Source organism: Paraburkholderia fynbosensis (assembly GCF_902859935.1).
In the GTDB taxonomy this organism is placed as follows: domain Bacteria; phylum Pseudomonadota; class Gammaproteobacteria; order Burkholderiales; family Burkholderiaceae; genus Paraburkholderia; species Paraburkholderia fynbosensis.
Genome location: NZ_CADIKI010000008.1, coordinates 57672 through 114516 on the forward strand (window position 1 = coordinate 57672; position 56845 = coordinate 114516).

A 56845-nucleotide genomic window follows, 5' to 3' on the forward strand; every position below is an offset into this window, starting at 1 on the left:
GCCAACTCTTCGCGAGCTTATGCAATTCGACCTGCTTCATGTCGGCCCACTGGTTGCTCTCGCCCACATCCTCGGGGCGATTGCGGCGTGTCACGCGATTCTCAACACCCGTACGTCGCAAGGGGCGATCGCGTGGGCCGTGTCGTTGGTCGCGATGCCTTATCTGACGCTGGTTCCGTATCTCTTCCTCGGCCGCAGCAAGTTCGCCGGCTATGCGGACGCGCGCCGCGTCGAAAACGAACTGCTGCGCACGCGTGCGCATCCACCGGAATGGGACACGCAGGCTTCGTCGGCGGGATTGCCGACGCAGCAACTCGGCGGCAGGTTCGCGCATTCGCTCACGCGTCTCGGCGGCATGCCGTTTTTACCGGGCAATTCCGTGCGCACGCTGGTGAATGGCGCCGCAACGTTCGAGGCCATCTTCGAAGCAATCGAGAACGCGCGCCACTACGTCATCGTGCAGTTCTTCATCGTGCGCGACGACGCGCTCGGCGAGATGCTCAAGGACGCGTTGATCGCCAAGGCCAGTCAAGGCGTGCGCGTCTACTTCCTGTACGACAGCATCGGCAGCTTCGATCTGCCGCACCGCTACGTCGCGGCGCTGCGCGCGGGCGGTGTCGAGATGCATCCGTTCGCGACCAACCGCCGTTTCGTCAACCGCCTGCAACTGAACTTTCGCAATCACCGCAAGATCGTTGCGGTGGATGGTGAGCGTGCGTTCGTCGGCGGCCATAACGTCGGCGTCGAATATCTCGGCGGCAGGGCGCCGCTGTCGCCGTGGCGCGATACGCATATCGAGGTGCGCGGCCCGGCGGTCGCGAGCATCCAGTTCGTCTTCACCGAGGACTGGCACTGGGCCACGCAACAGTTGCCCGAATTCGATATGCCTGCGGCGGCACCCGGCGCCCCTGCCGGGAACGACGGCATGCACTGCCTCGTCGTGCCGAGCGGTCCGGCCGACAAGCAGGAAACCTGCTCGCTCTTTTTCGTCGAAGCGATCAATGCGGCGCGCGAGCGCGTCTGGATCACCACGCCCTATCTCGTGCCGGACGAAGCCGTGTTCTCGGCGCTGCGGCTCGCGGTGCTGCGCGGCGTCGACGTGCGCATCCTGATTCCGTGCCGGCGCGACCACCTGGTGGTGTTCGCCGCCTCGAAGCTGTATGCGTACGACTCGCTGCGCGCGGGCATCCGCATCTTTCGCTACCAGCCGGGCTTCCTGCATCAGAAGGTCATCCTGATCGACAGCGTGGCTGCCGCGATCGGCAGTGCCAATCTCGACAACCGCTCTTTCCGGCTGAACTTCGAGATCATGGTGCTGACCGTGGACCACGGCTTCGCGCAGGAAGTCGAAACGATGCTGCTGAATGATTTCGCCGAATCGCTCGAAATCGATCGCAACGAATACCGGCACGCAAGCGCGCTGCGGCGCGTGCTGATGCACGTGGCGCGGCTTTTTTCACCGATTCTTTAGGCGTGCTGGAGGCGCCGTGCCGCGACCTCAGCGCCTCACAACAGTTTTTCGATATCCGCTGTCATCGCCTCGGGCTTGGTGAGCGGCGCATAGCGCTTCACGACATTGCCGTCCCGGCCGATCAGAAATTTGGTGAAATTCCATTTGATTCCTTCAAGCCCCAGCAGACCCGGCGCCTCGCCCGTCAGATAGCGGAACAGCGGATGAGCGTTCGCGCCGTTCACATCGATCTTGTCGAACATTGGGAAGGTCACGCCGTAGTTCTTTTCGCAGAAACTGCCGATCTGCGCGGCGTCGCCCGGTTCCTGCTTGCCGAACTGGTTGCACGGAAACCCGAGCACCGCGAGCCCGCGCGCGGCGTAGGCGTCATACAGCTTTTGCAAGCCCGCATACTGCGGCGTGAATCCGCATTCGCTCGCCGTATTGACGATCAGCAACACCTTGCCTTGATACTGCGTGAGGCTCACTTCCTCGCCGCCGAGCGTGCGCGCCGAAAACGAATAAATCGATGTCATGTGCTCTCCCCGTGAAAGCCGTCAGTCTATGCCAAAAGCCGCGCCACAACAGTTGTCCGAATGGCCGATCCGGACTGAGCGCCCGGTGTCACGCCGGGCAGTCTAAAATAGCGGTTTTCTTCAGCCGGCCTCTTCGTGATCCGCTTTAATCAGTTCAGCCTCGCGCGCGGCACCAAACCGCTCTTCGACAACACCACGTTCACCCTCAACCCCGGCGAAAAGGCCGGCCTCGTGGGGGCGAACGGCGCGGGCAAGTCGACGCTGTTTGCCGTGCTGCTCGGCGAACTGCATGCGGACGGCGGCGATTTTTCCATTCCGCCCACCTGGCGCATCGCCCACGTCGCACAGGAAACGCCCGCCGCGGACAAGACCGCGCTCGACTACACGCTCGACGGCGACGCCGCGTTGCGTACGATCGAGGCGCGCATCGCCGCCGCCTCCGCCGCGCACGATGGCGCAGCCGAAGGCGAAGCGCACGCTGCGTTCGCGGACGCCGACGGCTACACCGCGCCCGCGCGCGCCGAAGCGTTGCTGCTCGGTCTCGGCTTCACGCTCGAACAGACGCGCGAGCCGGTCAGCAGTTTCTCGGGTGGCTGGCGCATGCGGCTGAATCTCGCCCAGGCGCTGATGTGCCGCTCCGATCTCCTGCTGCTCGACGAACCGACCAACCACCTGGACCTCGACGCGATCGTCTGGCTCGAAGACTGGCTGCATCGCTACGCCGGCACGCTGATCGTGATCTCGCACGACCGCGAATTTCTCGACTCGGTCTGCGACGTCACGCTGCACCTCGAACAGCAGCAGATCAAGCGCTACGGCGGCAACTACTCGCAATTCGAAGTGTTGCGCGCGCAGCAGATCGCGCTGCAACAGAGCGCGTATGAGAAGCAGCAGCGCACGGTCGCGCATCTGCAGAGCTACATCAACCGCTTCAAGGCGCAGGCCACCAAGGCGCGCCAGGCGCAGAGCCGCGTGAAGGCGCTGGAAAAGATGGAACTGATCGCGCCGGCGCATGCAACGTCGCCGTTCACGTTCGAGTTCCGCGCACCCGACTCCGCGCCGAATCCGATGATGGTGATGGAGGAGGTGCGCTGCGGCTACCGGGGCGAAGAAGGCGTCGAGATTCCGATCGTCGATCACGTGATGCTGTCGATCCAGAACGGTCAGCGCATCGGCCTGCTCGGCGCGAACGGCCAGGGCAAGTCGACGCTGATCAAAACGCTCGCCGGCACGCTCGAAGCGCTCGGCGGCCACGTGCGCGAAGGCAAGGGGCTGCGCATCGGTTACTTCGCGCAGCATCAGCTCGAAACGCTGCGCGCGGACGACACCCCGCTGCAGCACCTCGCGCGCCTCGCGCCGGACACGCGCGAGCAGGAACTGCGCGATTTCCTCGGCAGCTTCAATTTTTCCGGCGAGATGGCGACCTCGAAGATCGCGCCTTTCTCGGGCGGCGAAAAGGCCCGCCTCGCGCTCGCGCTGATCATCTGGCAGAAGCCCAACCTGCTGTTGCTCGACGAGCCGACCAACCACCTCGATCTCGAAACGCGTCACGCGCTGACCATGGCGCTCGCGCAATTCGAAGGCACGCTGATTCTGGTGTCGCACGACCGCCACCTGCTGCGTGCCACTACCGATCAGTTCATGCTGGTGGCGAAACACCGTCTGACTGAATTCGACGGCGATCTCGACGACTACCGCGACTGGCTGCTGCAACACGCGGCCGAGCAGCGCGCGGCGCTCAAGGCGGGCACGGCGAACGGCGGTGCGGACAGCGGCGCCGATAACAGCGTGAATCGCAAGGAGCAGCGCCGCCTCGAAGCGGAAACGCGGCAGAAGCTCGCGCATCTGAAGAAGCCGCTGCACAGCCGCATTACGAAGATCGAAAAGGAAATGGACGCGCTCAATACGGAGAAGGCGGCGCTGGATGCGTTCGTCGTCGATCCGGCCAGCTACGAGCCCGAGCAGAAGAACAAACTGACGGAGGCGATCCGCCGTCAGGCAGATGTGAACGCGCGCCTCGAAACGCTCGAAGCCGAATGGCTCGAGACTCACGAGGAACTCGAACAAATCGGCTAGCGGCACGCAGTTTCCGGTCCGCGCCGGCACCGACGAGAGGTTGGCTTTGTCTTCCGCGACAGCATCATCCATGTCATCGGCTACAGCGGTGCCGCCCGCGCTGCAGGGGCTGCGCGTTCTCGACCTGACGCGTCTGCTGCCGGGGCCCGTGGCCGCGCTACGGCTCGCCGAGCTCGGCGCCGACGTGCTGAAAATCGAAGCGCCCGGCGCGGGCGACCCGACCCGCACGATGATGCAATCGTCGAGCGACCGCGTGGCCGGCCGGCCCGGCGCGTTCTACCGGATGGTCAATCGCGGCAAGCGCGAAACCCGCCTCGACCTCAAATCCGAAGCGGGACGCAACGTGTTGCGCGCGCTCGCGGCGGAAGCGGACGTGCTGATCGAGAGCTTCCGGCCCGGTGTGATGGAGCGCCTCGGCATCGGCTACGCCACGTTGCGCGCGGCCAATCCGCGGCTCGTCTACTGCGCGATCAGCGGCTATGGCGCGAGCGGGCCGTTCGTCGATCGCGCGGGCCATGATCTGAACTACATCGGCTATGCGGGCGTGCTCGATCAACTGGCAAGCTGCGACGGCACGCCGATCCTGCCGAATTTCCAGATCGCCGACCTGCTCGGTGGCGCCTTGAGCGCGGTCACGCAGATTCTCGCCGCACTATGGCATGTGTCGCGCGGCGGCGAGGGCCGCTTCCTCGACGTCTCGATGACGCATGTCACGCATGCGCACAACATCGTCGCGCAAGTCGCGCTCGCCAACGAAGGCGCTGCGCCGGCCCCAGGCGCCGGTCTGCTGAACGGCGGCGTGCCGTGCTACAACCTTTACCGCACACTGGATCAGCGCTGGCTCGCGGTCGGCGCACTCGAACTGAAATTCTGGGAAACCTTGTGCATGGCGCTCGACCGGCCCGAGTGGGCGACACGCCACTGGAGCCTTGGCCAGGCGATCGGCGGCCCGGACGCGAACGCGCTCACGCAGGAGTTGGCCGACATGATCGGCACGCGTACGCTGGCGGATTGGGTGCTGCTGCTGGAGCCGCTCGACTGCTGTGTGTCGCCGGTGCTGACGGCGGCCGAAGCGGCGCGGCATCCGCTGTTCGATCCGCAGGCGTATGCGGCGCAGGCCGAAAGCGATGCGGATGATGCAGACACCGCCGATGGCCTGAACGGATGACGTCCGCGTAACTACGGCTTCGCTGCGCTGCTTTCAGCTGATGCGGCTCTGACAGCGAAGGACTTACTGCGAGGAACGTTTGCTGCTCGGACCCTACCCTCAGCGCCGCACAGCCGTCTGCCGCGGCAACGTCTGGCGTGGCGTCTTTTCATCGTCGTACAGCAGGTGCTTACGGCCTTCGACGTGACGGTTGATCGTGGCGCGAACCTCGGCGGCCGTCGCGTCCTCGGCCACTACGCGCCGCGATATCTGTCCCGCCGTGTCGATCCACTCGACGATGCGGCACGCGTCGCCCCATGGCTGGCGAATCGGTGCCGACACGCGGCAGCCGCGCACCTGTATCGGCTGCTCGGCGACGGTTTCAATTGACTGTTTCAAGGCGCGATCCTTTGTCGAGCATCAGAAGGGATGGTTGCCCTCGCAGCTTAGAAAAAAGAAATGCCATTCAGGTTACAGACAATGCGGGGATATTTACGGCGCATTACGGCGCGCTTGCTGCCCTCATGCGCCGCGCTCCCGTCTATTCGAGCGTGCGGACCCGGTCGATCGCCTGTTCGATCCGTTCGACCGCAACGACCTGTAAGCCTTCGATCGGCAGTTTCGGCGCGTTGGCCTTCGGAATGACCGCGACCGAGAAGCCCAGTTTGGCCGCTTCCTTGAGCCGCTCCTGGCCGCGCGGCGACGGCCGGATCTCGCCGGCGAGGCCGACTTCGCCGAACACCACGAGTCCCTTGGGCAGCGGCTTGTTGCGCATCGACGAATGGATTGCGAGCAGCACGGCCAGATCGGCGGCGGGTTCGGTGATCTTCACGCCGCCGACCGCGTTCAGAAACACGTCCTGATCGAAGCACGCGATCCCCGCATGCCGATGCAGCACGGCCAGCAGCATCGCGAGCCGGTTCTGTTCGAGACCGACCGCGAGCCGGCGCGGATTCGGCGCGTTGGCCGCGTCCACCAGCGCCTGCACTTCGACCAGCAGCGGCCGCGTGCCCTCCTGGGTCACCAGCACGCAGGAGCCCGGCACCGACTGCTCGTGCTGCGACAGAAACAGCGCCGACGGATTCGCCACGCCGCGCAGGCCGCGCTCGGTCATCGCGAACACGCCGAGCTCGTTGACCGCGCCGAAGCGGTTTTTGATCGCGCGCACGAGGCGGTACGACGAATGCGTGTCGCCCTCGAAGTACAACACCGTATCGACGATGTGCTCCAGCACGCGCGGGCCTGCCAGCGCGCCTTCCTTGGTCACGTGGCCGACCATGATGATCGTGGTGCCCGACTGCTTGGCGATGCGTGTCAATTGCGCCGCACACTCGCGCACCTGCGCGACTGAGCCCGGCGCGGAGGTCAGCGCGTCGGAATAGACCGTCTGGATCGAGTCGATCACCGCGACGTCAGGCCGCTGGTCGGCGATCGTCGCCTGGATTTTTTCGAGCTGGATTTCCGCGAGCAATTGCAGCTCGCTCGCCTTCGAGCCAGGTTCCAGCAACGAGAGCCGCTGCGCGCGCAACGCAATCTGCGCGGCCGACTCTTCACCGCTGATGTAAAGCGCGCGTTTGTCGGCGGCGATTTCCGCGAGCGATTGCAGCAGCAGCGTCGATTTGCCGATGCCCGGATCGCCGCCGATCAGCACCACCCCGCCCGGCACCAGACCGCCGCCGAGCACGCGGTCGAACTCGCTGACGCCGGTGGAAAAACGCGGCACGTCGGACGCATCGATATCGGCGAGACGGCGCACCGGCGCGCTCTTCGCGAGCGACTGGAAGCGATGCGTGGACGGCGCTTCGGCGACCGATTCGACCAGCGTGTTCCACGCATTGCATGACGGGCACTGGCCGGCCCATTTCGGCGATTGCCCGCCGCATTCACTGCAGATGTACAACGTCTTCGGTTTAGCCACGCGTGATTGCCTGTATTGCTGTTCTTGGGATTGATCGGGTTGATGCACGGGCGCGGTTAATGGCCGTTTGCGCGCCAGACGCCAACTGTGGCGGCGAACGCGACGACATGCAGCGACATGCTGAGCGACGCAAAATACGGAGCAACAAGCAGTCCGTTAGCGGTGCGCGCAACAGCGCAAATTCCGACGCAGCCGGCGACGCAAAAAGCGAAGCGCGACGCCATCCGGGAAAGCTCATCGCGAGGCGCGAACTGGCGCTGCCACCCGCGATGGCCTCGCGCCGCGCACTACCTGCCTCGCTACGCCGGGCGCGACTGCGCCGCTCACTCCGCCTGTCAGTTTGCCCGCTGCTGCGCGCGCCCTACTCCGCCCGCACCGGCACACGCGGCGCCACCGCGCACATCAGCTCGTAGCCAATCGTGCCGCACGCCTGCGCGACGTCGTCGATCGGCAGCGCGTTGCCCCACAACTCGACGCGCGAGCCGACGTTGGCGCTCGGCACCGGCGTGAGGTCGACCGTGAGCATGTCCATCGACACGCGTCCGACGACCCGCGTGCGCACGCCCTCGACGATCACCGGCGTGCCTTCCGGCGCGACCCGCGGATAGCCGTCCGCATAGCCGCACGCGACCACGCCGATACGCATCGCGCCGCGCGCCTTGAACGCCGAGCCGTAGCCGACGGTGCTGCCTTCATTGAGCATCTGCACGGCGATCAGTTCCGAGGCGAGCGTCATCGCCGGCTGCAGCCCGGTGCTTTCGATCGCGGCTGTCACGCCCGACGGCGACGCGCCGTACAGGATGATGCCCGGGCGCACCCAGTCGAAATGCGCGCCCGGATGCCACAGCGTGGCGGCCGAATTGGCGAGGCTGCGCGCGCCCGCGATGCCTTGCGCGCCGCGCTCGAACGCTTCCATCTGATACGCGATGCCGCGCTCGCCGTCGGCATCCGAGAAATGGGTCATCAGCGTGATCTGGCCGACGCCCTGGCAGGCGCGCGCCCGCTCCCACGCGGCGCGGAATTTCTCCACCGTGTAGCCGAGCCGGTTCATGCCGGTGTTCATCTTCAACTGGATGTTGACGGGCTTGGACAGGCGCGCCATTTCGAGCATGCGCAACTGTTCGTCCGAATGCAGCGCGGTCGTCAGGCTATAGCGGTCGATCACGTCGATATCGGTTGGACGGAAGAAGCCTTCGAGCAGAAGAATCGGCCCAGCCCAGCCCAATTCACGCAACTTCACGGCTTCTTCGAGGTCCAGCAATCCGAAGCCGTCGGTTGCGCGCAAGCCGGGAAACACTCGCGCAAGGCCATGCCCATATGCGTTCGCCTTGACGACGGCCCATATTTTGGACTTTGGCGCGTAGCGTCGCGCGACTGCAAGATTATTGGCAAGGGCGGCGGTATGAATCGTGGCTGAGAGGGGGCGCGGCATGGGATATTTTCGTAAAGACGCTTGCGAATCAGCGGCTTACTGGGCGTTTTCAACGCGCGGCAGTCCGCTGGGCGGTGCGATCAAGGATTCTGCTAGTCCGAATTCATCTATTTTCGTGATATAAAGCCGTGCGCACAACCCATTTCGAACGGCATAAGCCCGGACGTATTGCAAACGGCCGGGGCGGACAGACCGCAGCGAGGACAGCATCGCATCAGATGAAAAAAGGTTTTTACACCATCATGGCCGCGCAGTTTTTTTCGTCGCTGGCCGACAATGCGCTTCTGATCGCTGCTATCGCACTGCTGAAAGATCTTCACGCTCCGAACTGGATGACGCCGCTGCTCAAGCTGTTTTTTGTGCTGTCGTACGTCGTTCTCGCCGCGTTCGTGGGCGCCTTCGCCGACTCCCGTCCGAAAGGACGCGTGATGTTCGTCACCAACACCATCAAGGTCCTCGGTTGCATCACGATGCTGGTCGGCGCGCATCCGCTGATTGCGTACGGCATCGTCGGCTTCGGCGCGGCGGCGTACTCACCCGCCAAATACGGCATTCTCACCGAACTGCTGCCGCCTGACCGGCTGGTCGCCGCGAACGGCTGGATCGAAGGTACCACGGTCGGCTCGATCATTCTCGGCACCGTGCTCGGCGGCGCGCTGATCAGTCCGCACATTGCCGCGCCGATCCTGCGGCAGCACATCCCCACCGTCAACACGCCCGCCGAAGCGGCGATGCTGGTGATCATGGGCCTCTACGTCGTCGCGGCGCTGTTCAATCTGCGCATTCCGGACACGGGCGCGCGTTATCCGAAACAGGAACGCGGCCCGATCAAACTCATCACCGATTTCGCCGACTGCTTTCTCGTGCTGTGGCGCGACAAACTCGGCCAGATTTCGCTCGCGGTCACGACGCTGTTCTGGGGCGCCGGCGCGACGCTGCAATTCATCGTGCTGAAGTGGGCCGAAGTGTCGCTGAACATGTCGCTCTCCGAGGCGGCGATCTTGCAGGCGGTGGTGGCCGTCGGCGTGGCGGGCGGCGCGATCTTCGCGGCCTCGCGCGTGCCGTTGAAGAAGTCGCTGTCGGTGCTGCCGGTCGGCATCATGATGGGGATCGCCGTGATGCTGATGGCGTTCTACACGCGCGACCTGTTCCCCGCGCATTGGGGCTTCCGGATAGGCCGCATGCATATACCGGGCTACCTGATCTTCGCGTATATCTTCCTGATGGTGGTCGGCGGCCTGTCGGGCTTTTTCGTCGTGCCGATGAATGCGCTGCTGCAGCATCGCGGCCACGTCCTGCTGTCGGCGGGTCACTCGATCGCCGTGCAGAACTTCAACGAAAATCTCTCGGTGCTCATCATGCTGTGCCTGTACGCGGTGCTGGTGTGGCTCGACGTGCCGGTCACCGCGGTGATCGTGCTGTTCGGCACCTTCGTGTGCCTGATGATGTGGCTCGTGATGCGGCGCCACCAGGCCAACCAGCGCGCATTCGACTCGGTCGCGCTGATCGGCGAAGCCAAGCACTGAGCTTGCCGCGGGCCGCTGCTCACGAACGTGCCCGCGCCTTCCTTCTTCCTCGCTTGACCATGACGCAAACGATTCCCAATGTGCTGACGATCGCCGGTTCCGACTCGGGCGGCGGTGCCGGCATTCAGGCCGATCTCAAGGCTTTCTCGGCGCTCGGCGCCTATGGTGCAAGCGTGATCACCGCGCTCACCGCGCAGAATACGCGTGGCGTCACCGCGATTCACGCGCCGGACCCGGCCTTCATTACCGCACAACTCGACGCGGTGTTCGACGACATCCGCATCGACGCCGTGAAGATCGGCATGCTGGCGAACGCGCCGATCGCCCGCGCGGTCGCCGATGCGCTGCGTCGTCACAAGCCGAAGCACGTCGTGCTCGACACTGTGATGATCTCGAAGAGCAATCATGCATTGCTGCTGCCCGATGCGGTCGCTGCGGTGCGCGACGAATTGCTGCCGCTCGCAGATCTGCTGACGCCCAATCTGCCCGAAGCCGCCGCGCTGCTCGGCGTGCAGCAGGCCACCGACGAAACCGGTATGGTCGAGCAAGGCGAAGCGCTGCGCGCGCTCGGCGCACGCGCGGTGCTGATGAAGGGCGGCCATCTGAGCGCAGCGGACAGTCCCGACTGGCTGGTGCAGGACAGTGGCACATTGCGCCTGGGCGGCCCGCGCGTGCCGGTGAAAAATACGCACGGGACCGGTTGCACGCTGTCGTCGGCCATTGCGGCGCTGATTCCGCAACGCGGCGATCTGGCGAGCGCGGTGGCCGATGCGAAGGTTTATTTGACGGGTGCGTTGCAGGCGAGTGATCGGCTCGATGTCGGCGGCGGCGTCGGGCCGGTGCATCACTTTTATCGGTGGTGGTGAGGGGCTGGGTGTAGGTGGCGTCGTTGCGTGTCTGCCGCGTTTCGCTGCTGCGCTGTGGGGTTTTTGCGCCAAGGCGGAACCTACGTTTTGGCACGCTGAAGCCGCGCGAGCGTTCGATCAACTGATCGGCGATACGCGGTGGGATCGTGACGTGGCTCACGTTACGACGAGCGGGTATGTCGTACCGCCTGCTGCTCCCCGTACGCCGCGCGTCGTGCCGCACTTTCTCCGGCCACTCGTGCGGCACGGTGAAACCCGCGGAAGCGTTCCAAACCAATCGTCACTGGCGAGCGGTGAGATCGTACCGCATGCCTCTTTATGCCGGGCGCGACTGCGTCGTACCGCCTAACACTCCACTACTTCCGCGCGTAGTTCCATGCCTGATCCGGCCACTCGTCCGGCACGATGAAACCGCGCGAGTGTTCGATCAGATAACCTGCGCGATCCTCGACAAGAGCGGCGACCATCGCCGGTCCACACAGGGGTGAAATCTGCGCCGCAAGCGTTTGCGCATCGACCCAAAGCGATCCCACGGGCTCGCTCCCAGCCGGCTCGCTCTCAAGCGCAACGCGCCTCGGCGCAAGCCATTCCAGCCGCGGCAACTGCCGCCACTTTTGCGCCTGCGCCGCCGCGAACGCCGGCCAATCGCTGCACGTGACCCACCAGCCGCGGCCATGCGACGGATTGAGCTCGACGGGGTCCGCCGGCCTCTCGCCATGCCGGTAAAACAGCCAGCCTTTAACGAACATCTCGGCCGTCCACGGTCCCGCGTAACCGAGCGACGCGAACTCTTCGCGCGCGCTCAACGGCAATTGATGGTTCAGCAGATGCGCGAGTTTGAGATCGAAGCGGTCTTTCAGATTCGGCCCGACATAATTTGCCAGGCGCGCGTCCGTTTGCGCGGCTTCCTGCCCCTGCCCGCGCGCGTCGCCCGCATGCAGATAACACTTCACCGCCAACTCCCAATGCAGCCGCGCGCCCTGCCGCGACTCCACAAGAAAATCGCATTCGCCGAGCGTGACGCCGGCGCGCCGCAACGGCACGCCGGCCGCGACCAGCCGCGCCGCCGGCCCGTTTTGCAGGAACCAGCCGAGCAGCCGTTCCGCGTAGCGGCCAAGACGCGTGATGCGCGTCGCCGCGAGGTCACGATGCAGCGGCTGCGGCGCGGCATCGAGTGCGCAAAGCCAGTCGACGCCTGCGTGAAGCTCCTGCGGGGTATCGAAAGGATTCGCGAGCGCGCCGATCGGCGCTTGCGCGCTCAGCAGGTCGGCGCTCAGCAACAGCCACGCGAGGTCGCGCACGGCCGGGTCGCGCAAGGTGCGGAGCAACGTTTCGAGGAGCGTGGCATGGTTGCCCCGCGCGGCGGCGACATGCGCCGCCGGTCCATCGACGGCCATCACTTCACCGTGTTCGACGGCGCGCCGCCCGCCGCGCGCCACGTATCGCGCGCGAGACACAGGTCGGCCCAGGCCTTTGCCTTGTCGGGCAGGCGGCGCAGCAGATACGCAGGGTGATAGGTGACGATCACCGGGACGCCTTCGTACTCGTGCACGCGACCACGCAGCGACGAAATGCTCGCGTCGGTCTTGAGCAGACTCTGCGCGGCGAAGCGGCCCATCGCGACGATCAGCTTCGGCTTGACCAGCCCCACCTGACGTTGCAGATACGGCTCGCACCGCAGAACTTCGTCCGGTTCTGGATTGCGGTTGCCAGGCGGCCGGCATTTGATCACGTTGGCTATATAGACGTTGGTGTCGCGCGCGAGCGCCAGCGAATGCAGCATGTTGTCGAGCAGCTTGCCGGCCTGACCGACGAACGGCTCGCCGAGTCGGTCTTCGTTCTCGCCGGGCGCTTCGCCGATCAGCATCCAGTCCGCGGCGCGATCGCCGACGCCGAAAACGGTGTTCGTGCGCTTCTCGCACAGGCGGCACAGCCGGCATTCGGCGACGCGCTCGCTCAGCGCGTCCCAGTCGAGCGTGTGAACGGGCGGCAGTTCGGGCGCTTCGCGGCGGGCTTCCGACGGAGCGTGCGCTGGCAGGCCGTCGAACCATGCGAAATCGTCGTCGGGCGGGACATCGAATGGCGGCGGCTCCGGGGAGCGCGCCTGCTGAGCCTGCTGGGCGGATTCGCCCGCTGTATACGGCTGTTGACGCGCGTCCACGGGCGTTGATTGCCGGTCCTGCGCGACATCGTGAGCGGGCTGCATCCGACGCTCACCGCCCTCGCTCTGCTGCGTGGCTCGCGACGGCTCGTTCGCATCCGCCGAAGCGGCGCGATCATCGAACCGCTCGCGGGCTCCGGCCGACGGGCCCGCCTGCTCGCCGCGAAGCGGCGCACGGTGCTCGCCCGACATCTGCGCACGCCCGGTTTGCTGTGTCTCGCCCGTACGGATAGCTGGGCGCTGCGCATCCTGCGCGAGCGGCACCGACGCTGCCCCCACCGCCCCGCGCCCATCGTCGCGCTGCCCCGGGTGGGGGGTCAGCGCCTCCGCACCCGGCCCGGCGCCTTCGACCTGCGGCTTTACCGCCATCCCGCGGCGCACCCACAGCGTCGTCAGGCCGAACTCCTGCAGTACCGATTCATGCAGCGCCATCTGCGCCCTCCGTGGCAAACGAGAAACGCATCACGATGGCGTCCTCCCGGCTGCGATGCCGCGCCGGATAATAGTTTTTACGCCGGCCGATCGATGCGAAGCCGAAGCGTTCGTACAGCCGGATCGCCCGATGATTCGACGGCCGCACTTCGAGCAGCAGGCCATCGAGTTTTTCCGCATGCGTGATGCGCACCGCCTCGCGCAGCAGCGCGAGGCCGGCGCCGGCACCTTGCGCGCTGGGCGTGACGCACAGGTTGAGCAGATGCATTTCATCGACGACCGGCATCAGCACGCAGTAGCCGATCAGCGTGCCGGTCACGTGCCGCAGGCAGACGCCGAAATAGCCGTTGCGCAGAGAGTCGCCGAAATTGCCCCGGCTCCACGGAAACTCATACGCGATCTTTTCGATAGCGGCGACCTCGTCCAGATCGCCTTCGGTCATCGGCGACATGTAGCGGTCCGCGAGCAACACGCCGCTCATTGCCGGCCCTCGCCATGAGATGCGCCGTGCGCGGGCGCGGGCTGGGCTGCGCCGTCGTGGACCTCCTGCGGGCTCTGTGCGAGTCCCGCGTCCCGTTCTGCCCTCGCGGCCTTTTCAGCCTTGTCGGCTTTCTCTGCCATACGCTCGGCCGTGGTCTGCGCCACCTTGTCGCGCACGTATTCCGGCGCGGCCTCGTCGGCGGCCACGGTGCGGCCGGCGCGCAATGCGCGCAGCGCCGCGTGTGCGAGCGGCAGCGCATGCGGCAGCGCTTCGCCGTCGACCGTACGCGCGGCGGCCACTGCTGGCAGCCGCGCGCCGAACGCCGCGGCGGCGTTGCCGACAAGCGTGAACGGCGTGTCGGGCAGCACCAGCCGCTCTGGCGCGTCGAGCGAGGCCGCCTGAACGGTGCGCCATTCCTGCTGCGCCTCGTCCCACGCGAAGTCGGCCCAGTAGATTTCGTCCATGCGGGCGTCGAGCGCGGCGAGCACGCGCGTCGCGGCCGGATCGCGCAGACGCGCGCTCTCCGCGCAGGCCAGCAGCGTGCTGACCGGCACGACCGGCAGGTTCAGGCCGAACGCGAGGCCTTGAGCGACGCCGGTCGCGGTACGCAGGCCCGTGAACGATCCGGGACCGGAGCCGAACGCGATGGCGTCGCAAGCCGCGAGCGTCAGGCCGGCTTCGTCGAACAGCTCGCCGATGGCGGGCAGCAGCCGCGTGCTGGAGACCGCGCCGGTCAGTTCGTGGCGAACCCAGAGCCGGGGTGCGGCGCCAGTCTGAGCGGCGTCGACGGGAACGGACAGCAGCGCGACCGAACAGAATTCGGTCGAGGTATCGAGGGCAAGGAGCACAGTTTGAGTCATGGACCGTATTGTAATCGGCGCCGCGCGCGTCAATGGGGTTTGGCGTTGCGTCCTGGCGGCACGCTGTTTGGAATAAGCCCTCGCCCACGCGAGCGCATGCAGTTGTTATGATCGTCGGCCGATCCTCATTTGACCCCGCCCGGCGGGCAACACCACCCATGACAGACATCGACGCCCAATTCGCCAAAGCCCACGAAGAAGTGCAGCAGTTGCCGGAGCGTCCGGGCAATCTCACGCTGCTGCGCCTCTACGCGCTCTACAAGCAGGCCACCCGCGGCGACGTTCAGGGCGACAAGCCTGGCTTTACCGACATCGTCGGCAAATACAAGTACGACGCGTGGGCGGCGCTCAAGGGCACCGCGCAGGACGTCGCGAAGCAGCAATACGTCGAGCTCGTCGAATCGTTGAAGAGCGGCGCCGCGACCTGAGCGTGCCGAAGCCGAAGCGGCGGCCGGCGCTGCGGTCGCGGCTTTATCTCAAGCGCCCGGTAGCCCAGGGGCACCAACAGCCACGCTGCCCCACCCGTCGAAACGCCGGCCCGCGCCAGCCGGATTCGCAAACTTTTCGGCTCGGAAATGTCCTAACAGTGGCGCAGTGCAACAAAACCCTATACAATGCGGCCTGCGCTTCACTGCTTTGCCCGCTTCATGTAGCGGCCCTTGCGGCGCAGCGCCTCGTAGCGTTTAGCTCCAATCCAGTTTAGAACCTGTCCCCTCCTGCCTAGCCCTCTTCGGGCGATCATGTCCCAGGCTGGCGGCACGCCGTGTTGGCATGTCGCATCCGATACAGCTTCTAACGAAAAGCTCGCCTTCATTGTCGCGAGCTGCCCCCGTTTTTCGATTTGCTCGCTGCTTCTTTGCTCGCTGAATCCGACGACTTGGGTATGCCGATTGGCGCCGACGTTTTAATTCCCTGTGTACCAAGGATTCTCATGACTTCGAGCAACACCTCCAGCCCGTTGAACGCCATCGCCGATCAGGCACTCGGTCTCGCCGACGCTCCCGCCCAAGCCGCAGCCGTTGCTGCCGCTCCGGAAGCCGTCGCCGCTGAAGCCGCAGTCCCGAGCGGCCCGACGTTCGCGTCGCTTGGTCTCTCCGCGGATGTCGTCTCCGCGCTGACCGCCGCTGGTTACCAGAACCCGACGCCGGTTCAGCAACGCGCCATCCCGGCCGGCATCGCCGGTCGCGATCTGCTGGTCTCGAGCCCGACCGGTTCGGGCAAGACCGCCGCGTTCATGCTGCCCGCCATCGAGCGTTTCTCGCAACTGCAAAAGGCGCAAGCCAGCCAGCCGCGTGAACCGCGTCCGGCCGACGGCGCCCGTAACACGCGCCGTCCGCAACCGGTTGCCCGTCCGACCATGCTGGTCCTGACGCCGACCCGCGAACTCGCGATGCAGGTCACGACCGCCGCCGCCACGTACGGCAAGCACCTCAAGCGCCTGCGCACCGTCAGCATTCTGGGCGGTGTCGCTTACGGCCAACAGCTGATGCTGCTGGCGAAGAACCCGGAAATCCTGGTTGCCACGCCGGGCCGTCTGATCGACCACCTCGAACGCGGCCGTATCGACCTGTCGCAACTGCAGATTCTCGTGCTCGACGAAGCCGACCGCATGCTCGACATGGGCTTCATCGAAGACATCGAAACGATCGTCGCCGCTACGCCGGCTACCCGTCAGACCATGCTGTTCTCGGCCACGCTCGACGGCAAGATCGGCTCGCTGACCGGCCGTCTGCTGAAGGATCCGGAGCGTATCGAGATCGTTCAGCGCCTGGAACAGCGCACCAATATCGCGCAAACCGTCCACTACGTCGACGACCGCGATCACAAGGATCGTCTGCTCGACCATCTGCTGCGCGGCGAGGGCCTCGACCAGGCTATCGTGTTCACGGCAACCAAGATGGACGCCGACCAGCTCGCAGGGCGTCTTGCCGACGCCGGTTTCGAATCGGCCGCTTTGCACGGCGATCTGCCGCAAGGCGCGCGTAACCGCACCATCAAGGCACTGCGCGAGCGTCGCGTGCGTGTGCTGGTGGCAACGGACGTCGCCGCTCGCGGTATCGACATTCCGGGCATCACGCACGTGTTCAACTACGACCTGCCGAAGTTCGCTGAAGACTACGTGCACCGCATCGGCCGTACTGGCCGTGCCGGTCGCTCGGGTATCGCGGTGAGCCTCGTGCATCATGCGGAACAAGGCGCATTGAAGCGCATCGAGCGCTTCGTGCGCACCCCGCTGCCGGTCAACATCGTCGAGGGCTTCGAGCCGCGCAAGTCGGCGCCGACGGGCAACGGCCGTCCTGGCTTTGGCGGCCGCGGCCGTCCGGGCGGCGGTAACGGCGGTGGCCGTCGTTTCGGTAGCGGTTCGGGCAAGCCGGCCGGCAACGGCGGCGGTTCGCGCAGCGGTAGCGGCGGCGGCTGGGCCGGCAAGTCGGCTGGCGGCGGCTCGCGTGAAGGCGGCTTCGGTGGCGGCTCGCGTGAAGGCTACGGCGGTTCGCGCGACGGCGGCTACGGCGCACGCCGCAGCGACGGCCCGCGCACGGCGCGTCGCGGCAGCTAAGCTATCCGGCGGCAATCCCCGGATCAGCGTGTAAAAGACTCCGGACGGCTTCGCGCCGTCCGCTCAGTCGGAAAAACCGGTGCTAAGGCACCGGTTTTTTTTCGTCCGAAGCTCGAGCACCCCGACATTTCACGATGTGGTAAATTTTTTTGCGTCGTAAAAAATCATGCTGCAAGGCACAAGAGACGCCGTTGCAACAGGGAAAAAGTCATTTCTCCATGTGAAAATATGTGTGTAACGCATTGAATAAAAACAATAATAAATATTAGAAAAACACTGTCCGCCGCCTATTGCGGGACTCTCGGTTTGCCTAGACTCTTATATAAGACTTCACGAAGCGAAACGCCTGATGGCCAGCCGCTTCGACGAAGACAGAGTCACCCATCCATTACAGGCAACCCCAGGAGAACACGATGACCATCACCCGCGAAGAACAGGCGAAGCAACTCCAGCAGCAATGGGATACCGATCCGCGTTGGAAAGGCGTGAAGCGTACCTACTCGGCGCAGGACGTGATCCGTCTGCGCGGTTCGGTGCAGGTGGAACACACGCTCGCCAAACGCGGCGCGCAAAAGCTCTGGGAAAGCGTCAACACCGAGCCGTTCGTCAATTCGCTCGGCGCGCTGACCGGCAACCAGGCGATGCAACAGGTGAAGGCTGGTCTGAAGGCGATCTATCTGTCCGGCTGGCAAGTGGCGGGCGATGCGAACGTCGCCGGCGAAATGTATCCGGACCAGTCGCTATATCCGGCCAACTCGGTGCCGCTCGTCGTGAAGCGCATCAACAACACGCTCACGCGCGCTGACCAGATTCAGTGGTCGGAAGGCAAGAATCCGGGCGACGAAGGCTATATCGACTACTTCGCACCGATCGTCGCCGACGCGGAAGCCGGTTTCGGCGGCGTGCTGAATGCGTTCGAACTGATGAAGGCGATGATCGAAGCAGGTGCCGCGGGCGTGCACTTCGAAGATCAGCTCGCATCGGTCAAGAAGTGCGGCCACATGGGCGGCAAGGTGCTCGTGCCGACCCGCGAAAACGTCGCCAAGCTGACCGCCGCGCGTCTGGCCGCCGACGTCTGCGGCGTGCCGACCGTGCTGCTCGCCCGCACGGATGCGGAAGCCGCCGACCTCGTCACCTCGGACATCGACGAGAACGACAAGCCGTTCCTGACCGGCGAGCGCACGGTCGAAGGTTTCTACCGCACGAAGCCGGGCCTCGAGCAGGCGATCTCGCGCGGTCTCGCCTACGCGCCGTACGCGGACATGATCTGGTGCGAAACCGGCAAGCCGGACCTCGAGTTCGCGAAGAAATTCGCGGATGCGATCCACAAGGAATTCCCGGATCAACTGCTGTCGTACAACTGCTCGCCGTCCTTCAACTGGAAGAAGAATCTGGACGACGCGACCATCGCCAAGTTCCAGCGCGAACTCGGCGCGATGGGCTACAAGTTCCAGTTCATCACGCTGGCCGGCTTCCACGCGCTGAACTACTCGATGTTCAACCTCGCGCACGGCTATGCCCGCAACCAGATGACGGCCTTCGTCGAAATGCAGCAGGCCGAGTTCGCCGCAGCCGAAAAGGGCTTCACCGCGGTGAAGCATCAGCGCGAAGTCGGCACCGGCTACTTCGACGCCGTGACGCAAACGGTCGAACGCGAAGCGTCGACGACCGCGCTGCACGGCTCGACGGAAGACGAGCAGTTCTTCGACAAGAAGGTCGCCTGACAGGCCACGTGACAGGCCGCGTCGCCGCCGACCTGGTCGGCCTCGCGGCCTGATCGCGAAAAGCGCCAGCGCAAAAGACGATCAAGCGGTTCCGATAGAGAGCCGCCGTCACAGGGAGGACTCGCACCGCCGGAGGTATCGACACTCAGCCCCGGCGGCCGGAATTGCGGAGAAAACTCGCAGCAGCGGAGAAAGCGCCGGCACAACACAGCGCGCCGGCGAGCAGTGGCGCGCCGGCTTCACCGCCGGCGCGTTTCTTGACGCCACCACGCGCCGCCCAACTGCCCTTCAGCGGTACACGATCACCGGAATCTTCGTATGCGTGAGCACCCGCTGTGTTTCGCTGCCGATCAGCAGACTGCCCAGGCCACGCCGCCCGTGCGACGCCATGAAAATCACGTCGCAAGCACCCTGCTGCGCCGCTTCGATGATGCCGAGGTAAGGCGCCGGGTGAACGCTGGTCCTGCTCTCGACGGCCACGCCCACGCGCCGCGCGGCCATCTCCACTTCCCGCAGATGCACGCGCGCTTCGCGCTCGCTGCGCTGCAGGAATTCGGCGGGCGGCTCGACCACGACGTCGGAAAACGGCGAGTACGGATATTGCGGCAGGCACGCGTAAGCGGTGATGCGCGCGCCGACGGCCTGCGCCAGATCGATGGCGCCGTCTATCGCTTTGTGTGACAGCTCTGAACCATCGGTCGGAACCAGGATGTGCCTGAACATGATGCCCTCCGTCGCCGGCTGCGCACAGCGCGGCGTGAGCGTCCAACGAGGCTCGGCTTGCAAGCCGCTTCAATCGATTGTAGGTCGCGCGCAAATGAGGGCATGGATTCACCAAGGGTCTGTCCGCATGCCGCGACCGTGTTGCTCGTGACGCCGCGCATCAGCCCCAGTAGCCGGGATGGCCATACGTATGCTTGAGAAAGTCCAGAAACAGCCGCACCCGCAGCGGCAGATGGCGACGCTGCGCAAACACCGCGTGGATACCGATCGGCGGCGCGGCGAATTCGTCGAGCAGGCTCACGAGCCGCCCCGCCGCGATGTCGGTGCCGACTTCCCACCACGAGCGCCAGGCGAGCCCGTGGCCGGCGAGACACCACTCGTGCAGCACCGCGCCGTCCGAGCATTCCATCGTGCCGGACACCTTGATCGACACCACCTTGTCGCCCTGCTGGAACATCCAGCCGCGCTGCTGGTTGGCGCTCGCACCGAGCGCGAGACAGTTGTGCCGCGCGAGATCGGTCAACGTGTGCGGCGCGCCGCGCCGGCTCAGATAGCCCGGCGACGCCACGCACACGCGCCGGTTTTCGCCGAGCTTCAGGGACACCAGCGACGAATCCGGCAATTCGCCGAGCCGCACGGCGCAATCGAAACCCTCATTGACCAGATCGACGAGCCGGTCGGACAGATCGAGCGTGATCGAGACGTCCGGATGAGCGACGGTGAACGCCGGCACCAGCGGCGCGACGTGCCGCCGCCCGAAACCGGCCGGCGCCGACAGCCGCAGATGGCCGCTCGCTTTCACGCCCCCCTCCGACACGCTCGCTTCGGCGTTCTGCATGTCGTGAATGATGCGCTGGCAATCTTCGAGGAACGCGGAGCCTTCGAAAGTCAGCGTGATCTTGCGGGTGGTGCGCACCAGCAGCTTGACGCCGAGGCGCTCTTCGAGCGCATCGACGCGGCGGCCGATGATCGCGGGCGCGACGCCTTCGGCCAAGGCGGCGGCCGACAGGCTGCCCTTGGCCGCGACGGTAACAAAAGTCTCGATCTGCTTAAAGCGGTCCATAGCCGATGCGCGCCGCGAAGCCCGAAAAAGGTTTTTCGGAATACGGGCGAAAGTGAGGGGGCGCGTCAGATTAGGTGGATGAAAGTAAAAGATCAAGTGATGTTTAGCCTCTTTTTTTGCGTCGAGTGTCACTAATACAATCCGTCCTGACCTCTGACAGGAGTGCACGGCAATGTCGGCCACAACGGCACCTTCCCCCAAAGCAGTGATTTTCGACGCGTATGGCACGCTTTTCGACGTGCATTCGGTGATCGCTGCCGCCGAGCAGATGTTCCCCGGTCATGGCGACGCGCTCTCGCAGCTGTGGCGTCAGAAGCAGATCGAGTACACGCAATTGCGCACACTGGCCGCCCCCGCCGGCAAACCCGGCGCACACTACCGGCCGTTCTGGGACATCACGCTCGACGCGCTGCGCTTCGCCGCGAAAAAGCTTCAACTGACGCTGGGCCGCGCGGCCGAGAAGCGGTTGATGGACGAATACGCGTGCCTTTCCGCGTTTCCCGATGCGGTGCCGGCGCTGCGCGCGTTGCGCGACGCGGCGGCTCGCCAGGCGACTGCGTCAACGCCTTCGACGCCCGCCGCCGAAGAGCCCATGGCACGCCTCGGTCTCGCAATTCTCTCGAACGGCAATCCGCAGATGCTCGACATCGCGCTCAAAAGCGCCGGCATGAACGGGCTGTTCGACCACGTGCTTTCCGTCGACACCGTGCGCACCTACAAGCCCTCGCCCGCCGCGTATGCGCTCGGCACGCGAGCCTTCGACGCGCTGCCGCGTGACATCGTCTTCGTGTCGTCGAACGGCTGGGACGTGGCGGGCGCCACGTGGTTCGGCTTCACCACGTTCTGGCTCAACCGGCAAAACGCCCCCGCCGAAGAACTGGGTGTCGCGCCGCATGGCACGGGCGGCGGCATGAACGATCTGCTTGCTTTTCTGCAGGCCCTCGCACCACCTCGCGGCTCTATCAGTTCCCCGAACCATCCCGGCAACCACCGCAAACGCCACAGCCCTGGCACATGACGGCGGCTCCCCGGACTATCTCAACGCTTTTTCAACATCCACGATTTGCACAATCTGACCGACCAAGGAGAACACATGGCGAATTCGCTCTCATCACTGTCGCTGCCGCAGGGCATGGAAATCTCGGCTGAAATCAAGCCGGGCTTTGACGCGATCCTCTCGCGCGAAGCGCTTGAACTCGTCGCCGCGCTGCATCGCACGTTCGAGCCGCGCCGCCAGCAATTGCTGCAGGCGCGCGAGGAACGCACGAAACGGCTCGACGCCGGCGAGCGTCCCGACTTCCTCGCCGAGACGAAATCCGTGCGCGAAGGTGACTGGACAATCGCGCCGCTGCCGCAGGATCTGCAATGCCGCCGCGTGGAGATCACCGGTCCGGTCGAGCGCAAGATGATCATCAACGCGCTGAACTCGGGCGCGGATTCGTACATGACCGACTTCGAGGATTCGAATGCGCCGAGCTGGGACAACCAGATCACCGGGCACATCAATCTGAAGGACGCGGTGCGCCGCACGATTTCGCTTGAGCAGAACGGCAAATCGTATCGGCTGAACGACCAGGTCGCCACGCTGATCGTGCGTCCGCGCGGCTGGCATCTCGACGAAAAACACGTGAAGGTGGACGGCAAGCGCGTGTCGGGCGGCATCTTCGATTTCGCGCTCTTCATGGTGCACAACGCGAAGGAACTGGTCGCGCGCGGCTCGGGCCCGTACTTCTATCTGCCGAAGATGGAGAGCCATCTGGAAGCGCGTCTGTGGAACGACATCTTCGTCGCCGCGCAGGAAGCGCTCGGCGTGCCGCGCGGCACGATTCGCGCGACGGTGCTGATCGAGACGATCGTCGCCGCGTTCGAAATGGACGAGATCCTGCACGAGCTGCGCGAGCATAGCTCGGGGCTGAACGCCGGCCGCTGGGACTACATCTTCTCGGCGATCAAGAAGTTCAAGGCCGATCGCGATTTCTGCCTCGCCGACCGCTCGCAGATCACGATGACTTCGCCGTTCATGCGCGCGTATGCGCTGTTGCTGCTGAAGACCTGCCATCGCCGCAACGCGCCGGCGATCGGCGGCATGAGCGCGCTGATCCCGATCAAGAACGACCCGGCGGCCAACGACAAGGCAATGGCCGGCGTTCGCTCCGACAAGGCGCGCGATGCCGGTGACGGCTACGACGGCGGCTGGGTCGCGCATCCGGGCCTCGTGCCGATCGCGATGGAAGAGTTCGTCAAGGTGCTCGGCGACAAGCCGAACCAGATCGGCAAACAACGCATCGATGTGCTCGTCACGGCCACGGACCTGACGGACTTCCGTCCTGAAGCGCCGATCACCGAAGGCGGTTTGCGCAACAACATCAACGTCGGCATTCACTACCTGGGCTCGTGGCTCGCGGGCAATGGCTGCGTGCCGATTCACAACCTGATGGAAGACGCCGCCACCGCGGAAATCTCGCGCTCGCAGGTATGGCAATGGATCCGCTCGCCGAAGGGCAAGCTCGACGACGGCCGCAAGGTGACGGTCGAACTCGTGCGCGAGTTGGCGGTGCAGGAACTCGGCAAGGTCAAGCAGGCGGTGGGCGGCGATACGAAGCCGTACGAACGCGCTGCGCAGATCTTCGAAGAGATGTCGACGTCGGAGCAGTTCACCGACTTTCTGACGCTGCCGTTGTACGAGGAGCTTTGAGGTTGCTCACGCGCGTCATGCTGTCCGGGCGTGAGGCGCTCTGCGGCGGATAAGCACCGCATGATGCTGTAGCTGCTGTAGCGAGCTTGTCTTCACGTCCCATGTTCGGCGTGAAGGCGGCTCGATCCGCAGACTGACCGAGCGCATGGCCCGTCAGGCGCGAGCCTGCCGGGCCCTTTTATGCGCGGGCTCAGCCAGTCAGCGCGAGTTGCGATATTCGACCCAATCGCCGGATTTGATTTCGGGCAGGCCCTTCACCGCATTCGGCGTGACCGGATAGAAACGGCAATTCACCACATCGCCGTCCACCTTCACCATCACTTCGCGCGCGAGAAAGCGATCTTCGACGCCGGGGTAGACGGCTTCGATTTCGTCGAGCACCGCGACCAGCGCATCGTCGATTTCGTAGACATCACCGATCACGTCGACACCCGCTTCGTCGACGACGAGGCCCGGATACAGACCGAAGTCGAACAGATGGCCACGCACCGAGGCCGTGCCGAGCAGATTCGGCGCGTCGATCTCGTTGCGCGCCGCGGCTTCGCTGATGTCGTTCACTTCACCGGCACGCAGCGTGCCGTATACAAAGACGGTTTGCATCGTCGTTCGCTCTCCTTGAATGAGGGTGTGGCTTCCGGTCAGGCCACGGTTCAGCCGGCGTTCGAGTTCAATTCAGTTCAGTTCAGCGCCGCGCTCGCGACGAGTACGCCGTCGATGTCCGCATAGATCCATTCGCCGGGACGCACCAGCGCGCCGGGCAACTGCACCGCCACGTCGCGCTCGCCGGCACCGCGCTTCTGGGCGCGGCGCGGGCAGGTCGCGAGCGCAGCCACGCCGACATTGACCTCGTTGAGTTCCAGCGTATCGCGCACGCAGCCGTTCAGCACGATGCCGGCCCAGCCGTTCTGTTGCGCGATCTGCGCGAGATTGCCGCCGACCAGCGCGCAGCGCAGGCTGCCGCCGCCGTCGACCACCAGCACGCGGCCCGCGCCCTTCTCTTCGAGCGCGGTCCGCACGAGCGCGTTGTCTTCGAATACCTTCAGCGTCACCGCCTCGCCGCTAAAGCACTCGGTGCGGCTGAAGAGGTGAAACACCGGTTCGAGCACGCGCAGCGTGCCGAGTGCCAACTGGTCTTCGTGCGCGTCGCACAAGTCCGCGGTAGCAAAACTCATGAGGATCTCCTTTGGGGCGGGACGGTCGGGCCATTATGCAACGGCTGGCTGCGGCCAACACCTACAATGATGAGACCCGCCGGCTTGTGCTCGCGCAACTGTGTGCGCGGAGCTTGCCCATCCAATATCGCCACGCACCGCACCGACTTCCGGCACTCCATTCTCTGGACCGCTCTTCGCCATGACTTCGTCCGCCGACACCGAATTGTCGAGCTTCGTCCGCTTCGCCGACATTCCGCCCGAGTTCCAGCCGACCGAGACGCACCCGATCCGCGTGCGCTCGCGGCAAATGCCGTCCGGCTGGCGCATCGCGCGTCATACGCATGCGTGGGCGCAGGTGGCGTATGCGTCGCGCGGCGTGCTGCGCGTCGCAACGACCGGCACGACGTGGATGGTGCCGCCCTCGCGCGCGATCTGGGTGCCGCCGCATGTGACGCACGAGGTAGTAGCCGTCGAAGATGCGTTCCTGCGCACGCTCTACATCACCGAAAGCACGGTGCCGGCAGGGCTCGATGCGCCGCGCGTGGTCGAAGTCTCGGATCTGCTGCGCGAAGTCATCGCCGCGCTCGATACGCCAGGCATTTCGGCCACACGCGAACAGTTGCTCGGCGCGCTCGCGCTCGACGAACTGACGCGCTCGGAGCCGCTGCCGCTGTCCGTGCCGATGCCCAATGAAAAACGTCTGCGTGCGCTGTGCGAGGCCGTGATCGCGGATCCGACGCACGGCGAGTCGCTCGAACAATGGGCGTCCAGCGTGGGCGCGAGCACGCGCACGATCGCGCGGCTGTTTCGGCAAGAATTGGGGGTGAGTTTTTCGCAATGGCGTCAGCAGGCGATCCTCGCGCGCGCGATTCCGCTGCTGAGCCAAGGACGGCCGCTCTCGCATGTTGCACAGGAACTCGGCTATCAGAGCCAAAGCGCGTTCTCCGCGATGTTCCGGCGCGCGTTCGGTAAGAGTCCGCGCGCATTCATCGAGCGCGGCTCGGAGCATCGCATGGAAAACGACGAACACGGCGACGCGGAACCGGACGACGAATCAGCGCAGGATCGCGCGAATGTGCCGAACGGCGCCGCGCGTTGAGCGTCGACTCAGACCCGCCGCGCGAGATGCCGGATCGCACCGAGTTGCGCCAGACGCGGACCCGCGAGCTTGTAGCCCTTGCGCTGATACAGCCGCGCCGCGGGATTGTCCACGAACACGCGCAACTGCAATTCGCGCAGCCCACGTTCGCGCGCCCATTGATGCGAGATGTCGAGCAGATACGTGCCGGCGCCGTGCCGCCGATGACCTTCGGCAATCTGCACGTCGCGGATATGGAGAGAATGACCCTCCTGCGTGATGCGCAACACGCCGATCGCCTGGCCGTGCACTTCGAGAATAAAATTCTCCGACTCGCGCCAGCTGCCGAGAAACAGATCGGCCCGCCAGACCAGATGGTGCCGGCGATAATAGCCGCCCATGTTGTTGCGAGTCAGCGCCTCGGCGAACTCGAAATCGTCCATGCTGGCGTTGCGAAGATGAAACGGTGACGGAGCTTCGGTTGGATCGAACATGGCGGAACGACGAAGATGAGTCGGTCAACGGTAAAACAGGCCGCGCACGCTGGCAATGGCTGTTTGTCCCGAGCATACCAGGTCAGCTGGTCGCGGAAATAAAAAAAGCCCACTTCTTTCGAAGTGGGCTTTCTCGAATCTGGCGGAGCGGACGGGACTCGAACCCGCGACCCCCGGCGTGACAGGCCGGTATTCTAACCAACTGAACTACCGCTCCAGATTTTGCACCTACTGCACCGTTCAAACTTCCAACCGAACGACGCCGATGTGTTGGCGTCCCCTAGGGGATTCGAACCCCTGTACTCACCGTGAAAGGGTGATGTCCTAGGCCTCTAGACGAAGGGGACAACGTACTGCTTACACCTTTAATGAAAAAGCCCGTTCAGATTTGAATGAACGGGCTTTGTCTGGCGGAGTGGACGGGACTCGAACCCGCGACCCCCGGCGTGACAGGCCGGTATTCTAACCGACTGAACTACCACTCCAGTCTTTACACCCTAGCTTGCGAGCGTCGGTTATTTCTCTGCAAGCTGCATTGCTTTACTGCCAATCGGGCTTTAACCCGAACACTAAAGCGACGCTGATGTTTGGCGTCCCCTAGGGGATTCGAACCCCTGTACTCACCGTGAAAGGGTGATGTCCTAGGCCTCTAGACGAAGGGGACATAATCTTTTCAGATCTGTCTTTAATCTACTGCTAACTCACGCTAACTTATCAGTTATTTCGCTTCGCCAGCAGAGAAGACCGATATTCTAACTACGTTTCAAGCATTTGGGAAGTCTTTTTTCCTACAACTTCCAGACTTCTGGACAACTTTACTCTTTTGTTGGTGGAGGTAAGCGGGATCGAACCGCTGACCTCTTGCATGCCATGCAAGCGCTCTCCCAGCTGAGCTATACCCCCTGCACATCAGAGAAACGAGATTCTAGAGGCCAATCTGCGCTTTGTAAATACCCTTTGAGCAATTACATGCGACTTTTTTTTCAAGCCGCATGCAAACCCTCTCAATGCGCGCGTGAACGCACGCGCTTAAGCCAGCGCCTTTTCAATACGGCTCACGACCACGTCGCGGCCAAACAGCATCAGCACGCTGTCGATCGACGGCGTGTGCGTCGTGCCCGCCACCAGCAGACGAACCGGCATCGCCAGTTGCGGCATCTTCAGTTTGTGCGCGCCGAGCGTCGCCTTCAGCGCGGCGGCGATCGCCTCCTTGCTCCACTCCACGGTCTTCAGTGCGGCGGCCAGATCGGCCAGCGCCGGACGCACCACGTCGGTCACGTGCTGCGCGAGCGATTCGGCGTCGGGCGCCGGTGTGCGATAAAACATCGCAGCGTTTTCCGCGATCTCCTTGACCGTCGCCGCGCGATCCTTCAGCAGGCCCACCACTGCCGTGAGATCCGCACCTTGGGCGAGCGCCGCTGCGTCGATCGCCAGCGCGGCAAAGAACGGCTTTGCCAGCTCCGCAAGACGCGCGTTGTCCGCTTCCTTGATGTAGTGCGCATTCAGCCAGTTCAGCTTGTCGTGGTCATACTGGGCCGGCGACTTGCCGAGGTGATCCAGGTCGAACCATTCGACGAACTGCTCGCGCGAGAATACTTCCGCGTCGCCGTGCGACCAGCCGAGGCGCGCCAGATAGTTGACCACCGCTTCTGGCAGATAGCCCGCATCGCGATAACCCACCACGCTCATCGCGCCATGGCGCTTGCTCATCTTCTCGCCCTGCTCGTTCAGTACGGTCGGCAAGTGCGCATACACCGGTGGCTCGCCGCCCAGCGCACGGAGGATGTTGATCTGACGCGGCGTGTTGTTCACGTGGTCGTCGCCGCGGATCACGTGGGTGATGCGCATGTCCAGATCGTCGACCACCACGCAGAAGTTGTAGGTCGGCGTGCCGTCCGGACGCGCGATCACGAGGTCGTCGAGTTCTTCGTTCGAGATCTCGATGCGGCCCTTCACCGCGTCGTCCCATGCGACCACGCCCGTCAGCGGATTACGGAAGCGCAGCACCGGCTGCACGCCTGCCGGCGGCTGCGGCAGCACCTTGCCCGGTTCCGGGCGCCACGTGCCGTCGTAGCGCGGCTTTTCGCCGGCTTCGCGCTGCCGTTCGCGCAGCGCGTCGAGCTCTTCGGTCGACATGTAGCACGGGTAGACGAGTCCGGCGTCCTGCATCTCCTTGAGCACTTCGCGGTAACGGTCCATGCGCTGCATCTGGTAGAACGGGCCTTCGTCGAAATCGAGGCCGAGCCACGCCATGCCTTCGAGAATGGCGTCGACGGATTCGCTGGTGGAGCGCTCGACGTCGGTGTCCTCGATCCGCAGCACGAAGGTCCCTTTCATCTTGCGCGCGAACGCCCACGGATAGAGCGCGGAGCGAATGTTGCCGAGGTGGATGAAGCCGGTGGGACTCGGTGCGAAACGGGTACGAACGGAGGTGGTCATTAGCGGTTACTCGGAAGACTGGCGCCGGCGCCCGCACGGACATGGCCCTTCAGGCGCGGCAGCGGACCGCGCCCATGCGGCGGAAAAGCGCCGTGCATGGACACGAGGGAAATAAATGCGAGAGGCGAATTATACCTTCCGCACGTGCGTTGCCTGGCCTCGTCCGGATGGACGATGGCAGTGTGTGCGAGGCAGCGGTTGCGTATGCAATGGGCTTTAAGCGCTTGCTTGATCGTGTCGGCGCGCGTGCGCCAAGCAAACTTCTGGCATGTATCGCGCGAGCAGTTGGACTGCGGCGCGCGCTGGCCTGGTCGCAGGGCCAGGCTTTTTCCACGGGGACCGGCTGAAGGCAAACCGCGCCCCTCCCGCGCTGCGCGAGATGCGGGTTTCGCCGAACCGAGCCGAGGCATTTGCGCAACACTCCGGCGGCGCGGGTGCGCCGAGTCCGAGCCGCCTCGAAGCCTTGGCGAAACCGCGCCCCACGCCACCCGAATGCATCCTCTGCAACGTTTCATTACCAGGCCGCCGCGCGCGCGGGCCTTTGATTTATGATGTGCGCGCGCTGCGGTTGCCGATAGATCCCCAGCGCGTGAAATCGTCGCTGACGACCCTGTCCGTTTGACTATCAGCCTGACCGCGGACCGTGGCGACGCCGAATGCGTCAGCCGCGCCGTTGCTGGAGAACTCGTTGAAACCCTCGTCGCCCCGTCTCGCCCGCCGCAACTTTTCATTGGCAGCCGCCTCCGCGGTGCTGGCCGCCTGCACCACGACCGGCGGCGGCAAAACCGATAACTCGCCGCTCGCCGCCACGCCCACCATCAACCCACCGCCGCTCGACAAAGCGCAGCGACCGGTCCGCGTCGCGCTCGCGCTGGGCGGCGGCGCCGCGCGCGGCTTCGCGCACATCGGCGTGATCAAGGCATTGGAGGCGCGCGACATCCATGTCGATCTGGTGGCCGGCACCAGCGCCGGGTCGGTGGTCGGCGCGCTGTATGCATCGGGTATGAACGGCTTTGCGCTGAACAAACTCGCGCTGACGATGGACGAAGCGTCGATCAGCGACTGGGCGATGCCATTTCGCACGCGGGGTTTCCTGCAAGGCATCGCGCTGCAGAACTATCTGAACACGACGCTGAACAACCGTCCGATCGAGAAGATGGCGAAACCTCTCGGCGTGGTGGCGACCGATCTGAAAACCGGTCAGCCGATTCTGTTCCAGCGCGGCAACACGGGTATCGCGGTGCGCGCGTCCTGCAGCGTGCCGTCGATTTTCGAGCCGGTGAAGATCGGCGGTCACGAATATGTCGACGGCGGTCTGGTGAGCCCCGTGCCCGCCTCGTTCGCACGCAAGATGGGGGCGGACTTCGTGATCGCCGTGGATATTTCGCAGCGCCCGGAGAGCGGCCTGACCGCCAGTTCGTTCGACGTGCTGATGCAGACCTTCACGATCATGGGCCAGACGATCAAGGCCTATGAACTCGACAAGTACGCCGATGTCGTGATCCGGCCGAATCTGGCCGCGATGAGCGGCAGCGATTTCTCGCAGCGCAACTCGGCGATTCTGGCGGGCGAGGAAGCGGTGGCGAAAATGATGCCGGAGTTGCAGCGCAAGCTGGCCGCGAGCCGGGCGACGGCGTAGGCGCGCAGGCAGGGGTGGGCTGGTGCGGCGCGGGTGAGCCAATAGCGACACGGCAGTGGGTCAAAACACCGAGCGGAGCGGCAGCAGGAGCCATTGCCAATGCAGCCTGTCCGGTCCGAAAAACCGCGCAAGCCAGCCTCCGCGCGGCTCACAAACCGCCAGCAGAAACCAAAAAGCCTGCTTCATCCGAAGCAGGCTTTTTTATCGCGCTTGAAACGCCGAAGTGGCCGGAATCAGTTATTCCCGCCGATCGTCGCATTCACGCGCTTGCGCAGATCTTCGCCCTCCTGATACGACGCCTCGATCCGGCGCGCGCCTGTGAAACGCTTTTCCCAGTAGCCGCTATCCATGTCGTCGACGCGGATCGTGCTGCCGGTGGAGGGCGAATGCACGAACTTGTTGTCGCCGATATAGATGCCCACGTGCGAGAACGTACGGCGCATCGTGTTGAAGAACACCAGGTCGCCCGGCTTCAGGTCGCTCACGCGAACCTTTTCGCCGACGCGGCTCATTTCCTCGGCGCGGCGCGGCAGCGCCATGCCGAGCGTGTCCTGGAACACGTAGCGCACGAAACCGCTGCAATCGAGCCCCGAATCAGGCGTGTTGCCGCCCCAACGGTAGCGAACGCCGATCATGTTCAGCGCACCGACCACCACGTCGCCCGCTTTGCCAGCCATGCCGGACAGGAACGATTTGGCGCTGCTGTCGCTGTCGGAAGCGCCTGCTTGCGAGTTGGAGAAGGACAAGGAATTCGACCCGGTGGAGGTCGAAGGTGAGGCATTCTGATTGAAACTGCTTACTTCGTCGGCGAAAGCGCCGGGAGCTGCTGCCATCAAGACGCCAATGAACATCCCGGCGACGACGCGCGTGCAAGCCTGGGTCAAGTTTCTGTGCTGCATTGGTCGGTAGTTTTTGCCAAAAAATCAGGGGTCTACGGAAAAAAGTTTGGTCGATACTAGCCAGTAAGTATTCACGTGTCAAAACAAATAGAAAAATTCAATCGAGATACGCACACAATTGGTGAAAGGGTGAAAAATCAATAGTCGAGCGCCGCTTTCAGCAGCTTTCGCGTGTAAGGATGCGCAGATGTCGCAAAAATCTTCTCAACCTCTCCGCTTTCGACAATGGAACCGTTTTGCATCACCGCGACGCGGTGCGCCATCGCTCCGATCACGGCCAGATCGTGGCTGATGAAAACGAAGCCGAGGTTGTACTTCTGCTGCAACCCCGCTAGCAATTTCAGCACTTGCTGCTGAATGGAAACGTCGAGCGCGCTGGTCGGTTCGTCGAGGATCAGCACGCGTGGTTCGAGCACCAGCGCGCGCGCAATCGCAATCCGCTGGCGCTGGCCGCCGGAAAATTCGTGCGGATAACGGTACAGCACCGTACGGTCGAGCCCGACTTCGCGCAGCACCGCGATCACCTTGTCGCGCCGCGCTTGCGGCGTCATGTTCGGCCGGTGCAGCGCCAGCCCTTCGCCGACGATCCTCTCGATCGTCTGACGCGGTGAAAGCGAACTGAACGGGTCCTGAAACACGACCTGCATGTTCGACCGTAAGGCGGTCTGCTCGGCGCCGCGATAGCTGCCGAGCGCCCTGCCCTGAAATTCGATTGCGCCGTGCGCGGTGCGCTGCAGACCGAGCAGCGCCATCGCGAGGGTCGACTTGCCGGACCCCGATTCGCCGACGATCCCCAGCGTCTCGCCCTGCCGAACCGACACGTTCGCCCCGGCGACCGCGCGAAACCGTCCCGAGCGGAACCAGCCGGCAAAGCCCGGCAGCGTCGTTTTAAAGTCGACGGAGACCTCGCGCGCCTCGAGCAGCACGGGCGAGATCGGCAGCACCGGCACCACCGTGCGCTGCGGCCGGCTCGCAAGCAGGCGCTGCGTATACGGATGCTGCGGCGCCTCGAACACCTGCTCGACCGGCCCGCTCTCGACCAGCACGCCCCGCTCCATCACCGCGATGCGCTGGGCGAAGTGGCGCACCAGATTGAGGTCGTGTGTGATCAGCAGCACGGCCATGCCGCGCTTTTGCGCTTCGTCGCGCTGCAGTTCCAGCAGCAGGTCGACGATCTGCGCGCGGATCGTCACGTCGAGCGCGGTGGTCGGCTCGTCGGCCAGCAGCAGCCGCGGACGGCACGCGAGCGCCATCGCAATCATCGCGCGCTGCCGTTGCCCGCCCGACAGTTGATGCGGGTAACTGTTCACGCGCTTGCCCGGCTCGGCGATACCGGTGCGCCCCAGCAGCGCGACCGCGCGCTTGCGCGCCTCGCTCGCCGTCACGCCGTCATGCACGACGATGGTCTCCGCAATCTGGTCGCCGACCGTATAAAGCGGATTGAGCGCGGTCATCGGCTCCTGAAAAATCATCGCGATGTCCGAGCCGCGCATGCCGCGCATCTCGCGTTCGCTTTTGGCAAGCAGTTCCTCGCCATCGAAACGGATCGAGCCGCTCACCTGCGCGTCGCTCAGGAGCCGCAGGATCGACAGCGCGGTCACGCTCTTGCCCGAGCCGGACTCGCCGACCAGCGCGACCCGCTCGCCGCGCTCGATCGCGAGCGTGACGTCGTTTACCGCGACGGTGTCGCCGAAGCTCACGCGCAGATGTTCAAGTTCCAGCAGGGGCGGCGCGCCGTTCTGAAGCGTTGCGCTCATTGATTGCCTCCAGCGCGCATCGCATCGGAGATGCGGGTGTCGAGCGCGTTGCGCAGCGCGTCGCCCATGAAAGTCAACAGCAAGAGCATGGCGACCAGCACACCGAAGGTGGACAGCGAAATCCACCACGCGTCGAGATTCGCTTTGCCTTGCGCGAGCAGTTCACCGAGGCTCGGGGTCGGCGACGGCACGCCGAGGCCGAGAAAGTCGAGGCTCGTCAGCGCGAGAATCGCGCCGCTCATGCGGAACGGCAGGAACGTGATCACCGGTGTCAGGCTGTTGGGCAGCACGTGGCGCCACATGATCTGCCAGTTCGACAGGCCCATCGCTCGCGCCGCGCGCACATAGTCCTGGTGACGATTGCGCAGAAACTCCGCGCGCACGTAATCGGACAGGCCGATCCAGCCGAACAGCGAGAGCAGCACGATCAGCAGAAGGAAGCCCGGCTCGAAAATCGACGAGAAGATAATCAGCAGGTAAAGCTCCGGCATCGCGCTCCAGATTTCGATCAACCGCTGCCCGACGATATCGATACGTCCTCCGAAGTAACCTTGCACGGCGCCCGCGGCGATGCCGAGTATCGTGCCGATCAGCGTCAGCACGAGTCCGAACTCCACCGACACCCGGAAGCCATAGAGCAGCCGCGCGAACAGGTCGCGGCCGCGGTCGTCGGTACCGAGCCAGTTCTCGCGCGACGGCGGCGCAGGGTTCGGTGCCTTCGAGAAGTAATTCAGCGTGTCGTAGTAGTAGCGATTCGGCGGATACACCGCAAAGTTGCCCGGCGCGTCAAAGCGGTGCTTGATGTACGGATCGAGATAATCGGCCGGAGTGGGGAAATCGCCGCCGAAGGTGGTCTCCGCATAAGTCTTGAACATCGGGAAATACAGGTGGCCGTCGTAGCGCGCCACCAGCGGCTTGTCGTTCGACCAGAGCGGACCCGCGAGGCTTGCCGCGAACGCCACCACGAACACGATCAGACTCCAGTAGCCGAGGCGCTGCTGGCGAAAACGCTGCCACACGCGGCGCGCGGGCGACGGCGACACGAACGCGCGCGCGGGTTCGGTGCGCGCCGCCGCGTCGACGGAAAGACGGGCTCGATTCATCAGCGTTCCAGTTGTTCGAATTGGATGCGGGGATCGACCCATACATAGCAGAGGTCGGAGATCAGCTTGGTCGCAAGGCCGATCAGTGTGAACAGATACAGCGTGCCGAGCACGACCGGATAGTCGCGCCGCACGACCGATTCATACGAGAGCAGGCCGAGCCCGTCGAGCGAGAAGAGCGTCTCGATCAGCAGACTCCCGGTGAAGAACGCGCCGATGAACGCCGCCGGAAAACCGACGATCAACGGCAACAGCGCATTGCGGAACACGTGCTTCCACAGCACACGCTTTTCGGACAGGCCTTTGGCGCGCGCGGTCAGCACATATTGCTTGCGGATCTCGTCGAGAAAAGCGTTTTTCGTCAGCATCGTGACGACCGCGAAACTGCCGACCACCGAAGCCGTGATCGGCAACGTGATGTGCCACAGATAGTCGACGATCTTGCCGCCGAGACTCAGTTGCGCCCAGTTGTCCGAGGTGAGATTGCGCAGCGGAAACAATTGCAGGAAGGTGCCGCCGCCGAACAGCACGAGCAGCAGCACACCGAGCACGAACCCCGGAATCGCGTAGCCGATCAACACCACGAGGCTCGTCGCGATATCGAAGCGCGAGCCGTTGCGCACTGCCTTCGCGATGCCGAGCGGCACCGATATCAGGTACGTGAGGAAGAAGGTCCACAGGCCGATGCTGATCGACACCGGCAACTTCGACACGATCAGCGACCACACGCTTTGATGGCGAAAATAGCTCTGCCCGAGGTCGAAGGTCGAGAAACGCTTGAGCATCAGCACGTAGCGTTCGAGCGGCGGTTTGTCGAAACCGTAGAGCTGCTTCAGCTGCGCGAGCTGTTGCGCGTCGACGCCGCTATGCGAGCGCAGACCGAACGGCGCGCCGCCCTCCGCGCCCTTGCGCAGTTCGTGCTGCATCTGCTCGACCGGGCCGCCCGGCACGAACTGGATCACAACGAAGGTCAGCGTTAGCACGCCGAGCAAGGTCGGGATCATCAGCAACAGGCGTTTGAGAATGTAGCTCCACATAGGCGGCGTTCCGGTGCGAAGACGATAAGTGGGGGGCGCGCTGGCGCGGCTGCGGTTGTCGCTACGAATGCGGTTGCGGCTGAGGCTGCGCATGGGGTTGCGCATGGGGTCGCAACCGGGACTGCGGTTGCTCGTACCACCACGTCGACGTGATCCAGCCTTCCGCGCCATAGTACAGCGGCAGCGTTTTCGGCCATGCCAGGCCGCGTTTGAACGCCACCCGATGCGTGCCGCTGTACCAGTGCGGCACGACATAGTAGCCATGCATCAGTAGCCGGTCGAGTGCATGCGTTGCATCGACCAGTTGCTCGCGCGTCTGCGCATGCACGAGCGCGTTCAGAACGGCATCGACCACCGGCGACTTCAAGCCGATCGCGTTGTCCGAACCCTTGGTATCGGCCGCCTTGCTGCCGAAGCGTTCGATCTGCTCCGAGCCCGGCACCTGCACGTCCGGCATGCGCAGCGTAGTGACGTCGAAGTCGAACGCGTCCAGACGCTTCTGATAGACCGCGTAGTCCGACACCCGAAACGTCGCGGTAATGCCGAGCTTCTGCAGATTGCGGATGAAGGTCGCGACGATCGGCTCCATCGACGCGGCCGAGCCGGAATCGTCGAGAATCTCGAACTGGAACGGCTCGCCTTTGGCGTTGCGCAATGCGCCGTCGCGATAGGTCCAGCCGGCTTCCTGCAACAGCGCGCGCGCCTGCAGCAGATTGGCGCGCAGCGAGCCGGGCGCATCGGTGTCCGGCTGCTTCGGCGGCGGACCGAAGACGGCTGGGTCGAGTTGCGCTCGCCACGGCTCGAGCAAGGCCAGCTCGCCCGGCGAAGGCAGGCCCTTCGCCTGCAAATCCGTATTGGCGAAGAAGCTGTCGATACGCCGGTATTGATTGAAGAACAGTTGCCGGTTCAGCCACTGAAAGTCGAGCGCGAGATCGAGCGCTTTGCGCACGCGCACGTCCTGGAACAACGGACGCCGCGTGTTCAGGATGAAGCCCTGCATGCCGGTACCGTTGTGCTGCGGGAATTCACGCTTGATCAGCTCGCCGCTATCGAATTTCTTGCCGACATCGCGCCGCACCCAGTTGCGCGCGACGTATTCGACCAGCGCATCGTATTCGCCGGCCTTGAACGCTTCGAGCCGCGCGGTGGCATCCGAGTACAGTTTGTAGACGATTCGATCGAAGTTGTTCATGCCGACGCGCACCGGCAGATCCGCGCCCCAGTAATTGGGGTCGCGCCGATACGTGATGGTGCGGCCGTTATCGTACTGCTCGATCCGATACGGGCCGCTGGAGATCGGCTTTTCGAATGCGAGCTGGTCGAACGGAATGCGGCTGCCGTCCGGCTTCAATCCCCACTTGCGGGAGAACACCGGCATGCCGCCCGCGAGCAGCGGCAACTCGCGATTGCGCTGGCGAAATTCGAAGCGGACCGTGTGCGGATCGATCACCACCGCGCGTTCGATCTCGCCGAAAATCGAGGCGAATTGCGGCGCGGCCTGCGGGCTCTTCAAAGTGTCGAGCGAGAACTTGACGTCGTCGGCGGTGACCGGATCGCCGTTGGAAAAGCGCGCGCGCGGATTGATGTGAAACGTCACCGACATGCCGTCCGGCGCGACGTTGATGTCGTCGGCGAGCAGCCCGTAGGCGGACGCGACTTCATCGCTGCTGCCCACCGTCAGGCTCTCGAACAGCAGGTCCACACCAGGCGCTGTATTGCCGCGCAGCGTGAACGGATTGAACTTGTCGAAGCTCGTGAGACGGCTCGGATTGGCGAGCACCAGCGTGCCGCCCTTCGGCGCATCGGGATTGACGTAGTCGAAGTGCTTGAAACCGGCCGGGTATTTCGGCTCGCCGTATTGCGCGATCGCATGCGCCGCCTGGGCCTGCGACGCCGCGAGCAATCCAGCCATGGCAACCACACAGGCTGTCGCGACGGCGCGCACCGGACGCCATGCACGCCACACCACTGCCAGCCCGGCACGCGCGGGTCCGTGCGAGGGTTCGTCAATCACGCGGCATCGACATGCAGGAGGCGTTTGAACCCGTCGCGAGCCAGTTGTCATAGGGGCCTTGTTGATCAGTGGGCAATTGCAGTGTGAGAGAATTCTACCCAATTAATCCGCGCGGTCCGCGCATCCCGAGCGCGCGATCTTCGCGTGCGCGGCGCGCCGAGCGTTCAGGAGATGTCATGGGCTTCCTCAGTGGCAAACGCATCCTGCTGACCGGCTTGCTGTCGAACCGTTCTATTGCCTACGGCATCGCGCAAGCCTGCCGGCGCGAAGGCGCCGAGTTGGCCTTCACCTACGTCGGCGAGCGCTTCAAGGAGCGCATCACCGAATTCGCCAGCGAGTTCGGCAGCAACCTCGTGTTTCCCTGCGACGTCGCCGAGGACGCGCAGATCGACGCCCTCTTCGCTTCGCTCGAGGAACACTGGAACGGCCTCGACGGGCTCGTTCACTCGATCGGCTTTGCACCGCGCGAAGCGATTGCAGGCGATTTCCTCGACGGCATGACGCGCGAAAACTTCCGCATCGCACACGATATCTCCGCATACAGCTTCCCCGCGCTCGCGAGAGCCGCGCAGTCGATGTTCACGCCGGACGCGTCGCTGCTGACGCTAAGCTATCTCGGCGCCGAACGCGCGATTCCGAACTACAACACGATGGGACTCGCCAAGGCTTCGCTCGAAGCGAGCGTGCGTTATCTGGCCGTGTCGCTCGGCGCGCAGGGCGTGCGCGTGAACGGTATTTCCGCGGGACCGATCAGGACGCTGGCCGCGAGCGGCATCAAGGGCTTCGGCAAGATTCTCGACTTCGTCGAGCAGAATGCGCCGCTCAGACGCAACGTAACGATCGAACAGGTCGGCAATACCGCGGCGTTCCTGCTGTCGGATCTGGCGGCCGGCGTAACCGCGGAAATCGTGCACGTCGATAGCGGCTTCAATGCGGTGGTGGGCGGTATGGCTGCGGCGACCGAGTGAATGTTGAAGGCGTCCGCGGCCTCGCGATGAATGTCACGGCATGGTGAATAGGCCGCATGAACAGGCTGCAACACGCGGGCGTGGCTCGCGTCACAGTTGCGCTATTCGCGAGCTAGGCGCGCATGCTTGACGGACATAAAAAAACCGCCCTGCCGGGCGGTTTTTTCTGAATCGACGACGCCAACCTGATCGCGCTCGACAGCTTAGTGCCAGCCGCGATGATTGTCGTAGTGATGACGGCCATAGTCGCTATGGCCCGGAGGATGATGGCGATACCAGTCATCGCGCGCCCAGTAGCGGCGGCCGTCCCAGTAGCGGTCGCCGTGCCAGCCGATAACGATCGACGGGCCGCCGTAGTACACCGGTGCCGGCTGATACACGACGGGCGGCGGAGGCGGCGGAGGCGGTGCGTAAACCGGCGCCGGCGCAACGTAGACCGGCGCGGGAATGCCGATATTGACCCCGACGTTGAGCCCCGAGGCCATTGCCGCACCCGATGCACCCAACGTCAAAACCCCGAGCAGAAGCGGAACTAAACGAGCGGACTTCATTGATCACCCTTGGAAGAATGTGTTCTGTGGGCGGAAATATAACGCAAGGTAGCGTTCCGCGTATTTCATGTTTGTAATAACTGATGCACAACATCGCAGCATCGGCTGCTACGTAACGTCTGGTTACATGCGAGCGCGGTCGGGTGAAAACGATGCTGGGTTGTAATCGAAGTACACGTGGCGTTCAAGCGTGCTTGATGCGCGCGATGCAGTGGTCGTGAATTCATCGTCGCGAACCGGGACATAGGCATCGTTGTGTCGCCAGCATTTAGCAGCAAGTGCCCGACGCGCATTCACACCGAACTACGAGCTGAAAAAACAAAACCCCGCAGAGCCTGGACTCTGCGGGGTTTGCCGCCAGCACGCGGCCGTGCACTCGGACGATATCGATGTGATAGCCGTACAGTCTGCTCAGGACCTCGGTACCCACCACTTCGTCCGTCGCCCCGCTCGCTGCATGCTGCGGACCGCTTCGAGCATGTAGCTGGCGACCGGCTCCGTCACCGCGACAGGCGTTTTCGAGTAGTGCGCCTTGAACGATGCAATTGCAGCCAACCAGGGCTTGAGTGATGCATCGAACTTCTTCTCGCTGGCTTGAAAGCAGGCTGCCTGCGCGGGGTTCAATGGGAAAGGTCTGCCGCCACTGCCTTCGCAACCGCCGGCATGACCGTTCTTGACGATCAGATCGGCGGAAACGATCTGCGCTGCCACCTTCGGGTTGACCTCGAAGGTGTGTGGATCCGTATCGGGATCCGTTTCGATCGCGCTCACCTGAACGTACTTGCCGCCGATCTGGGCGATGACATCGGCGTATTCGTTTTCGACGGTACGGAAAAAAAGCACTCCCACACGGCCAGATACGTTATAACATAACACCTCCCGTGTCCAGCGTTCCCAGCGGAAAGACTGGCCGTCACGGACCGTGGCGTCAGCGAAGCGGGCTGTCACCGCACGGGGATCTCGACCGTAACCATTTGCTCACCGCCCGGGCACCTCGACGGGCGAACATGCTTGAGCGCGTGCCGCTCACAGGAGAATGCAATGCAAGATGCAACCGGCTTCCAGCGTATCCCGACGACCATCCTGACCGGCTTCCTCGGCGCCGGAAAAACGACCTTGCTGAACCGCATCCTGACCGAGCATCACGGCGGACGCGTTGCGGTCATCGAAAACGAATTCGGCGAAGCGGGCATCGACAACGAATTGCTGGTGCAGGACGGTAACGAGCAGATTGTCGAAATGAACAACGGCTGTATCTGTTGTACGGTGCGTGGCGACCTGGTGCGCATTCTTTCGACGCTCGCCGCGCGACGGGAGTCAGGAGAACTCGCGTTCGAGCGGGTCATCATCGAGACAACGGGACTTGCCGATCCGGCGCCCGTCGCGCAAACGTTCTTTGTTGACGATGTCGTGCAGGAGAAATACCTGCTCGACGCCATCGTGACGGTGGTCGACGCACGGCATGGCGGCGAGCAGCTCGATGAACATCACGAAGCGCAGGAGCAGGTCGGATTCGCGGACCGTATCCTCGTATCCAAGGTGGACCTCGTTGGCGAAGAGCAGGCGCAGCAACTGATGCGCCGGTTGCGGCAGATGAACCCGCGCGCGACGATCAGGCCGGCACATTTTGGCGAGACGGACCTGAAGCAACTGCTCGACATCCGCAGCTTCAGTCTGGATGCCATTGTCGACATCGAGCCCGATTTCCTTGAAGACGTTTCGCACGAGCATGACGACGATGTGACGTCCTTCGTCTACCGCACTACTGCGCCTCTGGATCGGGACAAGCTCGAGGCGTTCTTCAGCGCCACGGTTGCGATCTATGGTGCCGCGATGCTGCGCTACAAGGGTGTGCTGAACCTGGCGGGTGTCGACCGTCGCGCAGTGTTCCAGGGCGTACATATGATTTTTGGCGCGGATATCGGTAAGTCCTGGGGCGCGAATGAAACGCGCGAAACCCGGATTGTTTTCATCGGCAAACTGTTGCCGCATGATCTTTTCAAGGCGGGCCTCGACAACTGTATGGTTGGCGAAGTCCTGCAGAACTGACACGAAGGATCGCATCTGCTTGCCGCGCACCCGCCTCGGCCAGCAGGCTGCCTGTGTCGATACATGTGATCTTCTTCACCATGTTTGAGGCCTCACTTTTCCCATGCACAAGCTCCCCGTCACCGTACTGTCCGGCTTTCTCGGTGCGGGCAAGACCTCGCTCCTGAACCACGTCCTGAATAACCGCGAAGGCAAGCGGGTGGCCGTCATCGTGAACGATATGTCGGAAGTCAACATCGACGCTCAACTGATTCGTGACGGCGGCAGCCAGCTCTCGCACATCGACGAAAAGCTCGTCGAAATGAGCAACGGTTGCATTTGCTGCACATTGCGCGAGGACCTGCTGATCGAGATCGAGCGGCTCGCGCGGGACAAGCGCTTCGACTATCTGCTGATCGAATCCACGGGCATATCCGAGCCCTTGCCGGTGGCGGAAACCTTTACGTTCCGCGACGAACAAGGTCACAGCCTCTCGGATATCGCTCGCCTGGACACGATGGTGACGGTCGTCGACGCCTATAACTTTGTGCACGACTACGGTTCCCACGACTTCCTGGCGGATCGCGGCGAAACGATGGGCGGGGAAGACCGCCGCACCGTGGTCGATCTGCTGACCGAGCAGATCGAGTTTTGCGACGTGATCGTGCTGAACAAGACGGACCTTGTGAGCGCAAGCGAGTTGGAGTTGCTCAAAGGCGTGCTGCGGGTGCTGAACGCCCGCGCGAAGATCGTCGAAAGCCGCTTTGGCCAGGTGCCGATCGGGCAGGTTCTCGATACCGGCCTGTTCGACTTCGAAGCCGCTGCGCAAGCGCCTGGGTGGCTCAAGGAGATGCGCGGCGAACACATTCCCGAAAGCGAACAATATGGCATCACCAGCTTCGTCTACCGCGCGCGTCGTCCGTTTCATCCGCAGCGTTTCTTCGACTGGATTCAGAGCGAGTGGCCGGGCGTCGTGCGCTCGAAGGGGTATTTCTGGCTGGCCTCGCGCAACCATGCGGTCGGGGAATGGTCGCAAGCCGGCGCGATCTCGCGTCACGGACGGGCCGGGACCTGGTGGGCGGCCGTGCCCAGGCACGCCTGGCCGCAGGAACCCGAAGCACGGGCGATCATCCGAAGCCGCTGGCATGAGCGTTTCGGGGATCGTCAACAGGAGCTGGTCCTGATCGGCACCGGAATGGACGAGGCAGCCTTGCGCGCGTCCTTTGACGCCTGCCTGCTAAGCGAGGACGACTGGCCCGTGATGAACTCGCGTGGCGCAAATTTACCGACCCGTTCCCTGAGTGGACGCAGTAAGGTGTGTCCACCCAGGCAGTAACCTGGCACCATGCGTCCTCAATCGCATTGAGGTACTTCGCCAGCCTGGCGCCGGGCACTCAGGCGAGCGCAACCGGGCCGTGGTCGTCGCAATGATCGCCGTGCGGATGGTGCAGGTGGCCGTTGACCAGGTAGTCGACGTGATCGCCATGCGGTACTGCTTCGTGGCCGCATGCCGGCCCGTGGACATGTCCCGGCTCATGACCGCCGCAATTGGAAGTACATCGATCCGGATTTTTTGCGCTCACCTCTAGCCGGTGCTCGTCCACGTGATCGCCATGGGGATGGTGCAGGTGGCCATCGTGCAGATAGTCAGTGTGATCGCCATGCCTGATCGCAGTGTGTCCGCAGTTCGGACCATGCTGATGCTCACGATAGGCATTATTAGAATACCCCCCTACCCTATCTTGGCATATACTCTCCTGAGGTATATAGGAGGTCGTTCATGAGCCACACCATTCGTGAGAAACAGAAGCTTCTCAACCGGGTCCGCCGCATCAAGGGGCAAGTGGAAGCCATCGAGCGGGCGCTTGAGGAAGAGCGAGGATGCATCGACGTCTTGCAGCAAATAACCAGTTGCCGCGGCGCGATGAATGGCCTGCTGGCGGTAGTGCTCGAGGATCATATCCGCACGCATCTCGTCGATGCCGAAACCCACAAGGAGCTGGCCGGCAGCGCGACTGACCAGCTCATCGAAGTCGTTCACAGCTATTTCAAGTAGAGCAGAACATGAGTGATTTCAAAGACTCGGCGTTCGGCGCAGGACACGACCACATCTTTCTCGGCGCGGCTCACGAGCAGAACGAGCGCAGGACCTGGGCGGTCATTGCGCTGTGCAGCGCGATGATGCTGATCGAAATCATCGGCGGCAATATGTTTGGCTCACTGGCGCTTGTTGCAGACGGTCTCCACATGTCGACGCACGCTGGAGCAATGCTGATTGCAGCCATCGCGTACACCTACGCGCGTAAGCATGCTGCCGACCCCCGCTTCGTTTTCGGTACTGGCAAGCTTGGCGATCTCGCGGGCTTCACGAGTGCCATCGTACTTGCCATGATCGCAGTGCTGATTGGGTACGAGGCTGTGTTGCGCTTTCTATCGCCAGTATCGATTCAATTCGGCGAAGCGATTCCCATCGCGGTGGTCGGCCTGTTCGTCAACCTGGCGAGCGCGTGGCTGCTTGGCGACCATCACGGGCATGGTTATGAAGACGAGGCGCAGAAGATCTTTACTCCGTCTGGTGTGTTTGCCGTTTCCATCTTCGAAGACGGCGTTCCTCCCGTGTTCCGCATTACGCCAGCGACCGATGGTTCTCGACTGGACGCGTCGACAGTGTCTGTTACAACGGTACGGCCTGACGGCACACAACAGGTATTTACGCTGGTGGACCGTGGTGGCTATCTGGAATCGAAGGAAGATATTCCTGAGCCGCACGCCCTCAAGGCCATCGTGCGGATGCCGGACGGCGAGCACGAACTCGAATTCGAAGAGCATGAGCACGAGCATGAGCACGGCCACGATGCTCATAACGCAGCGGCCCGGGACCATAACATCCGATCGGCCCGCATCCACGTCATGGCTGACGCCGCGGTGTCCGTGCTGGCAATCATTGGGCTCGTACTTGCGCGCACGTTCGGTTGGCTTTGGATGGACCCCCTCGCGGGCGTCGTCGGCGCACTGGTGATTGCAAAATGGTCGTACGGGCTGATGCGAGACACCGGTGCGATCCTGCTCGACATGAATGCGGACCGGCGCATGGCGGAGAACGTTCGCCATGCTATCGAGGACCGTGGCGACAAGGTGCTCGACCTGCATGTATGGCGGGTGGGCCCGGGCCACATGAGCGCGGTCGTATCGGTCGCGACCAGCGAGTCACAGCGGGATTCACGTTTCTATCATGCGGTGCTCCAGCGCTTCAAGGGGTTGTCCCATGTCACGGTGGAGGTCCAGCCTGCTCAAGCGGTGGCGTGATCCACGATGCTACTGGCGCCACACACTTGTATGCCAGGAAACCTTGCGTTGAGCGTGCATAGGGAGGCTGGTCGTAGCCGGTTATTGACCAGCTGAACGCGGTGGTATGCGTGGAACTTCGGGAGGCGACAACAAGCACTCCTCCGGGCGAATCTGGCCGGATTCTCCGACGTACGTCCGACTCTATCTGTTGAATGCACCGTGGGTGCGCGGGCTCGTTCGCGGCCTCTTCAGCACCGTCGCGGGCGCCTGCCGTCAGGTCTCGTCGGCCAATTGACGCAGATCGTGGACGAATGCGTCGGCCGGATCGTCGTCCGCGCCGATCAGGCGCGCATGCCCTTTCGCATCGAATATGTAGATCGCCGAACTATGGGTTACCTCGTATCCACCGTTCGCGCGGGGCTTGTCAGCCTGGTACGCGACGCGATAGCGTTGCGCAAGCGCCTTGATCGCGCTATCGGAACCGGTCAGGCCGACGTCATGCTGTGCGTCGAACGCGTCGACATACGCATGCATCACTGCGGGCGTGTCCCGCGCGGGGTCGACGCTCACGAACAGAATCTTCACGTGCTGTGCGGCGCCGCCCAGTTGATGCGTCACTTGGGCCAGTTTGGCGAGTGTCTCCGGGCATACGTCGGGACAATGCGTGTAGCCGAAGTAGACGAGTGTGACATCACCTGCCAGGTTCGCCTGGCTCATCTGCTTGCCGGTGTCTGAGATCAGCTCGAAATCCAGATCGGGCAAATGTCCCCGGACGTCCGTGAGCTTCCACGGCTCTTCGTGGTGGCAGACGGCTAGTGAAACGACGAGCGTCGCGCCGATAGCGAAACGCACACAGCGATGAAAGAATCCGGGCATGGATAGGTTCGGCATTGCCATCGCAAAGATCAAGCTTGGGAAGCACAGTCTATTGCGGAGAGCTTTCATTCTCCTGCTCACGTAGTGCCTTATCCGCTTCACAACTTTCGACGAAGGCTCCATTCGACGGCCGTTGCGCCCTCTCTATCCTCTAAGTGACCGGCCTTGGCTTGTCCTGCACAAATTGTGCGCCAGGGTCATCAGGTGTCACGCCCAGAAGATTCATGGTCTTCGCCGCGATATCCGAGAAGGCTGGTCCTGCGACTGCCCCGCCGAAATGCGAGCCCACGTGGGGCCGGTCGATCGAAACCGCGATGATAACCCTCGGATGCTGCGCCGGGACAATGCCAACAAACGACGCCCGATACTGACTGCGGTCGTAGCCGCGCGCGGTCCAACGATATGCGGTTCCGGTCTTGCCTGCGGCCGTATAGCCCGGTACGGCTGCCTGTGGTGCCGTACCGTCCCGGGACACCACGGACTCGAGCATGGTGAGCACCTCCGCCGCGACGCGTGGCGAATAAATGCGTCGACGATGCACAGGCATACCCTGTTGCGGATGAATCGTAGCGGGTACAAACACACCTTCATTGCTGAACACCGTGTACATCTGCGCGAGTTGCAGCAGCGATGCGGACAGACCGTAGCCGTACGACATCGTTGCCTGCTCGATGCGCCGCCAGTTCTGGTAAGGGCGCAATGTGCCGGTTGCCGCACCCGGCAACCCTGCGCGCGGCGCTCGGCCCAAGCCGACAGCATGAAAATTGTTCCACATGTCGTGCGGCTTCATCAGCAGCGCGATTTTTGTCGTGCCTACGTTGCTTGACTTCTGCACGACGCCGCTGACCGTCAGAGTGCCGAAGTTCTTGTCGTCGTGAATCACGGCCCCGTCGAGCCGCAGCTTTCCGCCGTTGGTCGGTACCACGGAGCGAGGCGACACCTTATTGCGTTGCAACGCCAGTGCGATCGTCAGGGGTTTCATGACCGAGCCCGGCTCGAACACATCGGTGACAGCGTGGTTGCGGACAGCCTCGCCCGCTCTGCCGCGGCGCGCATTCGGATCGAAACTCGGCCAGTTTGCCATGGCGAGAATCTCGCCACTGTGTGCATCCAGAACGATCGCCGAGCCTGCATGCGCATCGGTGCGCTCAACGGCGTCACGCAGCGCCTTGAACGTCGCATACTGGATCGGCTGATCAATGGTGAGCTGCACGTCCTCGCCAGCAACGGCAGGTTGCAACGCAAGCGTTTCGATGACCTGCCCTCTGGCGTTCCGCAGCACGCGGCGACTGCCATTGCGACCCGTCAGGAGGCGATTATCGACTTTTTCAATGCCTTCCAGACCCGTCCCGTCGACGCCGGCGAAACCCGTGACATGCGCCACGATACTGCCTTCCGGATAGTAACGACGGTAATCCGGTTGGGCATACACACCAGGCACATCGAGAAGCATTGCCCGCTTCGCAACATCGAGGGGCACCTGCCGTTTGAGGTAGACGAATGGTTTGTGGGACGCCGCGATGGCGTCGATCGAGCGCGCGTCGATGTCAAGCAACTTGCCCAATGCAGATGCCTGCTCCGATGAGGCCGTGTCCGCGCCGTCCGCATCCATCCATAACGTGCGTGTAGGAAGGCTAAGCGCCAGCGCTCGCCCGTCGCGATCGAGAATGCGCCCACGCATCGCATGAATGCCGAACTCCCGCACCTGTCGCAGTTCCCCCTGCTTCTGATAAAACCCGTCCTTGACTCCCTGTACCCACAATGCTCGCGCGGCAAGGACGAGAAAGCCCAATGAGAAAGCCGCTGCCAGGGCGCGCGAACGCCAACGCGGCAGCGCATGTGGTCTGGTTGAAAATGGAGAAAAATTAATGTGTCTGGAGCGAAAACGCATCGAGTGATTTCAGAGGAGGTGAACCTTCGCCACCTTCACGAGAACGAGCGCCGACAAACGCAGTACGAGGGAGCGCCGGAGCTTGGGGACTCCTGAAATACTAGCACGAGACTTTCTGCGCCAGATCTCTACCGCAAACAGCCTTTCACAAACGACATGTAGATGTGATCTGTCAACCGCGCCTGGAAGAACTGCACACGTGTGCGTCCCATTGCGCGAGCCACCGTTACGCCAACGGGTACGCCGCGAAAGAAAGTCTCGCCCTGCAATCTCACACTCTCCCCGGAGCGCGAACGGTGCAATTCGCGCGTGCTACGCTTCCATCGATCAGCGATGCATTCGACTACGGATGACACGTCCTGCTCCGTCACGCCCGAGTAAGCGGGCGCACCTTCAAACACACCATGCGTTCGTGAACACGACACGAGCATGACGCATCCACATGCTGCGGCAAGTATCCAGTTCCTTCTTGCCCGGCGGTGATGCGAGTGTCGCTGCGCTCCGGCCGTGCCGACTCGCTGCGCGGCTGCGCAATTGTCCTGGGCATCCCCGCTTCGGGCAAAGCGTCGAGAAAGTCGGTTTAAGGCTGCGTGTATACTCATGGCCTGTTGCCCTATGGATAAGTGCCCGCGGCGGGCTTGCTACCGAATGAAGGTTATCACTAGTCTTTTTTTTCTCCTCGTATGTTGCTGGACCTATCACCTGGCTCACGCCCAACCGAAACCGGCACCACTAGCCGACTACGCTTTTCTCAGACGCATCCATGTCCGCGAGGCGGTAGTCAATTGCATCGCGGCGTTCGACCAATGGGTTCGAACCGAGCCGCGCTACGATTCAATCATCGTCTCGGCAGGCAATGCGTTACACGCAAAAGTATTGCCGGCGAGGGGTACGCAGGAATCCGGGCAACCGTCCGCACTCGATGCGACGGTAAATATGCTTGCGGTAGCCAAGCTTCGACAAAAGTATGTGTGGATTCCTGTCACGGCTTCCTGTGGCGTATGGAAGAAACACGTCATCTCCTTTTCACTCGGGCCTAGAGAGCGACACCCGTAGAGCGCATGCTGACTGCCGTTGCACTCGACGCTTTGAACGAGTTTGCCGGCAGTCGTGCTTGTCCGAGCGCGTCAGCGCGATTTGCAACGCGTCTACAGCAAGACGAATGCTACGCACGCGGTAGCGGTCGGAAGAATAGCGCTGGCCGGCAGCCAGAGGGCACCGACGCATTCGTCAGAAAATCCCTGGCGAACAAGGGCGAGCTCGGCCGGATTGAGTGCATTGGCAATAACCGTTAGCCCTCCCCCGGTCACCGCGCCTGCGACCAGCAGATATTTTGCTTCATGAGATAACTCTTTCATCAGCGAGCCGAGATAGCGGATCGCTGCGTTATTCATGATCGCTGTCAGGCCAGTCGCTCCAACATAACGCACCTACGCGTCCATGGAGCGCAGAATCGGCTGAAGCCACCATTGCTGCGGGCCCTGTGATAAAAAGGCCCCGAAGCGGTACTACGCTGACTGACAGCCAGACGATCACCAGTTCGGGGCGCAGGGCAAGCGCGACGCGTGACCTGGCGGGAGCCTCGTGACAGCACGAAGGACCGGCCTGGTCGCTGCAATCACCATGATGACAAAGGCTAACGCCGGCTCCGTCTCTGTACCTCGGGCTAGAGCACAACTGCGGGCCAACAGGGGAATCGAGGCCGCCGCTTGCAAAAGCCGCAAGCCGTCTATGCAGATCGCGGCTACGATTCCGATGCGCATCGCGGCGAACCGCAGCGTATCTGTAGGAAACGCTGCGCGACCGGCAGTACGCAGGGACGATTTATCTCGGCGTACTCAACGTTCAGGTCTCGATCAGATGAAGGAACTGCCTTACGCGTGGACTCATGCCTTCACCAAAGAAGGCTTGCGGTGTCATGTCTTCAGCAACCACTCCGCCCTCCATGAAAACGACCCGATCCGCAACATCTCGCGCAAACCGCACTTCGTGTGTGACGATCAGCATCGTCATGCCCAGTTTGGCGACATCGCGCATTACGGTCAGGACATCCTCTCGCAGTGCTGGATCGAGAGCGGACGTGGGCTCGTCGAAGAATATGACTTCCGGGTCCATCGCGAGCGCACGCGCGATCGCTACGCGCTGCTTCTGACCGCCGGACAGTTGCCCGGGATACTCGTTGGCTTTCGCGCCGAGCCCAACCTGCGTCAGCAGGCGCATTGCGCGCTCCGTTGCTTGCGCGCGAGGAACACCCCTGACGCTTACCGGACCTTCCATCACGTTTTCCAGTGCTGTCCTGTGCGGAAAGAGATTGAACGACTGGAACACCATGGCCGTGCGCTGACGGATCGCGCGGATCTTCTTCTGCTGGTCACGCGACAGTTTCGATAAACCAGTGCATTCGACATCGATACCGCACACAGTCACCGTGCCGGCATCCGGCATCTCGAGGAAATTCAGTGAGCGCAGCAGCGTGGTCTTGCCCGATCCCGACGGCCCCATCACAACGACAACTTCGCCTTTCGATACACTGAAATCGACGCCGCGCAGCACCGGGTTATTGCCGAAAGTCTTCGACAGTCCCTGGACTTCAATCGTCCTGATATCCGTATTCATATATAACGCCTCGACAAGCGATTCTCGAGGACCGTCTGAACTATCGTGAGAATCTGATTGATGCCCCAGTAGATGATACCGACCGTCAGGAACATTTCCATGTAGCGGAAGGTGGATGCGCCGACCTGGTCGGCCACGCGGGTCAACTCCACCACAGTGATGGTCGAGGCGAGCGACGTGTCCTTGATCAGCGCGATCATGCGGCTGCCGACGGGCGGGATCGCGATACGCAGACCCTGAGGAAGGATCACCCGCGACATGGCTTTCCAGTAGCCCATGCCCAGCGACATCGCGGCTTCCCACTGGCCCCTGTCCACCGCGTTGATGCCGGAACGGAAGTTCTCGCTCAGATACGCGGCCGAGAACAGCGTCAGCGCGAGCAGCGCTGCAGGAACCGGGTCAAGTGTCACACCGTAACGGGGCAATCCGAAATAGATGAGCAGTATCTGCACGAGCAGCGGCGTACCACGAAAGATGGATACGTATGCGAACGCGAACGCGCGCAATACGCCGATGCTCGAGAGACGGGCCAGCGCGACGAGCAACCCCAGCGTCGAACCCAGCACGAACGACGATAAGCCGAGGAAGACTGTCATCAGCACCGCGCTCTTCAACAGCGGCAGGGAGCGGATGAAAAGTTCGATCATGGCTATTCCTTCTGCGCCTTGGCTTTAGCAATCATGCCGACCATATCGTAGTCACGCCCGACCCACTTCTTCGCAATGGCCTGCATCGTCCCATCGGCCATCATCTCCGCGATCGCCTTGTCGACCGCCGCGCGCAGAGCCGGTTGGCCTTTCACCACAGCCGGTGCCGATAGCTGATAGATCAGCGGGTCACCCACCTCCTTAACGGGCAAGTGGTTGACGTTGGCGTACTTCATGCCGCCGAAGTGAGAAATAATCACCGCGTCGATACGCCCGCTGCCGAGATCGTTGAAGATGAATCCCCCGTTGTCGTATGAACGGATATCGGAGTCCTTCAGATGCGCCCGGGCCCATGATTCGTTGCTGGAGCCGGTGGCCACGCCGACCCGCTTGCCCTTAAGCGAGTCCTTGTCCTTAATATCCGTGTTGCCGACAGGTACGAAAATACGGAAATCCTCCACGCCGTATGGATCGCCGAAATCAACCTGTTGTTCGCGTTCAGGCGTAGGTGTGAGATCGTTCATCACGAGGTCGTACTTGCCCGTCTTCAACCCTTCCACGAAGTTCTTGAATGAATCTGCAATGAACACGACGTTCGGCACGCCAATGCGCTTGCCGACTTCCTTTGCAATTGCGACGTCGTAGCCGACCGGCTTATTGTTTTCGTCCAGCATGCTCCACGGAGGACTGCTCTGGGTATTGGCCACACGCAGCGTGCCGTTTGCCCTCGCCTGCGCGAGCAGGTCTGCTGCGTGCACAGTCGCGGCCGAGCTGAATGCCACGCAAAGCGCCACGAAACTCACTAGCGTGATAGCGCGTCTGCGTCCATTGATTGTTCTCATGTCGTCCTCACTAATCCGGGTAAGTTGAATGGAAAAATATTACGTAGCGACTGCGCGAGTTCGTCTGAACGCGTCGAGACCGGCATTCAGGTCTGCAAGTAGCATCGCCGGATCTTCGAGCCCGATCGAGAGACGCACGATAGGCTGGTCGGTAAGCGGGAACGCGCGCTCAGCCTGCAAAGGAGCCGGATAGTAGGCAGCGAGGCTATGCACGCCACCCCAGCTAGCGCCGATGGCGAACTGCTGGAGTGCATCGAAGAATGCGTTGAACGCGGCTTCCGGCGCGGGCGCGAGAATCAGGGAAAACAGACAGCCGCTGCTCGAAAAGTCCCGCTTCCAGATCGCGTAGCCGGGATCGGACTGGAGCGCCGGGAACAGCACCTTGCTCACTTCCGGGTGATGTTCGAGTTCCCTCGCGATTTGCAGCGTCGCGGCACTCTGGGCGGCAAACCGGACCTTCAGCGTTTCCAGACCACGCATCACCAGGAAGCAGTCGTCCGGGCTCGTCTGCTGACCGAGAATGCTCTGCGTCTCGCGCACAGCCGCGTAGTAACCCGCGTCGTTCATGCTGATGCAGCCCACCAGCAGATCCGAATGGCCGCCGAAAAATTTCGTCGCGGCTTCGATGCTGAAGTCCACACCGTGTTCGAGCGGTCTAAAAGCGAGCGGACTCCCCCATGTGTTGTCCATCATCGTCATCACGCCGTGACGTTTCGCGACTTCGACGATTGCCGGGATGTCGGGCATCTCCATCGTCACCGTGCCGGGCGACTCCATGCAGATCATGCGGGTATTAGTCTTGATGCACTTCTCGATCTCGGCTCCGATCGCCGGCGAATACAGCTCGACCTCGACGTTGAAGTGCGCAAGCCAGTTATGTGCGAATGTTTTTAGCGCGCCGTAGCAGGCAGCGGACACGAGCAGGTGATCGCCGCCGCGCACGAAACTCATGACGGTCGTCATCAACGCGGACTGACCGGAGGGCGTCACCACGCAATGCGCGCCCCCTTCGAGTTCGGCAATGCGATGCTCCAACTGGCGAGCCGTCGGCGTGCCCGTGATGCCATAGCTATAACCGTCCGGTTGCCGCTCCTTGCGGCGCGTAAATTCGGCCAGAGAATCAAATACGACCGTGGATGCCCGCATGACGGCGGGCGACAGGCTGCGGAATGGCTGCGGCGCTTTCTGGGTATGACTAGTCATCATGCTCTCGGTGATTGCCTGGTGATGAATCGATCAGCGCAGTTTACTTTCGCCCGAAATTCCATCAACATCGGAAATAATTAGGTCAATAAGTTCTGGTTATGAGGATCCGCGACATCGAGGTGTTCAGAGCGGTCATGAACGCGGGAAGCACGAGCAAAGCGGCGGCCCTGCTCGGCATTTCGCAACCGGCTGTGAGCCAGGCCATCAGGCGTCTGGAAACCATGGCTGACTTCATGCTGTTCGAGCGCTTGCGCAGCCGGCTCGTTCCGACTCAGGAAGCCGTCGCCCTGATGCGAGAGGTGGACCAGTATTTCCGCGGATTCGAGGTCATCGAACATCGAATCCGCAGTTTGCGGTCTTACGGGCTGGGGCGGCTGACGATCGCCTGTCTGCCGGCGCTGGGCACAGGCTTTCTGCCTCGCGTCATCGCGGCGTTCGATGCGCCGTCCAGAGACGTGCAGATATCGCTACAGGTGATGAGCTCGCGCGAAGTCCATGAGAAGGTCTCGGCAGGCCAGGTGGATTTCGGCCTGATGTCCGACGAAATGTCGATGGCCGGCCTGGAGCACTCGGTATTCGTGCGTATGCCGGCTGTAGCAGTGGTAAATCAGCATCACCCTTTGGCCGCGCGTCCTTTCATCGCCGTCGCCGATCTGCCTGAATTTCCCTTCATCGCGCTGAATCCCGAAGACAGCACCAGGCTGCGCCTGGACACGCAGCTCATGGCGCGCGAAATCCGCCTCAAGACGGTCGTCGAAACGCCGTATTCGCACACGGTATGCGAACTGGCGCTCGCGGGAGTTGGTATAGGAATCGCTCATCCGCTCGTGACGCTGGACTTCGCAGAGCGGGGGCTCGTGGTGAAGCCGATTGACGTCGAGGTAATGTTCACGGGGGTGCTCGTGTTTCGTCCCGGCACCCCACACACCGAGACCGCGAGGCAGTTCATGCGGCACATGAGAATGCAGCTTGAACGTGACCAGAAGGCGCTGAAACTGGCGCTCAGCGCTGTGGCGACAGTGGGGGACGAAGCTGCCGTTCCCAAGCGTAGTCGCCGTCCGGCAGGGGGGCGTGCTCCGCAGCGAGTTTAATAGTACCGCCCGAAGGGTATAGTCAAGCCGAGCAGGCATCTGAGCCACAGCCCGACACCCGACTCCTGTCCTGACTGTCCGTATTACCATGGTGAGTTCATGATGAAATGGCGTGAACGCCATTCAAACATCCCCTCCTCAAGCTCCGGCACCTTCCTCTTCTGTGTTGATTGTAGCGGTATGCGATTCAGGTTCCATCGTAGCTGTGGAACCGACACGTGGGGACCAGGTCACTCAGGGCAAATGGCAAATGGCACGAGCGGGCGTACTTGCAGCCTTTCGGCGATGGGCGTCGCCTACTCACGTACGTCAAGACCCGCATCGTAAGCAGGTCGAACGACATGCGCTCCGGGTGACCTGATGGTTGGCCGGTATCTCAGGATGTGCCACTGCGGACCGAAGAAGCACAGCGCAGATGTGCACGTTGTCCGCGCTGTCGAAGCGCAGACAACCTGGCAACGTGCTCCCCATAGCGGTTGGCAAATTCCCTCTCATTTTCAAATGCGCCGTTCTCTGCCATCAGCCCCTCAACGGCATTGAACATTTCCACCCAGAATTTCTGAGCATCAGGCTCAAAATGCAGCGTCTCTCTGAGGTTTTGCCGCTCCCCCATGTCTCCATGGGAATAGGACAGCAGCGTCTGGACACGCGTGTTGAACTTGCCAATCCATTCCGTTGAGCGCGACTCTTGACCTTGAAACTTTCGCTTGCCATAAGGCGTGTCAGGCCTGGACAGCAGGACACGGGCCATGAGGCCAATGCCTTTGCCTGCTCGCCCTTTCGCTCCAGAAAGCGGTCAAAGACAACCGGCTGGACCATCAATGACAAGGTCAGTCGTGGATCTGAAACAAAAAAGGTCTCGCTTTTGGTGCGGCCCACAACGTCAATGGCTCCGTCATCCCACAGGCGGTCCAGACTCGATATGTCGGACTCGCCCTTGGAGTTGAGAATGCCAGCAGGACATGCGGCCTGGGCCAACGCGCGACAGAGAAAACAGATACGCGATCAGAGGACCGCTCGGTAGCTTGACGTGGACTTCCACAGTCTCCCCGCTGGATTCCGTTATAAATTTCTGGAAGTATAAGAGGCGGCAGAATCGCGTCACTTCCAGCAAAGGAGGCGTTGTGGGCAGCATGGGCGGTAGCGTCCGGCACCGCGCGCTTTCATGACATGGCGCGATCAGGCAAGATCGAAGGTCAGGCAAGATCGAAGGAATTCAGTCTTTGTCGCGTGATGGGCCTGATGATGGGCTGGAAACAAAAAGCCCCGTAGATCGTGAAATCTACGGGGCTTTTTTACCGCTTTTGGCGGAGACGGAGGGATTCGAACCCTCGATCCAGGTTTTGGCCCAGATGCTCCCTTAGCAGGGGAGTGCCTTCGACCTCTCGGCCACGTCTCCCAAACTTTCTGTCGCACAGGGAGTCAGTGCGACGAAGCCAAGATAATAGCGGGCCGAACGTCGAAGGTCAACGCCTGAAGAACACTTTTTGTGCCAGGTTTGTCATTGCTGACGCAATTTTTCGCACTGGTCGCGCAAAAGCAAACGGGGCTTTACGCCTGATCCAGATCAAACGCCTTATGCAGCGCGCGCACCGCGAGCTCCATGTACTTCTCGTCGATCAGCACCGAAATCTTGATTTCGGAAGTCGAGATCATCTGGATGTTGATGCCCTCTTCCGACAGCGTGCGGAACATCGTGCTCGCGATGCCGACATGCGAACGCATACCGACGCCGACCACCGACACCTTCGACACCTTCGGATCCCCGAGCACCTTTTCGGCTTGCACATGACCCTGCACCTGGCCCGTGAGGATCTCCATCGCGCGCTGATAATCGCCACGGCCGACCGTGAACGTGAACGCCGTTTTGCCTTCGACGCTCTGGTTCTGGATGATCATGTCGACGTCGATATTCGCGTCTGCCACCGGGCCGAGAATCTGATAGGCGATGCCCGGCTTGTCGGGCACGCCCATCACGGCGATACGAGCTTCGTCGCGCTGGAACGCGATGCCCGAGATGACTGCTTTTTCCATGGTCTCGTCTTCTTCAAAAGTAATCAGGGTGCCCGACTTCATTTCAGCGTCGAGCGGCATCAGCGGATCGGTCAGGCTCGACAGCACGCGCGTCTTCACCTGATACTTGCCGGCGAATTCCACCGAGCGGATCTGCAGCACCTTCGAACCCAAGCTGGCCATTTCCAGCATTTCTTCGAACGTCACGCGATCGAGCCGGCGCGCTTCTTCGACCACCCGCGGGTCGGTCGTGTACACGCCGTCGACGTCGGTATAAATCAGGCACTCATCGGCTTTCAGCGCGGCCGCCACCGCGACCGCCGACGTGTCCGACCCGCCGCGGCCGAGCGTCGTGATGTGGCCATCCGGGTCGATGCCCTGGAAGCCGGTGATCACCACCACCTTGCCTGCGTCGAGGTCGCGCAACACGCGCTCGCCGTCGATTTCGCTGATGCGCGCTTTCGTGAACGCGCTGTCCGTTCTGATCGGCACTTGCCAGCCTGCGTAGCTGACAGCGTCGACGCCGGCGTCCTGCAACGCGATAGCGAGCAGACCCGAACTGGCCTGTTCGCCCGTGGCGGCGATCATATCGAGTTCGCGCGCGCTCGGTTGAGCCGTGATTTCTTTAGCGAGACCGAGCAAGCGGTTGGTTTCGCCGGACATCGCCGACGGCACGACGACCATCTTGTGGCCGGCCTTATGCCATTTCGCGACGCGCTTGGCGACGTTCTTGATGCGCTCGACCGAGCCCATCGAGGTGCCGCCGTATTTATGTACGATGAGTGCCATTGTCGTTCTGAACTGGAAGAGAAACCGCGCTGGCGCGCTGGAGACGACCGCACAAAAGCACAGGAGCGCAACGTCTTGTGAACGACGGCAAAGTGTGTGGCGGCGTAAATGCAGCGCGCGTGCAACACGCGCGGGTTTGCCCGGGAATGATCGCTAGTGACTTAACGGGAAACGACGGATCACGCTCGCAACCGGCGATAGCGACAAAAGCGACGGCGAAATCGGGTCGGGCAAGCAGGTAAACGTACCCGATTGAGCGTAAAAAGACAAGCCGCAGCGGCCATCGAAAGCCGCGGAATCAGTGCCGCAAAGGCTTGTTTCGTGCGGATTTGCGCCCTATTTCCCGGTTGGTCGCTCGCTTCTCAGCACAGTCCGACCGGCCGGTCAGGCGATCAGGAGGTCTTCGCGCCAGATGATCCTGATGCGTGTTCCGTCGGCGTCGGCCGAAGCCGGCAACGCTGCGCGATTCACGCCGAGCAAAGGCACGAACAGCAGTTCGTCGCCGATATAGAGCAACGGCACGTCGCGCTTCCATGCAGGGACGCCGCGCTCCTGGAACAGGTTCTTCAGCGTTCGGCTCGGTGCGCCGGGCGCGTCGCTCGTGCGCATCCGTTCGCCGCCGCTGCGCGAGCGCGCGCTCAACGAGGCGCGTCGCAGGACGTCGCAAGGGATCGTGTCGTTGGCATCAGAGCCTGCCTCTACCGCGCCCTGCTCCTCGAGCGCAAATACAAACGTGCCGCGCCATTGCGGCAAACGCCAGATCGATTCGCCCTGCCAC

At 62.9% G+C, this 56845-nt stretch carries 49 protein-coding genes, 6 tRNA genes and 2 pseudogenes (1 of these 57 running past the window's edge); 19 read left to right on the forward strand and 38 right to left on the reverse strand.

The window, feature by feature from the left end; all coding sequences use genetic code 11:
• Window positions 1-19 precede the first annotated feature (19 nt).
• Window positions 20-1471, forward strand: coding sequence for a cardiolipin synthase (cls, locus tag HV770_RS15020; RefSeq protein WP_175160764.1), 1452 nt, complete (start codon window positions 20-22; stop codon window positions 1469-1471).
• 35 nt (window positions 1472-1506) lie between these two features.
• Here the strand turns inward: cls and HV770_RS15025 are convergent, their stop codons facing one another.
• Entirely contained in the window at window positions 1507-1986 is a 480-nt protein-coding gene (locus HV770_RS15025; protein ID WP_121317518.1) for a glutathione peroxidase, read from the reverse strand.
• Window positions 1987-2121: 135 nt separating this feature from the next.
• Here HV770_RS15025 and HV770_RS15030 point away from each other — a divergent pair, with 135 nt between their 5' ends.
• Together HV770_RS15030 and HV770_RS15035 are read left to right on the forward strand one after the other, a co-directional pair.
• Window positions 2122-4062 (forward strand): ATP-binding cassette domain-containing protein, encoded by a 1941-nt coding sequence (locus HV770_RS15030; protein ID WP_175160766.1) that lies wholly within the window; start codon window positions 2122-2124, stop codon window positions 4060-4062.
• 70 nt (window positions 4063-4132) lie between these two features.
• The gene (locus tag HV770_RS15035; protein ID WP_175160768.1) at window positions 4133-5230 is read left to right on the forward strand and encodes a CaiB/BaiF CoA transferase family protein; all 1098 of its coding nucleotides are present in this window, start codon (window positions 4133-4135) and stop codon (window positions 5228-5230) included.
• A gap of 99 nt (window positions 5231-5329) precedes the next feature.
• Here HV770_RS15035 and HV770_RS15040 read toward each other — a convergent pair whose 3' ends face one another.
• The 3 genes from HV770_RS15040 to alr form a co-directional block, all read right to left on the reverse strand.
• Entirely contained in the window at window positions 5330-5608 is a 279-nt protein-coding gene (locus HV770_RS15040) for a DUF2866 domain-containing protein (protein WP_175160770.1), read from the reverse strand.
• Between the two features lie 142 nt (window positions 5609-5750).
• Window positions 5751-7127 carry a DNA repair protein RadA gene (radA, locus tag HV770_RS15045; RefSeq protein WP_175160772.1) on the reverse strand — a complete coding sequence of 459 codons (1377 nt, stop codon included), beginning with the start codon at window positions 7125-7127 and terminating at the stop codon, window positions 5751-5753.
• A 361-nt stretch (window positions 7128-7488) separates the two neighbouring features.
• Window positions 7489-8559, reverse strand: coding sequence for an alanine racemase (gene alr, locus HV770_RS15050; protein ID WP_175160774.1), 1071 nt, complete (start codon window positions 8557-8559; stop codon window positions 7489-7491).
• Window positions 8560-8777: 218 nt separating this feature from the next.
• Between alr and lplT the strand changes: the two genes are divergently transcribed.
• Both lplT and thiD read left to right on the forward strand, forming a co-directional pair.
• The gene (gene lplT, locus HV770_RS15055) at window positions 8778-10085 is read left to right on the forward strand and encodes a lysophospholipid transporter LplT (protein ID WP_175160776.1); all 1308 of its coding nucleotides are present in this window, start codon (window positions 8778-8780) and stop codon (window positions 10083-10085) included.
• A gap of 59 nt (window positions 10086-10144) precedes the next feature.
• The gene (gene thiD / locus HV770_RS15060) at window positions 10145-10951 is read left to right on the forward strand and encodes a bifunctional hydroxymethylpyrimidine kinase/phosphomethylpyrimidine kinase (RefSeq protein ID WP_175160778.1); all 807 of its coding nucleotides are present in this window, start codon (window positions 10145-10147) and stop codon (window positions 10949-10951) included.
• Window positions 10952-11307: 356 nt separating this feature from the next.
• Here thiD and HV770_RS15065 read toward each other — a convergent pair whose 3' ends face one another.
• The 4 genes from HV770_RS15065 to tsaB are packed head-to-tail and all read right to left on the reverse strand — an operon-like array spanning window position 11308 to window position 14885.
• Window positions 11308-12348 carry a DUF1853 family protein gene (locus HV770_RS15065; protein ID WP_175160779.1) on the reverse strand — a complete coding sequence of 347 codons (1041 nt, stop codon included), beginning with the start codon at window positions 12346-12348 and terminating at the stop codon, window positions 11308-11310.
• A complete protein-coding gene (locus HV770_RS15070; protein ID WP_175160780.1) occupies window positions 12348-13544 on the reverse strand; it encodes a uracil-DNA glycosylase in 1197 nt (398 codons plus the stop codon). Before HV770_RS15070 ends, HV770_RS15065 begins: the two co-directional genes overlap by 1 nt.
• Entirely contained in the window at window positions 13531-14025 is a 495-nt protein-coding gene (rimI, locus tag HV770_RS15075) for a ribosomal protein S18-alanine N-acetyltransferase (RefSeq protein WP_121317504.1), read from the reverse strand. The genes HV770_RS15070 and rimI overlap by 14 nt, the downstream gene beginning before the upstream one ends.
• Window positions 14022-14885 carry a tRNA (adenosine(37)-N6)-threonylcarbamoyltransferase complex dimerization subunit type 1 TsaB gene (tsaB, locus tag HV770_RS15080; RefSeq protein ID WP_175160781.1) on the reverse strand — a complete coding sequence of 288 codons (864 nt, stop codon included), beginning with the start codon at window positions 14883-14885 and terminating at the stop codon, window positions 14022-14024. The genes rimI and tsaB overlap by 4 nt, the downstream gene beginning before the upstream one ends.
• Before the next feature lie 158 nt (window positions 14886-15043).
• Between tsaB and HV770_RS15085 the strand changes: the two genes are divergently transcribed.
• The 3 genes from HV770_RS15085 to aceA all read left to right on the forward strand — a co-directional run bounded on the left by HV770_RS15085 (window position 15044) and on the right by aceA (window position 19166).
• Window positions 15044-15313 carry an acyl-CoA-binding protein gene (locus HV770_RS15085; RefSeq protein ID WP_121317500.1) on the forward strand — a complete coding sequence of 90 codons (270 nt, stop codon included), beginning with the start codon at window positions 15044-15046 and terminating at the stop codon, window positions 15311-15313.
• Window positions 15314-15816: 503 nt separating this feature from the next.
• Complete coding sequence (locus HV770_RS15090; protein WP_175160783.1) at window positions 15817-17442, forward strand: DEAD/DEAH box helicase; 1626 nt, start codon at window positions 15817-15819, stop codon at window positions 17440-17442.
• 419 nt (window positions 17443-17861) lie between these two features.
• Window positions 17862-19166, forward strand: a complete 1305-nt coding sequence (gene aceA, locus HV770_RS15095) for an isocitrate lyase (protein WP_175161116.1) — start codon at window positions 17862-17864, stop codon at window positions 19164-19166.
• A 288-nt stretch (window positions 19167-19454) separates the two neighbouring features.
• Here aceA and HV770_RS15100 read toward each other — a convergent pair whose 3' ends face one another.
• Complete coding sequence (locus HV770_RS15100) at window positions 19455-19889, reverse strand: universal stress protein (RefSeq protein ID WP_175160785.1); 435 nt, start codon at window positions 19887-19889, stop codon at window positions 19455-19457.
• A 160-nt stretch (window positions 19890-20049) separates the two neighbouring features.
• Window positions 20050-20952, reverse strand: a complete 903-nt coding sequence (locus HV770_RS15105; RefSeq protein ID WP_175160787.1) for a LysR family transcriptional regulator — start codon at window positions 20950-20952, stop codon at window positions 20050-20052.
• A gap of 172 nt (window positions 20953-21124) precedes the next feature.
• Here HV770_RS15105 and HV770_RS15110 point away from each other — a divergent pair, with 172 nt between their 5' ends.
• Together HV770_RS15110 and aceB are read left to right on the forward strand one after the other, a co-directional pair.
• Window positions 21125-21970, forward strand: a complete 846-nt coding sequence (locus HV770_RS15110) for a (S)-2-haloacid dehalogenase (protein WP_175160790.1) — start codon at window positions 21125-21127, stop codon at window positions 21968-21970.
• A 75-nt stretch (window positions 21971-22045) separates the two neighbouring features.
• The gene (gene aceB, locus HV770_RS15115; protein ID WP_175160792.1) at window positions 22046-23647 is read left to right on the forward strand and encodes a malate synthase A; all 1602 of its coding nucleotides are present in this window, start codon (window positions 22046-22048) and stop codon (window positions 23645-23647) included.
• Window positions 23648-23845: 198 nt separating this feature from the next.
• Here aceB and HV770_RS15120 read toward each other — a convergent pair whose 3' ends face one another.
• Together HV770_RS15120 and rraA are read right to left on the reverse strand one after the other, a co-directional pair.
• Complete coding sequence (locus HV770_RS15120) at window positions 23846-24247, reverse strand: gamma-glutamylcyclotransferase family protein (protein ID WP_121317490.1); 402 nt, start codon at window positions 24245-24247, stop codon at window positions 23846-23848.
• 77 nt (window positions 24248-24324) lie between these two features.
• Window positions 24325-24819, reverse strand: a complete 495-nt coding sequence (gene rraA, locus HV770_RS15125) for a ribonuclease E activity regulator RraA (protein ID WP_175160794.1) — start codon at window positions 24817-24819, stop codon at window positions 24325-24327.
• Window positions 24820-25000: 181 nt separating this feature from the next.
• Here rraA and HV770_RS15130 point away from each other — a divergent pair, with 181 nt between their 5' ends.
• Window positions 25001-25900: an AraC family transcriptional regulator gene (locus tag HV770_RS15130; RefSeq protein WP_175160796.1), complete on the forward strand. Its 900-nt coding sequence runs from the start codon at window positions 25001-25003 to the stop codon at window positions 25898-25900.
• 8 nt (window positions 25901-25908) lie between these two features.
• Here HV770_RS15130 and HV770_RS15135 read toward each other — a convergent pair whose 3' ends face one another.
• From HV770_RS15135 to gltX, 7 genes are all read right to left on the reverse strand, one after another.
• Window positions 25909-26373 (reverse strand): GNAT family N-acetyltransferase, encoded by a 465-nt coding sequence (locus HV770_RS15135; protein WP_175160798.1) that lies wholly within the window; start codon window positions 26371-26373, stop codon window positions 25909-25911.
• 140 nt (window positions 26374-26513) lie between these two features.
• Window positions 26514-26590, reverse strand: a tRNA-Asp gene (locus HV770_RS15140).
• A gap of 54 nt (window positions 26591-26644) precedes the next feature.
• Window positions 26645-26720 (reverse strand) — tRNA-Glu (locus HV770_RS15145).
• 61 nt (window positions 26721-26781) lie between these two features.
• Window positions 26782-26858: transfer RNA gene (locus HV770_RS15150), tRNA-Asp, on the reverse strand.
• Window positions 26859-26961: 103 nt separating this feature from the next.
• Window positions 26962-27037 (reverse strand) — tRNA-Glu (locus HV770_RS15155).
• A 163-nt stretch (window positions 27038-27200) separates the two neighbouring features.
• Window positions 27201-27276: transfer RNA gene (locus HV770_RS15160), tRNA-Ala, on the reverse strand.
• Window positions 27277-27402: 126 nt separating this feature from the next.
• The gene (gene gltX, locus HV770_RS15165) at window positions 27403-28812 is read right to left on the reverse strand and encodes a glutamate--tRNA ligase (RefSeq protein ID WP_175160800.1); all 1410 of its coding nucleotides are present in this window, start codon (window positions 28810-28812) and stop codon (window positions 27403-27405) included.
• A 688-nt stretch (window positions 28813-29500) separates the two neighbouring features.
• Here gltX and HV770_RS15170 point away from each other — a divergent pair.
• Window positions 29501-30451: a patatin-like phospholipase family protein gene (locus HV770_RS15170; RefSeq protein ID WP_175160803.1), complete on the forward strand. Its 951-nt coding sequence runs from the start codon at window positions 29501-29503 to the stop codon at window positions 30449-30451.
• Between the two features lie 233 nt (window positions 30452-30684).
• Here the strand turns inward: HV770_RS15170 and HV770_RS15175 are convergent, their stop codons facing one another.
• The 5 genes from HV770_RS15175 to HV770_RS15195 all read right to left on the reverse strand — a co-directional run bounded on the left by HV770_RS15175 (window position 30685) and on the right by HV770_RS15195 (window position 37312).
• A complete protein-coding gene (locus HV770_RS15175) occupies window positions 30685-31350 on the reverse strand; it encodes a C40 family peptidase (RefSeq protein WP_175160805.1) in 666 nt (221 codons plus the stop codon).
• Window positions 31351-31487: 137 nt separating this feature from the next.
• Window positions 31488-33107, reverse strand: a complete 1620-nt coding sequence (locus HV770_RS15180) for an ABC transporter ATP-binding protein (protein ID WP_175160807.1) — start codon at window positions 33105-33107, stop codon at window positions 31488-31490.
• A complete protein-coding gene (locus HV770_RS15185; protein ID WP_121317476.1) occupies window positions 33104-34210 on the reverse strand; it encodes an ABC transporter permease in 1107 nt (368 codons plus the stop codon). The genes HV770_RS15180 and HV770_RS15185 overlap by 4 nt, the downstream gene beginning before the upstream one ends.
• Window positions 34210-35247, reverse strand: coding sequence for a microcin C ABC transporter permease YejB (locus tag HV770_RS15190; RefSeq protein ID WP_121317474.1), 1038 nt, complete (start codon window positions 35245-35247; stop codon window positions 34210-34212). The genes HV770_RS15185 and HV770_RS15190 overlap by 1 nt, the downstream gene beginning before the upstream one ends.
• 61 nt (window positions 35248-35308) lie before the next feature.
• Entirely contained in the window at window positions 35309-37312 is a 2004-nt protein-coding gene (locus HV770_RS15195) for an extracellular solute-binding protein (protein WP_175160809.1), read from the reverse strand.
• A gap of 125 nt (window positions 37313-37437) precedes the next feature.
• On the opposite strand from HV770_RS15195, the gene fabI reads away from it, so the two are divergent.
• Entirely contained in the window at window positions 37438-38229 is a 792-nt protein-coding gene (gene fabI / locus HV770_RS15200) for an enoyl-ACP reductase FabI (protein WP_175160811.1), read from the forward strand.
• A gap of 203 nt (window positions 38230-38432) precedes the next feature.
• Here the strand turns inward: fabI and HV770_RS15205 are convergent, their stop codons facing one another.
• A complete protein-coding gene (locus HV770_RS15205; RefSeq protein WP_175160812.1) occupies window positions 38433-38780 on the reverse strand; it encodes a hypothetical protein in 348 nt (115 codons plus the stop codon).
• A 411-nt stretch (window positions 38781-39191) separates the two neighbouring features.
• Window positions 39192-39728 carry a metal ABC transporter solute-binding protein, Zn/Mn family gene (locus tag HV770_RS15210; protein ID WP_175160814.1) on the reverse strand — a complete coding sequence of 179 codons (537 nt, stop codon included), beginning with the start codon at window positions 39726-39728 and terminating at the stop codon, window positions 39192-39194.
• A 93-nt stretch (window positions 39729-39821) separates the two neighbouring features.
• Here HV770_RS15210 and HV770_RS15215 point away from each other — a divergent pair, with 93 nt between their 5' ends.
• The 4 genes and pseudogenes from HV770_RS15215 (at window position 39822) to dmeF (ending at window position 44114) form a co-directional block, all read left to right on the forward strand.
• Complete coding sequence (locus HV770_RS15215) at window positions 39822-40829, forward strand: CobW family GTP-binding protein (RefSeq protein WP_175160816.1); 1008 nt, start codon at window positions 39822-39824, stop codon at window positions 40827-40829.
• Between the two features lie 103 nt (window positions 40830-40932).
• Window positions 40933-42122 (forward strand): annotated as a pseudogene (zigA, locus tag HV770_RS15220) (zinc metallochaperone GTPase ZigA).
• A 466-nt stretch (window positions 42123-42588) separates the two neighbouring features.
• Window positions 42589-42864, forward strand: coding sequence for a metal/formaldehyde-sensitive transcriptional repressor (locus HV770_RS15225; protein ID WP_175160818.1), 276 nt, complete (start codon window positions 42589-42591; stop codon window positions 42862-42864).
• 8 nt (window positions 42865-42872) lie between these two features.
• Entirely contained in the window at window positions 42873-44114 is a 1242-nt protein-coding gene (gene dmeF, locus HV770_RS15230) for a CDF family Co(II)/Ni(II) efflux transporter DmeF (RefSeq protein WP_175160820.1), read from the forward strand.
• A 255-nt stretch (window positions 44115-44369) separates the two neighbouring features.
• Here the strand turns inward: dmeF and HV770_RS15235 are convergent, their stop codons facing one another.
• Complete coding sequence (locus tag HV770_RS15235; RefSeq protein ID WP_175161117.1) at window positions 44370-44972, reverse strand: SCO family protein; 603 nt, start codon at window positions 44970-44972, stop codon at window positions 44370-44372.
• Window positions 44973-45123: 151 nt separating this feature from the next.
• A complete protein-coding gene (locus tag HV770_RS15240) occupies window positions 45124-46863 on the reverse strand; it encodes a peptidoglycan D,D-transpeptidase FtsI family protein (protein WP_246290924.1) in 1740 nt (579 codons plus the stop codon).
• Window positions 46864-47511: 648 nt separating this feature from the next.
• Between HV770_RS15240 and HV770_RS39720 the strand changes: the two genes are divergently transcribed.
• Window positions 47512-47919 carry a BspC domain-containing protein gene (locus tag HV770_RS39720; protein ID WP_425497427.1) on the forward strand — a complete coding sequence of 136 codons (408 nt, stop codon included), beginning with the start codon at window positions 47512-47514 and terminating at the stop codon, window positions 47917-47919.
• A gap of 92 nt (window positions 47920-48011) precedes the next feature.
• On the opposite strand, the gene HV770_RS15245 is transcribed toward HV770_RS39720, so the two are convergent.
• The 5 genes from HV770_RS15245 to metC form a co-directional block, all read right to left on the reverse strand.
• Window positions 48012-48293 (reverse strand): putative Na+/H+ antiporter, encoded by a 282-nt coding sequence (locus HV770_RS15245; protein ID WP_281366219.1) that lies wholly within the window; start codon window positions 48291-48293, stop codon window positions 48012-48014.
• A gap of 415 nt (window positions 48294-48708) precedes the next feature.
• Window positions 48709-49479 carry an amino acid ABC transporter ATP-binding protein gene (locus HV770_RS15250; RefSeq protein ID WP_175160822.1) on the reverse strand — a complete coding sequence of 257 codons (771 nt, stop codon included), beginning with the start codon at window positions 49477-49479 and terminating at the stop codon, window positions 48709-48711.
• Complete coding sequence (locus HV770_RS15255) at window positions 49476-50126, reverse strand: amino acid ABC transporter permease (RefSeq protein ID WP_175160823.1); 651 nt, start codon at window positions 50124-50126, stop codon at window positions 49476-49478. The genes HV770_RS15250 and HV770_RS15255 overlap by 4 nt, the downstream gene beginning before the upstream one ends.
• A gap of 2 nt (window positions 50127-50128) precedes the next feature.
• Window positions 50129-50968: an ABC transporter substrate-binding protein gene (locus tag HV770_RS15260; RefSeq protein WP_175160826.1), complete on the reverse strand. Its 840-nt coding sequence runs from the start codon at window positions 50966-50968 to the stop codon at window positions 50129-50131.
• A gap of 39 nt (window positions 50969-51007) precedes the next feature.
• Entirely contained in the window at window positions 51008-52171 is a 1164-nt protein-coding gene (metC, locus tag HV770_RS15265) for a cystathionine beta-lyase (RefSeq protein ID WP_175161119.1), read from the reverse strand.
• A 101-nt stretch (window positions 52172-52272) separates the two neighbouring features.
• Between metC and HV770_RS15270 the strand changes: the two genes are divergently transcribed.
• The gene (locus HV770_RS15270; RefSeq protein WP_246290928.1) at window positions 52273-53265 is read left to right on the forward strand and encodes a LysR substrate-binding domain-containing protein; all 993 of its coding nucleotides are present in this window, start codon (window positions 52273-52275) and stop codon (window positions 53263-53265) included.
• A gap of 376 nt (window positions 53266-53641) precedes the next feature.
• Here the strand turns inward: HV770_RS15270 and HV770_RS15275 are convergent, their stop codons facing one another.
• The 5 genes and pseudogenes from HV770_RS15275 to tilS all read right to left on the reverse strand — a co-directional run.
• On the reverse strand, window positions 53642-54025 hold the full coding sequence (locus HV770_RS15275) for a DUF3987 domain-containing protein (protein ID WP_281366220.1): 384 nt from the start codon (window positions 54023-54025) through the stop codon (window positions 53642-53644).
• 26 nt (window positions 54026-54051) lie between these two features.
• A pseudogene (locus HV770_RS39725) lies at window positions 54052-54243 on the reverse strand (DUF3987 domain-containing protein); the annotation flags it as partial.
• Between the two features lie 327 nt (window positions 54244-54570).
• Window positions 54571-54664: transfer RNA gene (locus HV770_RS15285), tRNA-Ser, on the reverse strand.
• Window positions 54665-54816: 152 nt separating this feature from the next.
• Entirely contained in the window at window positions 54817-56067 is a 1251-nt protein-coding gene (locus HV770_RS15290; protein ID WP_121317452.1) for an aspartate kinase, read from the reverse strand.
• Window positions 56068-56451: 384 nt separating this feature from the next.
• Window positions 56452-56845, reverse strand: partial view of a tRNA lysidine(34) synthetase TilS gene (tilS, locus tag HV770_RS15295; protein ID WP_175160830.1) — the 3' portion only. The gene runs 1058 nt beyond the window's last position; 394 of the gene's 1452 nt are visible here — the last part of the coding sequence; the start codon falls outside the window, past its right edge — the gene reads right to left on this strand; it ends in the stop codon at window positions 56452-56454.

What these genes read in the sequence shown, in the direction of transcription:
- alr (WP_175160774.1), bottom strand. Translation starts at nt 8,559, where the DNA reads ATGCCGCGCCCCCTCTCAGCCACGATTCATACCGCCGCCCTTGCCAAT.
- HV770_RS15195 (WP_175160809.1), bottom strand. Translation starts at nt 37,312, where the DNA reads ATGACAACTGGCTCGCGACGGGTTCAAACGCCTCCTGCATGTCGATGC.
- HV770_RS15065 (WP_175160779.1), bottom strand. Translation starts at nt 12,348, where the DNA reads ATGGCCGTCGATGGACCGGCGGCGCATGTCGCCGCCGCGCGGGGCAAC.
- HV770_RS15290 (WP_121317452.1), bottom strand. Translation starts at nt 56,067, where the DNA reads ATGGCACTCATCGTACATAAATACGGCGGCACCTCGATGGGCTCGGTC.
- HV770_RS15025 (WP_121317518.1), bottom strand. Translation starts at nt 1,986, where the DNA reads ATGACATCGATTTATTCGTTTTCGGCGCGCACGCTCGGCGGCGAGGAA.
- aceB (WP_175160792.1), top strand. Translation starts at nt 22,046, where the DNA reads ATGGCGAATTCGCTCTCATCACTGTCGCTGCCGCAGGGCATGGAAATC.
- HV770_RS15135 (WP_175160798.1), bottom strand. Translation starts at nt 26,373, where the DNA reads ATGTTCGATCCAACCGAAGCTCCGTCACCGTTTCATCTTCGCAACGCC.
- HV770_RS39720 (WP_425497427.1), top strand. Translation starts at nt 47,512, where the DNA reads ATGAAGGTTATCACTAGTCTTTTTTTTCTCCTCGTATGTTGCTGGACC.
- HV770_RS15240 (WP_246290924.1), bottom strand. Translation starts at nt 46,863, where the DNA reads ATGCGTTTTCGCTCCAGACACATTAATTTTTCTCCATTTTCAACCAGA.
- HV770_RS15035 (WP_175160768.1), top strand. Translation starts at nt 4,133, where the DNA reads ATGTCATCGGCTACAGCGGTGCCGCCCGCGCTGCAGGGGCTGCGCGTT.
- HV770_RS15235 (WP_175161117.1), bottom strand. Translation starts at nt 44,972, where the DNA reads ATGCCCGGATTCTTTCATCGCTGTGTGCGTTTCGCTATCGGCGCGACG.
- HV770_RS15270 (WP_246290928.1), top strand. Translation starts at nt 52,273, where the DNA reads ATGAGGATCCGCGACATCGAGGTGTTCAGAGCGGTCATGAACGCGGGA.
- tsaB (WP_175160781.1), bottom strand. Translation starts at nt 14,885, where the DNA reads ATGACTCAAACTGTGCTCCTTGCCCTCGATACCTCGACCGAATTCTGT.
- HV770_RS15190 (WP_121317474.1), bottom strand. Translation starts at nt 35,247, where the DNA reads ATGTGGAGCTACATTCTCAAACGCCTGTTGCTGATGATCCCGACCTTG.
- HV770_RS15130 (WP_175160796.1), top strand. Translation starts at nt 25,001, where the DNA reads ATGACTTCGTCCGCCGACACCGAATTGTCGAGCTTCGTCCGCTTCGCC.
- rraA (WP_175160794.1), bottom strand. Translation starts at nt 24,819, where the DNA reads ATGAGTTTTGCTACCGCGGACTTGTGCGACGCGCACGAAGACCAGTTG.
- HV770_RS15260 (WP_175160826.1), bottom strand. Translation starts at nt 50,968, where the DNA reads ATGAGAACAATCAATGGACGCAGACGCGCTATCACGCTAGTGAGTTTC.
- HV770_RS15085 (WP_121317500.1), top strand. Translation starts at nt 15,044, where the DNA reads ATGACAGACATCGACGCCCAATTCGCCAAAGCCCACGAAGAAGTGCAG.
- HV770_RS15205 (WP_175160812.1), bottom strand. Translation starts at nt 38,780, where the DNA reads ATGAAGTCCGCTCGTTTAGTTCCGCTTCTGCTCGGGGTTTTGACGTTG.
- HV770_RS15180 (WP_175160807.1), bottom strand. Translation starts at nt 33,107, where the DNA reads ATGAGCGCAACGCTTCAGAACGGCGCGCCGCCCCTGCTGGAACTTGAA.
- HV770_RS15090 (WP_175160783.1), top strand. Translation starts at nt 15,817, where the DNA reads ATGACTTCGAGCAACACCTCCAGCCCGTTGAACGCCATCGCCGATCAG.
- HV770_RS15105 (WP_175160787.1), bottom strand. Translation starts at nt 20,952, where the DNA reads ATGGACCGCTTTAAGCAGATCGAGACTTTTGTTACCGTCGCGGCCAAG.
- HV770_RS15100 (WP_175160785.1), bottom strand. Translation starts at nt 19,889, where the DNA reads ATGTTCAGGCACATCCTGGTTCCGACCGATGGTTCAGAGCTGTCACAC.
- fabI (WP_175160811.1), top strand. Translation starts at nt 37,438, where the DNA reads ATGGGCTTCCTCAGTGGCAAACGCATCCTGCTGACCGGCTTGCTGTCG.
- HV770_RS15120 (WP_121317490.1), bottom strand. Translation starts at nt 24,247, where the DNA reads ATGCAAACCGTCTTTGTATACGGCACGCTGCGTGCCGGTGAAGTGAAC.
- metC (WP_175161119.1), bottom strand. Translation starts at nt 52,171, where the DNA reads ATGACTAGTCATACCCAGAAAGCGCCGCAGCCATTCCGCAGCCTGTCG.
- gltX (WP_175160800.1), bottom strand. Translation starts at nt 28,812, where the DNA reads ATGACCACCTCCGTTCGTACCCGTTTCGCACCGAGTCCCACCGGCTTC.
- HV770_RS15255 (WP_175160823.1), bottom strand. Translation starts at nt 50,126, where the DNA reads ATGATCGAACTTTTCATCCGCTCCCTGCCGCTGTTGAAGAGCGCGGTG.
- HV770_RS15250 (WP_175160822.1), bottom strand. Translation starts at nt 49,479, where the DNA reads ATGAATACGGATATCAGGACGATTGAAGTCCAGGGACTGTCGAAGACT.
- cls (WP_175160764.1), top strand. Translation starts at nt 20, where the DNA reads ATGCAATTCGACCTGCTTCATGTCGGCCCACTGGTTGCTCTCGCCCAC.
- HV770_RS15110 (WP_175160790.1), top strand. Translation starts at nt 21,125, where the DNA reads ATGTCGGCCACAACGGCACCTTCCCCCAAAGCAGTGATTTTCGACGCG.
- HV770_RS15215 (WP_175160816.1), top strand. Translation starts at nt 39,822, where the DNA reads ATGCAAGATGCAACCGGCTTCCAGCGTATCCCGACGACCATCCTGACC.
- HV770_RS15225 (WP_175160818.1), top strand. Translation starts at nt 42,589, where the DNA reads ATGAGCCACACCATTCGTGAGAAACAGAAGCTTCTCAACCGGGTCCGC.
- lplT (WP_175160776.1), top strand. Translation starts at nt 8,778, where the DNA reads ATGAAAAAAGGTTTTTACACCATCATGGCCGCGCAGTTTTTTTCGTCG.
- HV770_RS15185 (WP_121317476.1), bottom strand. Translation starts at nt 34,210, where the DNA reads ATGAATCGAGCCCGTCTTTCCGTCGACGCGGCGGCGCGCACCGAACCC.
- HV770_RS15175 (WP_175160805.1), bottom strand. Translation starts at nt 31,350, where the DNA reads ATGCAGCACAGAAACTTGACCCAGGCTTGCACGCGCGTCGTCGCCGGG.
- HV770_RS15070 (WP_175160780.1), bottom strand. Translation starts at nt 13,544, where the DNA reads ATGGCGCTGCATGAATCGGTACTGCAGGAGTTCGGCCTGACGACGCTG.
- rimI (WP_121317504.1), bottom strand. Translation starts at nt 14,025, where the DNA reads ATGAGCGGCGTGTTGCTCGCGGACCGCTACATGTCGCCGATGACCGAA.
- thiD (WP_175160778.1), top strand. Translation starts at nt 10,145, where the DNA reads ATGACGCAAACGATTCCCAATGTGCTGACGATCGCCGGTTCCGACTCG.
- dmeF (WP_175160820.1), top strand. Translation starts at nt 42,873, where the DNA reads ATGAGTGATTTCAAAGACTCGGCGTTCGGCGCAGGACACGACCACATC.